Source organism: Thalassotalea hakodatensis (genome assembly GCF_030295995.1).
Classification (GTDB): Bacteria; Pseudomonadota; Gammaproteobacteria; order Enterobacterales; family Alteromonadaceae; genus Thalassotalea_C; species Thalassotalea_C hakodatensis.
In genome coordinates, this window is the sequence record NZ_AP027365.1 from 3,690,974 (window position 1) to 3,748,644 (window position 57,671).

A 57,671-nucleotide genomic window follows, 5' to 3' on the forward strand; every position below is an offset into this window, starting at 1 on the left:
CTCTTTTACTGGTGCCACGGCCATCCATTTTAATTACAATAAACCCAAGCTCTGCCAAGGCAGGGCGAGTATTGGCAAAAGTTGAAAAGGATTTTGGCGTGAAAAAATTATGTGGTCCTGTATAAGTATCATTAATAACAGGATACTTTTTGCTCGCATCGAAGTTTGATGGCTTATAAAGCAAACCATATAGAGGAGTTACGCCATCATCCGCAATGACACTAAATGGCTCTGGTGGTTGCCAGCCTAGTGCAGTTAATTGGCCAATGTTTGCTTGATCAAGTTGTGTGAGTTTCTCCCCTGTTACTGCACTTCGCAGCCAAGATTGCGGTGGTGTTTTTGCATCAGAGAATGTGTCAATAAAGTAATTAAAGTTTGGCGATAAACGCGTATTATGTTCAAAAGGTTCAGGAGTGAGTAGCGTTAAATCACTGCCATCAAGGTTAATACGATATAAATGACGTAAGTATGGATCACGATTCTTTTCTTTCCCTGAAGCTTCAAAATATAAAACGCCTTTTTCTTCATCAACCGCTCGAATAGCCCTAACAGTGTATTCCCCCTGAGTTATCTGATTTAACAGCTCTCCCGTGGTAGTGTTATATAAATACAAGTGTTGATAACCGGAACGCTGTGAACTCCAAATAACGTGGTTTTTATTATTTAAGTGATACGAAACTTGTACCCAAGGATCAATAAATTCATCGTTTGACTCTTTTATTACTGAAACAACTTGTTTCTCTTTCGCGATCACTTTACGCAAAAATAGTGTTTTATTGCCTCGTCGACGATCTTGGTAGTAAAAGTCACCTTTATGCCAGTATCCCCATAGCGCCCTTCCATAATATGTTTGCATTACTTTAGGGGCATTTAGTGCGCTTGCTTCCTGGTTAACAACATCAATAAGTACAACCTGTGCCATAGGCAATGTTTGATCGCCCGCTTGGGGGTAATAGTAACGTACACTATTCACGTTAAAATCATTATCAGCGGTACTATCAGTTAATGTTAATTGAGTAACGCCTTGGCGGAATAGCCGATAAGTGATGACATAATGACTATTTTCCGACCAATAAAGGCCTAAATGGTTCTGTTCATCGAAACCCTCATCATTTAGCCGCTTATTAGGAACTGAATGTGTGACAGCATAAGGGGATGACTCAGATCCATCTTCAGTTAATTGTTTACAGTCTTGCGTGGATGTTTTACACAAAAACAAATTGTAATTTTCCACTTTAACAAAATGTTGCTTATCTGGTGAAGTATATCTTCTTATCTTATCTTGTGACTTTTGTTTAGATGCCGCACGGCATTGATAAGGACTTGCAACGATATCACAACGATAAGGTTGGTTATTTATATCAAAATTAAGCACTTTGCCATTGAATTTAACGTGACTAAGCGGAGAACTTTGCCAGTCAATTGGCTCTTCTAAATTAAGCGATTGTGTTAACTTAACTTTGTCAAACAAAGGCGTTTTTACTTTATCATTGGCGTTAACCCGCACGAATTCCTGCCCGCGCTTTTCAGAGTAGCGTTCAAACCAAAACTCATCAGCCTTGTCGTCAATCCAATGTCCAGTTAACGACAAATTATGTACTTTATTTCTTAAATTCTTTGCACTGAACGCTTTAGCACGCTCAATATTATCATCTATTGATTTGTGTTTAATTGCTGGCGTGTGCTGACAACTTATTAAACATAAAAGAAGAAAAAACAGGGATATAAATTTCATAAAAATACTCATACAATTAGCAATTACCTTTGCTATTGTTATTGCCTTTTTGCAAATATTTAAGGCCAGCAATCACTTGCTGGCCTTATAAAAACTCACTAAGAGTTATATGTGATTATTGTTTAAAACCGATATGTGGCAGTAACAAAGTACTCTAAACCAACTGGGTTATATTTGGTAATATCGGCAAATGGCCACCACTCTTCTGATTCGTGTTGATGTGGTTTTTTATCGAATAAATTCGTTACCGCAGCACTCAAAGTCAAATCATCAGAAATATGGTAAGTGGCACTCATATTAACCGTTGTCCATGCTGGATAGCGTTCATTGACGTCATCAGACCATCTCACAGGCGATGTACCTAAGCGATTAACAAAAAAGGCAACCGACAAGTCATCATTATTCCAACCCAAAGTAGCGGTTGTGCGTGTGCGGAATTCATTGTTCCATTGATAGTCTCGAATATTCTCTAACTCATCTTCAGGAAGAAATCGTTCATTAGTCTCCAAGATGTGCGTGTAATCAATATTGAAAAACACTCGACCAAGTCCAGCTAAGTCATGGGTATATTTCGATGATATATCAATACCTTTCTGCTCACGCTCACCTGTATTAAATGGGCTAGTTACCGTTGAAAGTACATCATTACCCGATGGCCCGCCTCGAGAAACGCGATTTAACATTTCCTGACACTTGGCAGAATTTTGATCAACTGTTTGCCCAGACTCGGTAAACCCAAGCGTACATTCAGCTTCATAACGCAATACTGAACTTGCCCCTAAATTACCAATTTTCTTTTCTAAAGACACTTGATAATAATCAAACGTAACTGACCAGTCATCGGTAATGCTAGCAACCAAGCCGATATTTAAACTATCGCCCGTTTCTTCTTCTAAAGAAAGATCGCCCTTAGATTCTTGGCGAACGCTGATGCCGTAATCATCACCACAACCACTCCAGCTTTGCCCTGAAGTTAAGCCAGTGTTGTTCACACAGGTTAAATAATCAATTGGGCTTGCAAATGAAGAGCTTTCACCTGCATACATATAATGCATATCTGGTGCTCTAAATGACGTGGAATACATCGTTCTGATTAACAACTCTTCCATTGGTCGCCAAGATAAGCCCGCTTGATAAGTAAACGCTCCGTCAACATTTGATTCATCATCATAGTAATCATAACGACCCGCTAATGTGGCTTCTAATGAACCAATGGTGCTTTCTTTCGCAGCTAGTGGGATAGATAACTCTAAACCTGCAGCATATCGTTCACGATCACCTTTACCTGTAATGCCTGACCAACCATAAATATCACCACGTACGGTTTCTTCGTCAGTGATAAATTCATACCCTTCTTTTAGGTACTCAGTAACAAAAGCAAATTGAGCTTCACCTGCGGGTAATTCAATTAAAGAACCACTAATATCAAATGATAAACTGTGTAAATATGAATCACCTTTTCCGACTGAGTGATGAAGAGCACTGGTAAACATATCAGGCGTTAATTGACCAAAGATGTCGATATTAGTTGGTTCGTAGTTAGCATTTAACTGTGATGCATTAACTACAACCCAACGTGAACCTTCCCAAGGTTGAGTCCAATCAGTACCTTTTTCACCATACAATAAACTCAACATCTTTTGATCATCAAAACGACCTACAGTGTCTTCATAATCATATTGGCCCGTAGTGAAAGTAACCGCATAATCATATTCATCTGCGATCACCCCTTCTATACCTACAATACCTGTCATAGACGTTTCATCAAACTCTTGGTTTGAAGTTGGTACTTCAAAGTTTCTAAAACGTCGCCAAAAGTGACGATTCCCTAAAAAGGTGCTAGCATCATTAATGTCTTCTTGAACAACGTAATCAACACCATAGCTATATCGATATAATCCGGCATCACCTTCAGATTTTGTGCCTAAAAAGGTAGCAAAAATACGCCCATCATCTAACTCATACTCCGCGTTTACAAAAAGATTAGTTCGATCACGCTCATTACGTACGGTATATGTATTATACGGATTGTCTCCGCAGTAGTAAGGGTCAGGATCAAAATGCACTCGCCCTGGCGGTTGCACCTTTTCATAACCAAGTGGTTCACAACGTCCTGATAAATCTTTCATCGCGATGGGATCTGGTTCCCATTTAGCCCAATAACTCATCACTTGTTCTGGGCCATGTCTATCAGGGTTTGGACCATCTTCCGGCTCGTCAAACCATCCTCGGTCATCACCATGAATTGGATCGCGTTGATCAATTTCAAGCACAGCGGTATAGCTAAATTTATCATGTGTTCCACCAGTGCTCAGTGTAAATTTTTTGCTTGCACCACCGCCGCCTTTAGTATCTCCAAAACGAGCCGTAATTTGATTAAAATCGATATCGTCTTTTAAAATTACATTGACTACACCTGCTACAGCATCTGAACCATAAATTGCTGATGCGCCACCGCTAAGTATTTCAACGCGTTTTACCGCTTCCGTAGGAATCATCGCAAGGTTAACGATATTACCCGCTACATTTCCTGAAGGCTTTGGTAATACCGGTATGCGTCTTCCATTTATCAATGTTAACGTGTAACTTGCCCCAAACCCTCTTAAGTTAATAGCTTGCGCATTCGCATTAAAATTATTTGAGCTTTCTTCACCAACGAAAATACCCGTATTTTTAGCAAGTGAATCTAACGCATCAAACACGTTAGCATGCCCCTGTAATTGAATATCAGCTGCAGAAATTGTAACGATAGGTGTTACACCTTCAATGGATGTTCTTTTAATTCGTGAACCCGTGACTTCGATGCGTTCAACACCTTCTTCTTCAAGGTTAGCAGCATCTTCAGCTGCAAAACTGGCTGTACTCATCGATGAAAAAGCGCTTGCAACAGCCAATGCTGTTACACTTTTTCGTGTGATTAAAGTTTTAAAAAAATTAACCGTCATACCCCCTCCCGGGTTTTAATACATTCATTTTTGATATTTTTTTATTAATAAAATAAGAGGAATACAACACCAATATAATGTGTAGACCACCAACAGATATAATGTATACAATATATCTGTTGGTAGGATCAAGTAAAAAAAGTAACTTACGGATGAAATTTTTTTATTTATAATTTGTGCATAAATATCTAAGAAAATTGAAAGCTATAAAGATAGACGGCTACAGGATAGGTTGGGTACCTATTACATTGTTAGTATCTATATAAGAACAATTATGTATATTGAATGACTATTGAGGACGTAAGCCACTCTATAACAGAGAAAACATTCCGTTAAAGTACTACTTTACCTACACGAATATTTAGCCTTTTTGATAGCCTGGTTAAATTTGCACGATCAACGGATAAATATTTAGCTGTTTTAGTCCAGTTTCCCTGATGTAGTTCCAGCGCTTGCTTAATTATTCTACGCTGATAGTCATCCATTAAAAGACGTAAATTCACTGTCTTTTCAAGCGTAATTGGCTGTGTGTTCTCGCTAGTTTCGCTCAGGTCATTAAGTTCATCTACCGCAAATGAATTCGCGCTTAATTCATCGCTATCAGCTGGATGAATCGTCACTATTTCTTTATGTTTATTTACAGCTGACACCTTTGCACATGCCTTTAGCGCGGCTCTACTCAGTAAGTGTTCAAGTTCACGTACATTGCCAGGCCAATTATACTCCTGCAACCTAGACATAAGATCAGGTGAAATTTTTAATTGATTAACGCCTAATTTACGTTTGGTGCGCTCAATAAAAAAACCTGACAATAAGGAGACATCACCCTCTCTTGCTCTTAATGGCGGAACGTTTACTGGGTATACATTCAACCGGTGAAATAAATCTGCACGAAAACGACCCGCTTCAACTTCTGTTTTTAAGTCTCGGTTCGTTGCAGCGATCACACGCACATCAATATTTATGACTTCATCTTGACCAACAGGTTGAATTTCTTGACTTTGTAACGCCCTTAATAATTTACTTTGTGCTGCTAATGGCAATTCTCCCACTTCATCAAGAAATAACGTACCGCCATTAGCAATTAAGAATTTTCCTGCCCTTTTATTCTCAGCGCCTGTATAAGCGCCTTTGATATGACCAAACAATTCACTTTCAACTAAATTTTCAGGTAAAGCTGCACAGTTAACATAAATAATCGCCTGATCGGCTCGGCTTGATTGTTGATGAATGCTATGTGCAACTAATTCCTTGCCCGTTCCGCTTTCGCCTTGTATTAATACAGAAAAATTGGATGGTGCCACTAATGAGATCTCATTTCTGAGTTTGTCTATCGCGCTACTTTTCCCAATGATTTCTAGATGGTTTCCGGAAACGCTTGGCTCACTTAATGCCCGCATCACTTCTTTAGAGCGAGTAACATTCGCCTCTAATACATCTACCGTTGAAGCAGTATGTAAACTTACTGACGCCATTGATGCAATTAAGGCTAATGAACGCTCAGAAATCTGTTCAAACACCCCGGGTGATAAGCTATCAAGTGTCAGAACACCGATTAAGTTATTTTCAAAATATAATGGGATCCCCATACAAGCATGAACGGGCAAATCACCATCAGTAGCAGATAATAGGCCATCGTATGGATCTGGCATTGTCGAGTTAGCTGGAAAACGAATCGCTTTTTTAGATTGGCATATAGCATTGAACCTAGGCTGTTCATTAATAATAAATCGACGCCCCATGGTTTCAACATCAAGGCCTTGAGAGGCTAAGGGCTTCAGGCAATCACCTTGATAAACCAATAACACTATGGCATCACAAATAATGACTTTTCTAATCGCGGTTAATAAATCATCAAACCGCTGCTGACTTGCAACACTTTGCGCTAACTCAATAGATAACTCGAGTAATTGGCTATCCGTTAGATTATTCATATCAAGCACCTTAATGACTCTTTATAAGTCAATATGACACACTTTATAAGTATGTCAAATTGACACAAGACAAAACTAAAAAACAAACAATGTTTTTAATAACAATACGTTATGAATATGGCACTATTATTGATTATATAAGTTCATTACTCATTAAAAAAATGAATCGATATGTACTCTAATTTTGCCCTAGCAACTAACCACCAATTAGATAACACTGAATTAAATTATCAAAAATGTATCATTATTGGTAACTGGACAATGATCGTTTCGTTCTTCATCACTGTTATGTGTTTGATGATCAATTTTTTGTTCGACTATCAATTCTCAATTGCGGTACAAATCAGTGCGCATGTTGCAACCATCCTTTTTGCTAGTTTGTTTAAAGTTAGTTATGTCATTCGCTGCATTGGTGTTCATGGCCTAGGGTTTAAAATTTTCTAAACACTATTATCTCAATAATCACCACTCATCTAATTTATTTCAGCATCTATCGTTACAATAACGACATAACGAAGGGCGCTGTACTTTTCTATTTTCTACAACCGACTGATGCTTTATGCATCACCCATTACCTTCGGAGTTTATATGTTATCTTCACAAGACATTAAAATTGTGCAATCAACCCTGCCACTCATTGAACAAGCGGGCACGCAAGTCACCGACCACTTTTATCATAGAATGTTTACCCACAACCCAGAATTAAAAGATATTTTCAATTTAAGTAACCAACATAGTGGTAAGCAAAAAGTTGCCTTATTTGAAGCTATTATTGCTTACGCTAAAAACCTCAATAACGTTTCGGTACTCAAGCATGCTGTGGAACGAATTGCCAATAAACATACCAGTTTTCACATCAAACCTGATAATTACGTCGTTGTAGGTCATCACCTCATTGAAACCATGCGTGAATTATTGACTGTTCATTTCACACAAGCCGTTGAAGAAGCTTGGAAGGCTGCATATGGAGTATTAGCAAATTTATTTATTCATCGTGAAGAAGAACTCTACTCACAACGAGAATCTATGACTGGTGGTTGGCGCGGAAAACGCGCGTTTAGTTTATTAGCAAAAACAACGGAGTCTTCACTTGTCACAAGCTTTATTTTTGAACCGGTTGATCAACAACCGGTTATGCATTATCAATCTGGGCAATATATCGGTATTGAGTTAAAGCCAACAACTTCTGACTTTAACGAAATTCGTCAGTATTCATTGTCAACAGCGCCGAACGGGAAAACCTATCGTATCTCAGTGAAACGCGAAACGGGCGAACACAAGGGCATAATGTCTAACTATTTGCATGATCATCTTAAACTTGGCGATATTGTTGATTTACATGCGCCAGCTGGCGACTTCTATTGGCAAGATAGACAAAAACCAGTGGTGCTTATCTCGGCAGGTGTTGGTGCTACCCCAATGCAAGCTATGCTAGATAGTTTGGCTGAAAGCCAGTACGAGTTTCCAGTTACTTATCTTCATGCCTGCGAAAATAAAGCATTGCATTCTTTTACTAAACACACAGAAAAACGTTGTAAAGAGCATGGATGGCAATATTTTACCTGGTACAACCAAGAAGTAAGTCATGATGAACATACGTTTGAAGGGTTTATCAATTTTAATCAGGTTGAATTACCCGCAGTAGATGGTGATTTTTACTTGTGTGGCCCAGTAGGCTTTATGAAATATGCAAAAGAAAGTTTAATTACATTAGGTGTTGAGCCAACACGTATCCATTACGAAGTTTTTGGTCCACATTCCACACTTTAAATGATTATAAAAAGAAAGTACGTATAAATACTGCTGTGCATTATCAAAATACGCAGCAGTATTTCATGATTGTAGCTAAAAGCATTTAAGGGCAATAACACCATCAATTATAATTACCGTTAACTTATATTATCTGGCCCAACTTGCACCACTAATTTACCAAAATTTTCACCTTCCAATAACCCAATAAATGAAGATACAGCATTTTCCAATCCATCAACTTTATGTTCCTTATACTTAATTTTTCCTTCAGTTAACCACTGGAACATATCGTGACTAAATTCATCATATCGATGGCCATAATCATCAAACACAATAAAGCCTTGCATTTTGATACGTTTAACCAATAACGCTCCCATTAACGCAGACATTCTGTCTGGACCTTCTGGTAACTCAGTTGCATTGTATTGTGAAATAAGCCCACATAAGGGCACACGTGCAGATGAATTTAATAAAGGTAAAACGGCATCGAATACTTTACCGCCAACATTTTCAAAATAGACGTCTATGCCGTCGGTGCAAGTTGCTGTCAATTGTTCGGATAAATCGTCATGGTAATGATCTAAACAAGCATCAAAACCAAGCGTGTCTACCGCATAATCACATTTTTCTTTACCGCCTGCGATACCCACTACTTTACAGCCTTTTATCTTGGCAATTTGTCCAACTAAGCTTCCTACCGCACCAGTTGCTGCGGCAACAACGACTGTTTCACCACGTTGTGGCTGGCCAATATCGAGCAACCCCATATATGCCGTTAATCCTGGCATACCTAATACACCTAAAGCATATGAAGGATTAGCCATATGGTTATCGAGTTTTATTAAGCCCTCGCCGTTAGAAATACTATAATCTTGCCAGCCACCAAACGCGACAACCCAATCGCCTTTTTGATAATCTGCATGATTAGATTGTTCGACACGGCATACACTGCCCCCCACCATTACGTCATTAATACCCACTGGCTCAGCATATGATTTTGCATCATTCATACGGCCTCGCATGTACGGATCTAGTGATAAGTAAACAGTACGTAATAACAATTCACCTGACTGTGGTGTTGGTAGTTTAGATTGTAAAAGAGTAAAGTTTTCATGTGTTGGCGCCCCTGATGGACGTGAAGCTAAAACAATTTGTCTGTTTTTTTGTAAGTTCTGAGTCATAAGCGTGGCTCTCTTTGTCAATATTAGGTCTCACTTATAAAAACCCTTTAAATAGATTCCGATAAGCGTTCAGATTAATCAATAAAATCAAAATAGTTGAGCTTTTGAGCCAACAAGAAACACATGAAGCTCATTGCTCAACCTTATAAATTTCGTCAATTAGGTCAGTGCTGTTGAGTCATTAACACGCAGTTTCAAGTATCTTTTTACTGACGTTGAGATCTATATCACTATGCTCTCCAAGTGCTACCATGCCATGTTGCTCTAACTTTTCAATAAGATCAGGTATATGTTGTTGATTTAAGTTAACGTCAGAAAGTCGTGTTGGCACGCCCATGTTTTTGAAAAAGTCTTCCGTTAAAGCAATTGCTTTAGCTATTTTTTGCTCGTCGCTACCTTCTGTTATGCCCCAAACACGATCTGCATATTGAATGAGCTTATCACGCTTGTCTTCGCGTTTTACTTTCATAACCGCGGGTAAAACAATCGACAGCGTTCTTGCATGATCAATATTAAAGCTGCCCGTTAATTCATGACCGATCATATGCGTAGACCAATCTTGAGGTACACCCGCACCAATCAAGCCATTGAGCGCCATGGTCGCTGACCACATGATATTAGCTCGAATAGTTAAATCTTCTTTCGTTTCAGCCTTTAGGGCTTTAGGGCCTTCTTCGATTAAGGTTTGTAATAAACCTTCCGCAAATCGATCTTGTACTTTTGCATTAACACTATAAGTTAAATATTGCTCCATCACATGAACGAAGGCGTCAACAACACCGTTACTGATCTGACGATCAGATAACGATAACGTCACCTTAGGATCTAACACTGCAAACTGTGGACATACCAATGGACTTGAGAATGGTAGCTTGTTTCCTTCACGTGTAACCACTGAATTGCCGTTACTTTCAGAGCCAGTAGCAGGTAACGTTAATACAGCGCCTATAGGTAACGCCTCTTCTACTGGCTCTTGCTTAGCAAGAATATTCCATGCGTCGTCACCTTTATATAAAGCGGCTGCTGCAATAAATTTAGCACCATCAACCACTGAACCACCACCCACTGCGAGCAAATAATCAATGTTATGTTGTTTAATCAATTCTTGTGCTTTCATTAATGTTTCATAACGAGGGTTTGGTTCAATACCTGAAAATTCAAACCATGTATGATCCGTTAACGCTGCTGCTACTTGGTCGTACACACCATTATGCTTAATTGACCCGCCACCATAAACGACCAACACGTTTGCGTCTGTTGGAATTTCACTACTCACTTGTTTAATTTGTCCGTCACCAAAATGAATTCTTGTTGGGTTATGGAAACTAAAATTTAACAAAATATATTCCTCAAAATTTAATATGATTATGCACTTAACGTACGAAGTAATTTTTCAGCTACTAATGCCGAGCTTGCAGGGTTTTGACCGGAAATAATCAAACCATCTTGAACAGCAAAAGCATGCCAGTCTTCGACTTTTTGGTAATCAGCACCACGTTTTACTAACTCGTCTTCAAGTGAGAAAGGTACTACCGCCGTTAACTGTACTCCTTCTTCTTCACTGTTAGTAAATCCGGCAATGGCTTTATTGTTAATCACGTAATCACAAGCACTATCTTTAACATTTAATAACGCTGCGGTGGCATGACAAACAACAGCGACTGGCTTTTCAGCCGCAAGGAATTGTACAATTAATTGAATAGAGTCTTTGTTCTCTGTTAAGTCCCATAGTGGACCATGGCCTCCTGGGTAAAACACTGCATCAAAGTCATTAGCGTTTATATCAGCTAACACCTTTGTATTTGCTACAGCAGACTGTGCCGTTGCATCATTGAAAAATTTAACGGTTGCTGGCGTTTGAGCATCTTCAGATTCACTATTCGGATCAATTGGCGCTTTTCCTCCAAGTGGTGAAGCAAGGGTAATATCAGCACCCGCTTCTTTAAACGCATAATAAGGAGCGGCAAATTCTTCAATCCAAAAACCTGTTTTTTCACCTGTGTTACCAAGTTGGTCATGAGAGGTTAATACCATTAATATTTTCTGTTTGTTCACTGTAGCCACCTATATGTATTAGTTTTATAAATAACGCGTTGATGAAATACAGTTTACATAACCAATAAAAATCTAACAATGCAGAGTAAATAAGCTTCTTTGTATCAATTAATGATACAATCACTTTTCCTTTTACCGCGATTGAAATAACTAATGGACTTATCGTTTGAAAAATTAAAAAGTATGGTGGTCTTCGCTCAAGTAGTTGAGCAAGGCACATTAAGCGGTGCTGCAAAACGTATTGGTTTATCAAGAGCGGTAGTGAGTTATCATATAAAAAAACTTGAAGCGCAATTAGGTATTAAGCTAATAAACCGTTCTACTCGTACATTATCGTTAACCGAGGCAGGAAGAGACTATTATCAACATTGTAGCATTATCGCAGAGCAAGCCTCAGCGGCCAATCAACAAATTGAAAACCTAAAAAATAACCCAACTGGCTTACTAAAGATCACTTGCCCAGTAAATGTAGGGCTGCAAACTATTGTGCCAGCCCTCAATGAATTTAGACACCGTTACCCTAATATTGAGCTTGATATTATGCTGACTGATGAAGTCGTTAATATCATCAAAGAAGGCATTGATTTAGCGATTCGCGGCGCTCCACTGTCAGATTCAGGGCTACAAGCCACTAAGCTATCTACCCTTAAAACTTGCTTATGTGGTTCCCCTGAGTATTTTAAAAAACATCCAAAACCACAACATCCAACAGATTTAAACCAGCATCAATGGGTAATCTACAAATTAACCTCAGGTACACTTGAGCTCACAAAAGGTACACGCTCGTTCAGTATAGAAATGAAAGGAAGCATTCAAACAAATAACGCTGCTGCTCGAACCGCCTTTGTCGAAGGAGGACATGGTTTAGGCAGAATACCTATTTATGATGCGAACCCAAAAATAAAACAAGGCAGTTTGATCTCAGTGCTTGATGATTACGTAATGAAAGATATTAACGTTTATGGTGTTTTTCCGCCGGGTGCGGCGGAGTCAAAAAAGTTACGGCTATTAATCGATTTTTTAAAGAGTTATTTTGTAAAATCTACTTTGTTAAATCCACTTTAGCTATATTGAACCTATTAGTAGCTTAACCATTTAAGTTGTTAAACCTCAACTGTAATACTAAAATTATTGGCTATATATAGCCCGAACGTACTTCCCTAACACGCTGAAAAATAGCGCGTTGCCGTTAAAACTCTTTACAGGCATTAACCACAAGATGTATATGTTTAATAAAAAAAACAAAGAAATTGAACAGCTAAAGCAAGAACTAGCTAAAGCTAAATCTGTTATTTCTGCAATTAATGATTCTGTCGCTAATATTGAATTCACTCCTGACGGTATAGTGTTAGATGCAAATAACATTTTCTTAGATGTTATCGGATACAACAAACAAGAAGTCATTGGCCAACATCATCAAATGTTTTGTCAACCTAACTATGTAAGTTCTTCCGACTATCAACAATTTTGGACTCAGTTAAAAAAAGGAGAACCTAAGTTCGGTCATTTCGAAAGAGTCACTAAAAATGGTGACATACTCTGGCTTGATGCTACCTACTTCCCAGTAAAAGAAAATGGTGCTGTTACTCGGATCATAAAAATAGCAAATGATATAACCGGTGATAAAAAAGCCCTTGTCGCACAGTCTGCTATTTCTGAGGCATTAGATAAATCGCTAGCAATGATTGAATTTACTCCACAGGGTGAAATCATTCATGCGAACCGTAACTTTCTCCAAACATTAGGCTACAACTTAACAGAAATTAAAGGTGGTCATCACAAAATGTTTTGTGATGACCAATTTTTACATGACAACCCTAATTTCTGGCAACAATTAGCAAACGGTGAGCATAAATCAGGACGCTTTAGTCGTTTAGATAAATACGGACATACAGTTTGGATAGAAGCGACTTATAATCCTATTTTTGACGAAAATGGCAAGGTGACTAAAGTGATCAAGTTTGCATCAGATATCACAAACAGGGTCGAAAAATCATTACAAGTGTCTCAAGTGGCAGAAGCAGCAAAAGTGACATCTGAACAAACCGAGCAGAGTGCCAATGATGCAAATGTAAAACTTGAAAAGTCGATTGAAACATCAGAGTTGATCTCTGCTCAAGTGCAAAATTCAATGGAATCTATTGGCCATCTAAACGAACAATCAAAAAACATTACAGCGATTGTTTCAACGATTAGTGCAATTGCAGAGCAAACCAATTTACTCGCGTTAAATGCAGCCATTGAAGCAGCTAGAGCAGGAGAACAAGGCCGAGGCTTTGCGGTTGTTGCTGATGAAGTAAGAAGTTTGGCAGCTCGTACTAGTCAATCAACCAATGAAATCAATGAGGTTGTGAAACTAAACGAACAATTAACCAAAGAAGCCACCGACATTATGCATCAAGTGGAAGGAACAACGAAAAAAAGTTTGACTCAAGTGTCAGAAGTGAGCGATGTAATGCGAGAAATTATTTCTCGAGCATCAAATTTAACAAATATGGTTAAAGATATCTCACATTGATACTATTGGCTTTTCAATAGACCCTAGATTTAACCTAATAATGTGTTTACCAAGGAAGTCTGATCTGACATTAATCTTCTATGGTTTTAACTAATAATGTCAGTCAGATATGAGCGAAAAAGAGATCTTGAAACTTTGCTTTATTGCTTGCGAATAACGGGTATCCACCAACGAATTCGCATCTCATTCATTGGCCTAAATGGGATAGGAAAATACGCCACTATGTCAGGCTTGTTCCCATCCCTTTCATAGCCAGTCGAGGGAAACCATTCACCATAGATATATCGGTTTGTTTTCATTGAAGTCTTATATGTACAATTAAACTCCGCATAAGTTGAACAAGGTACTGTATAAGCATCAAACCCATTGAAGCTATCCTCACTTGTTGCTTCAATGCCTAAAACATCCGTAAACTCATCCCGTCTTCCATTTTCTTTTGGAAAATATGCAGAAAGCAATGATGAATTTGTGATAGGGCATGGCCTACCGTTATTTAGCTGATATAGTTTTTTATAGTCTTCTGAACCAACATATTCCTTCCAGAATTTAGGCCCATCCTTAACAAAACTTTCGAACTCAAAACTTTTGCTTTTACCTATTATATTGAATTCTGGAACCTCAATTATTTTATAGTTCATATTTTCACCTACTTTATTGTCCTTAGGAAAGAAGACTCGTTTATATGAAGAAAGTGAAGTGCCTCCTAAGCGAGCTTTACTCGGGTTTATTCCGTGTATATTTCGAAATGCTCGAGTGAAAGCATTAGGAGATTCGTACCCATATTTTAATGCGATATCAACAATACTTTCGTTAGTATTCAACAACTCAACAGCAGCTAAGGTCAGTTTTCGTCTTCTGATATACTCAGCACAGGTAATCTTAAAATGAGCAAAGAACATACGATGGAAGTGGTATTTAGAACAACAGGCTTCCTTTGCTACATCCCCAATACTAAAAGCACTATCTAAGTTACTCTCGATATATTCAATTGCTAAATTCATTCGTTGTGACCAAGTCATATACTCAAGTCTCCTATAAAGAAGCTATGGTATTTAATCACTCTAGCACCTGTCTCACCTTTTCTTGCTGTTTTTAAATTATCTCAAAATTTAAAACCTTATAAATGAAAAAATGGCATCTAACTAAATTTTTTTCAGTGATAGAGGAAAAGGCTTCTCTATATCTTCTTGGATCAAAGACAAGTTAGCGATAACCCAAAAATGGCGCTATCCTGACACAGAGGAATTTTGATTAAACACTTTATTTTCAACTTATTGAGACAGTTCAACATATTCATTTCATTGTTAAATGATATTTATAATGTGTAATCTTTCCTCATTTTTTTATACTTATACAATTACCATTCTTGCAATAAAGTAATGTTTTTCTCTCATACTGTGAAACGCTGCTAATTACACCTAGCAACCTCAGCCATCAATACTTAACAAATAAATGAAGATTATAAAAACACTAAAAAAACCGAAACACATTCATCAAACTTGAATACGTATGCAGTTAGTGTACTTCTCATATCGATAGCGTAATACTCTTTGGACGTGTTCAAAAAATAATAAAAAAATTTAACCATGCTCAATAAAGTGCACTCTAGCGCCATAAGCATCATTGTTCTTTTATTGAATTAGCTTTGTTTGAGGATGTCTCTCAATAATAAGGAAAAAAATGAAACCATATACAGTAAAGTTCAAGTGCATAGTACTCGTAATTTTATCGTTACTATTCACCAGTTCTAGCCATGCAAAAACATCGACAACAACCAATAACGCTATCGACCCATTTTGGAACAACGCTGTAATATATTTCATGATGACTGATAGGTTTTCGAATGGCGATAAATCAAATGATCAGGCATTTAATAGAAAAAAAGATGGTGCGCTTCTACGAAATTTTATGGGCGGGGATATTAAAGGTATCACTCAAAAAATAGAAGATGGCTACTTTGCAGCGCTTGGTGTCAATGTACTTTGGATGACACCGCTAATAGAGCAAGTACATGGCTATTGGGATGAGGACTGGGGACGAAGCTACCCTTTTCATGGTTACTGGCCTAGAGATTGGACTAAGGTAGATCCTAACTTTGGCACAGAAGCTGAGATGAAAACCATGATTGATACTGCACATGCACATGGTATTCGTGTTTTAGCCGATGTGATCATCAATCATACAGGGCCAATGACAAATGTAGACTCTGCTTGGCCATCTGATTGGATACGCACTGAACCTGTTTGTCAGTGGCATAATTATAAGAATAATGTTCATTGTGCCGTTGCTACAAGTATACCCGATATACGTACTGACTCAGAAAAGCTAGTTAAGTTACCGTCGTTTTTACTTGAAAAATGGCAACTTGAAGGAAGAAAACAGCAAGAAATTGCAGAACTTGATGCCTTTTTCGATAGAACACAGCTACCTCGCGCACCCAAATATTACATTATTAAATGGTTAACTGATTGGGTAAGAGACTATGGTATCGATGGATTTCGTGTTGATACTGCCAAACACGTTGAAGCTGATATTTGGCGTGTGTTAAAAGCCGAAGCATCACTTGCATACAATCAATGGAAATCACAAAATCAAACAGCATTAGATGATGACAAAGACTTTTTTATGATTGGTGAAATCATGCACTTAGGCGTTAATGGTTTTAAAAATACACCATCTGGTACTCGAAAATACGACTATGGCGATAAGCAGGTTGATTTTTATGATTATGGCTTTGATAGTTTAATTAATATGGGCTTTGCAACCCATGCAAATTTACCAATGGAAACACTTTTTAGTATTTATTCAGCAGAACTTAATCAAGGCGCGTTTAAAAACGTTGGTATTTTAAATTATGTCGTCTCGCATGATGACCCTGAACCTTATGATAAAGAGAGAACCACACCATTTAAAACTGCTTTAAAACTCATGTTAGCGCCAGGTGCCGCACAAATTTATTATGGTGATGAGCTGGCCAGAAATTTACAGGTAAAAGGCACTATTGGTGATGCAACATGGCGTTCATTTATGAACTGGCAAGATCTTACAAAAAATGAAACTCAAAACCTTTTAAAGCATTGGCAAAAACTTGGTACTTTTAGGCATAACCATCTTTCAGTAGGGGCGGGTGTACATAAACAGCACAACGAAAAACCCTATATATTTAGTCGTAAATATATCGCTAAAGCAAAATCAGACAATGTTCTTGTTGGCATTGATTTAAACAAAGGGCATAAAACGTTATCAACTTACCAAGCCTTTAAAAATGGTACGGTGCTTAAAGATTACTATTCTGATACGTTAGTCACGGTAAAAGATAATAAAATAAAATTGAATACCAATTTCAGTATTGTACTGCTAGGCAAAGTAAGTGATAACTAACGTTTATACTTTATCGACGCATTTAACGTGTAATCAATTTACCTAATTAGAAAACCCTGATGTAACCATCAGGGTTTAAGAATAAGTGAGTTCACTGGTAAGATAACGTTTGTATCAGTTTTCAATTATTACACTTTATAAAATTGATTAAAATTTATATCCAATATTTAACGTAATAAATGGTGTAGTTTCAATTTCTCCTCTATCGGCGAACCAATGATATTCATCCGATCGAGTAAAACCAACACCAGTCCCCATGACAAAACCATTATTTTCTAATCCGTTAACGTGGTAATCATACGTCACAAATAAAAAACCATATTCGGCCTGAATGCTTTCTTTACCAACAACAAAGCCGTATGCATGCTTATTTTTTTCATCACCAAATGTAGTTTGGGTACCCAATGCAAAACCTGCAACACCAATTGCCGCATAGTATTTTGTTGATGTTGTTTTGTAACCCAGCTGAGCACCAATAATGCCACCGTATTGGTGACCTAAGCCTATCGTAGTTTCATACTCGCCAGCAAAAGATAGCGACGGTAACAAAGCCAAAGTAATGAGTATTTTTTTCATAGAAAATCCATTTGATACAAATTGATAAACGAATTACCAATAAATGTTGAAGGTGTGCAACTGTATCAGTCTAACGGTCAAATAAAGGTAAAATATTGCGTTGTTTGTCAGGCTCGTTCAAGTCCCCCTTTGCTGATCAGTGCAAAGCAAAAGTTACGCAGTATTTTTATATTGATTAAGATAGTTCACCCTTGGTTCACTTCTGGCTTGATATCTTTGCTTTCACTTTACTTAATAAAGCTATTTTAAAGGAAGATTATGAAATCTATAGTGTCAAACCTCTCAATTATTGCGTTAATTTTAGGGGGACTTTCTGCTAACGCTTCACAAGATTATAATTTTTTGCAAGCGCATGGAATTGTCAAATCTGAATACTCAGATATTGACCAATTTGGGTTAAACGGTTTTGAAGTACGTGCTAGCAAGCGTTTGCAAAACGTGTTTGGTGAACTCCGCTACCGAGATCTTAACGATACAGAGGATGGTATTAAGTTCGAAGAAGACCGCTGGAGCGCAAGTTTAGGTTACATCATACCGTTTTCTGAATTAATGCATTTCGATGTACGTGCGAACTACGGCAACATTGAAGCTGAATTAAGCAATAACAACGGCCGCACTGGTTTTGACGTTGACTATTACGGTGCTAGTGGTTTTGTTCATTACTCGGTAGCTAGAGATATCAGCCTTTACGCAGGATTAGAACTTCAGAACACAAAAGATGCACCAAATCAAAAAGCCTATCACCTTGGTGCAAACTATGCCTTTGATAAACTATCTATAGGTACTGAGTACGTTAAATACTCAGACTCTGATGCACTCAGTTTATTTTTACGATACACTTTCTAGGCAAATGAAAGCGAACAAAAATAAGTTCGCTTTTCCCTTCGATAAATTATGCATTTTTCTATACGCTTTTTCGTTAAATCACAAGACATACTTTACTGAACAAAAACTGAACAACCAAAACCAGTGTTCAAATTGTTGTTTTGTAGAAATCGATAAAGCCTTTCAGTAACTGAGTCACTTAATTGAATAAATGCCCTAATCAATATTCCTATATGTAGACAACGTATTTTTCGCATAATCCCTGATAGGCGCTAACCGTTTAGTAATAATACAAAATCATACTTCTAATAGACAAATAGCGCTTCTTTAGGATAATAACAAGACTACTTTTCAGGTTTTGCTAATTGTTGTTTTAGTATACTCATCATCACCTTAACTTGACGGTTTGATGCAAATAATACTTCAGAGGGTTCATTTCGAATCGCTGCATTTGCTTGAAGGAAAATAGCACCATAATCGATCTCCATCGTTGGCTCACCGTACAAGGTTTTAAAACTCGATATAAATGCTTGCTTTTCTTCTTTTGGAAATAAAATCCAAACAATATCTAACTGATCGTCTTGAAAGACGAGTTCTACATTCCTTGCCTGTCCGCCATACATAAAGCCAGAGCAATTGATTTGAGTTTGTGACGTTTTAGCTAACGGGGCAGTTATGGGGGTTATATTTTGAACCTCAATGGATAAACATTCTTTATCTATATCCCTCCTAACGTCCTCTAATGTACTACCAAAAGAAAACTGCATAGGTTTAACAAATGTCTTTTCATCGGCATGTGCACCAACCATAATTGATAAAAGAGAGATAAAAACTAATTTTCTAACCATATTTATAAATTCTTCATGTGGGTAGTAGTACTCAATAATTGAGTTAAAATATTTGATACTGTATTTCGTAGCATTATTCATATGCTAATTACTATGGTTTTTGCAGATGACCAAGACTTTCGATCACTTCATTTAGCACATTATCTTCGCCTTGTGAGTAACTTTCCCAATCATGTTTTATCAGCCTGTCTGGCTGAACTCCTTCAGTTATCATTTCTTGAATTCGGAACAAACGTTTTGAATAAGTAATACGCAGCTTTGAATTTGGCAAAACAAATTCGCCCATGTCTTGATAGCCAGTTGGATTTGAACCCGTTGGCGTACCTACCACTTGCGCATTAAGTAACTGACGGAACAGTGCCGCGTTACTGGCTCCCGCAGAGAAAGTAACGCCACTTGTAAGTACATACACGCCATTTTTCCAATCAACGCTATCAACAAGATTTAAGGCATTTGCTAACACTAATCCAATATAGAGATCTCCCCCGCCATTGTTTCGCAAATCAATGACTAATTGCTGACTTTGATTGTGCGTTGTAAACTCAATCAATTTTTCGACAAAACCCACCACTTCTTCGAAACTAGGGTAGTTGTCAAAACGAATGTAAGTTGCTTTGGTACCTTCAATGTTTGTATACCACAGATAATCAAAGTCAGCATTTTTAGGTTTCCCAACCGCTGAACTTTGAATACTTAAGTGTTCATATTGCTGCTGTGCTAATTCGCTTTTAGGTAAAGCTTTCACTGTTAAATTAAGCTTTTTATTGTCGGCTGTTACCAACCCAAATACCGCTTTTTGAGCAGACTGAGTAATTTTTAAGGTATAAAGTAGCTCACTAATAGGAAGATAATTTCCTATGCGAACCACTTCAGAGTGGGAGTTTTCAACATATTGAACTACGTTCGAAAGCTTTCTCTCTACCTCTTCAATGTTTGTTCCATCGATACTTTCTAATCTTGCACCCAATAGTTCCTTTTTATCTACTGATACTTTCACGACGCGCCATTGATTGCTGATCTTTTTAACCGACATTGGAAATGCATGTGTTTCCCAATTTGTTATAGAAACAGCAGTATGTCCATCACCAATTTTACGCGTCAAGCGCATAAGCTTTACAGCAATTTCCCAATCCGACAGATGGTCAATTGATTTACTAATAGTATTAAGGGTGCTTTCGAAGCTTGCTTTATCGATTTGGTGATATAAATCAATATGATTACTTTCTAATGCTTGATGATAAAGAGCCAAATCTGACAGCCATTGCTCCTTTTTCGTGCTCTGTGCGCAAGCAATACTTGATATAAACACTAGAACAATAATGAATTTACTTTTCATTTTCGACGAACCTTTGTATGTAAGTTAGTATTTTGATCGGTGCCACAATTGACTGCTTAACTTGGCTGGCTTGGTTTAATGTGCCAGACAGATAAACATCTAAACGAGGACAATAAAACATGAACGAAGATGTGCTCCCTGTGTGTCCAATCATTGATAAGTCTGGCCCTGAAGGAAGCCGCTCTCTTATATGAACTTTTCGTAAGCCAAAACCATAATAAATGCCTTTGCTTTCTGGTATCCATTTTTGCATCTTTTTTAAAGTGCTTTGACTTAGGAAATTTGATCCATAAAGCGCTAATTGAAACCTATTGATATCTTGAGCGTTAGACACCAACCCGCCACCGGCCCAATCTAAACTTAAGCTTTTAAAGGTCGATATTTCCAGATTATCAACATAAATTTCAGCCATTCTACTTGTTGGTAAAATAGGCTTAGCACGCAAATGCATGTAAGTGTGATTCATGTTAAGGGGCATAAAAATATGTTGCTTGAAAAAATCATGCAAATGCATACCGCTCACGCGTTCTATTACCATACCTAATAAAATATAGCCGGTATCACTATATTGATAACCTGTCCCAGGTATAAAATGTGGCTTCATATTCTGCTTTGCTATATTCAATATCTCTTGTGGCGTCCAAAGTTTTTCTGTATTTGAATGCAATAAGGTCATCGCATTTGCGCTACCATCAGTAGTTTTTCCTTCAAAATAGTCGGGAAGTCCTGATGTATGCTGCAAAAGCTGTGCAATGGTTATTTCATGAGAATAATCTTTTCCTTGAAACAGGTGTATTCCACCGATAATTCTATTAGGTAAATATTTACTTATTTTATCGGTTAGGTTTAAACGGCCTTGTTCGTAAAGCATGGCGATAGCCGTTGCGGTAAATGTTTTACCAATACTTGCGAGATAATATGGGCTAGCTTTAGTGACCTTATCACCGCTTTTGAATTTTCCTGCAGCAAAGCTATAATCAATATTTTTTGAGGGAGAATAGACTGCCCATGATGCACTGTGTACGTTTATATTTGACATTGTTTCATTAAAAAGCGTTTGTATTTCATCATGAACGGCCCTCCAATCACTTGCTTGAAGAGAGAGCGTAAAGAGGAGACCAAAAACAAAAGCAATAAAAGTGTTCATAGGTTACCTGCCGCAGAAGCATCTTGCATAATACATAGGGCACAAAGCACACAACTTGTAATTCCTTTGTTCATTTTCATTTTTTCGTCACGAATATCTGTATCAAAAACATAAGGCCTTCCTTGGCATATTTATTTGGCACCAATTGCCAACACTATTCTATTTACCAATCTAAATTCTAATTTTTATCGATATATTTATTCCTCAAGTAGAGAACTTAATACGGTTTGAACCAACTCATCGGTTTGCTCCATGCATTCAGCATTTCCATTGCAATTAAAGAAGGTTGTCACTGTCGTGTCTATTTCTTGAATATAAATATTTGATGTTTTATATCCTGCTTCTTCACCACCATGGTGGTATAAGGTGAAATCGCCAGATATGTTTTTAAACATACCTAAACCAACATAAAACTGACTCGTTGCATCCACTAAGTTAATGCTTTCTTCTCCTAGCAATAATTCTCGGATGTCGTCATTGACAATAGTATCGTCAGTCATGATTGCTCTTAAAAGTGTAGACAAGTCTGTTACTGTCGTTGCAAGTGGCGCATCTGCTACCCCCACGTTTTCATAAAAGGGTTTAGTATTAATAATTTCACCGTCATCATTTACATAGCCAGAAATGATGTCACCTAAACTTTTCTCATGACCAAGATAGAAAGTGTCGTTAAGCCCTAGTGGCTCAATGATACGATTACGCATTGCTATATGATGATGTTCACCAAGTACTTCATCTAAAATTAAACCAGCCAATAAGTAACCTGTATTCGAATAGTTAAAACCTTCACCAGGTTTAAAGTAAGCTGGCCGATTTAACGCAAACTGTAATGCATAAGCATCCGTTTTAAGGGTTTCAACATCAGAAAAACCAGTATCAAACCACTCATCTGAAGTGCGATCATCAAGGTAATCGTACAAACCTGATGTATGGTTTAGCAGTTGACGCAACGTCATTTGTTCACTGTATTCAATTTGAGAAAGCAGAGAGTCAGGTAACCAAGTATCAATGGTATTATCAATATCTAATAGGTTATCTTGATGTAAGAGCGCAGTTAAAAGCGCGGTCGCTTTTTTACCCGCGCTTCCAGCTGGCATTGCATGGTAAGTTTGCATAGTTTCTAGTGTATTTATATTCGCTAATCCAGCCGCACCTAAAAACGTAGTTTCAGGCCCATCAATTGCTAGAATAATACCCGGTACATCACTGTTGATCGCTTTACCTATAAGCTTTTGATAGTCAAACTCTTGTACTATAGGAGTTGGTTGCGGATTAGTGCTAGCATTTGAGCTTGACCCCGAACCACCACAAGCTGAAAGTATTGCTACGCTGAGCATCGGCAACAGCAATTTAAGTTTTAAGAAGTTATTAGTCGTCATGTTAAAATCCTTTATATCTATTTATGAAAAAGCACGTAAACGAGAAGTTACAGCTTGATTAACTACCACTCGCTAACATTTAGGGGTAAGTATCACAAGGCACAGGTCAAACAAAGGTGAAATCCCATAGCTTTTGTGAGCTAACTCGCTCTATGAAGAAATGAAACGACAAATAACAGCCAATACACTGCTATTTGTCTTTTTAGGTAGACTCAATTACTGATTTGAGAGGAGTTCGAACGCCGCTTCTAAAGCTAGGTCTTCTAGCGCACTTCGCTCTGATCGAACGAAAGCTGGATGTTCAATATCTACGGGAACGCCTTTTCCTTCTAACCACTCGCCATGTGTTGTTAGATAATATTCATTAGAAAGACCAAACTTAAGGCCTGATGGTAGCGTTTTTTCTAAGACATCAGAAAACTCACCTTGTGTTCTTTCGCCCATGATATTGACATGTGGTAGATTTGCCATCGTCATTGTAAATACTTCAGCAGCGCTCAGAGTGCTGGCACTCGTTAATAACACGACAGGGTTTAGGTATTGAAAATTGCCTCGGGGTGAAATGTGAACTTCTCTTATCGGTGTTCTTGCACTACCATGGCGAGCCTGCTTTTGATAAGCAAATACTTGCTGATCAGTAAACCGACTGGCGATAGCTAATGAAATAAAGTCATGACCACCATTGTTACGGCGAACATCAATAATTAACCCTTTGGTATATTGTAAATCATTTAATGCTTGTTCAAGTGAAGCCTCTAATATTGATAACTCTTGCTCGTCATCATCAGAACCTGCGAAACCTTGCATGCCAGCTATTTGCAAATAACCTATTCCATCAACTTGAAACCACATTAAATTTTCATTAGCACCTATGGTTATGTCTGATTCATTTTCGGCGTAATCAACGATAATATCGTTCATCAAGTCATTTTGTTCGACAATATAAGCAATTGCAGCTTGCTCTTGAGTTGAATTTTCTATTTGATCAATTCCATTAAGCTCAAGGAATTCATTAAAAAATATAGTGGTAAAATAGGGCTTGTTTGGAAAACTGACCTCTAGTTCCTCTCCAATTCCTGTATGGCCATCCTTTAATGGTTCGATCATATCAACTAAGGCTCGAATTAGGGTGAACTCTGTAGGATCTGCCGCTAATAGTTGTTGAGCTGAAATATACATATTTTCCCAATCTAGTTGTTGAAGTTCTATTGAAATAGATAGCTCTTTAAATGTTTGATAGAAATAAGTTAAGTCTCGCTCATAATTTACACTATATTCTTCATTCCCCACTTGTGGCATAAACCCTTGTTCACATGCTATTGGCATTGATAACTCTTTACTAAATAATATCCCTGGAGCGTAAATTTCACGAGCACCGTAACCAAGCATTTGTTCGATTTCAGTATTGTTCTGTAACGATAATGCTTCTATTAAATCTGCTTCTTCTAACCCATTTAGCACTTCGTCAACAAAACAAAAGTCACTGGTATAGTCAAACAAAGTCAATTGAGTTTCTTTAATTTCCAAGCCTTTACCATAGGCAGGTGCTAGCCAAATCCCTTGATACTTATTCAGTGGTGTATCAGTTTTTATTGGAACTTTCATGGAACCTGAAGAGCCATCACATGCAGTAAGCATTAGTGTGATTGTTCCAACCATTATCCCCTTTAATACCTTCATTATTGCTCCTATTTCAAATCGATTAATAACAGATAAAACTTAGCCAAGGTTTTCAGTTGGACATGGGATGCTTTTTAACTGGTATCCAGGCACAAACCAATTAACTAAAATGATATTCTCTGGATTTAGCTCCACACTGATGCAGTAACGTTGATTGGGTTTAATTTCTAACGAAAGTTCGTTGGCTAAATCGACTATAGCTTTGACATTAAAATCAACAAAGCCAGCAGGTACTTTAGTTGTCATTTGTTCGCCGCTAGATAACGTGTAATAGTACTTTCCATTCCAACCTATATAGGTATCTGACACACTGCCTTGCAGCTGGTTTGTACGATAGAAAGTAACCTCGCCATACTGAGAACTTTTTTCTTGTTGCAGTACCGCCGTGCTGGTACAGCCACTCGCTAACACAACGGCTAATAAAATAATGATTTTTTTCATCTTGAACCCTCGCTAAATATAAATAATGATTTGTGCAACTTGTTTTAATGGCGAAAGAATAAATGGGTTGAGGTAAAATTGAGGTGAAGTGCAGTTGTTTTCATTTTAAAAGGAAATATTTTATGGTAAATACTTTTATTTCTTCACCGTTAAATCACCTCATTGTGGTTATATTGCCCTCAGTCTTAACAAGAAAGGATGATCCATGAATAACAAAATGACCGCTTTGTTAATTGAAGATAATCAAGCTATTGCTAAGCAAATTTTAAGCTTCCTTGAAGGTCATGGATGGACAGTTGATTATGCATCCACAGGCAAACTGGGAATAGATCTCGCTGTAAGGTTAAAATTCGACGTCATAATATTAGATTTAAATCTACCCGATATTGATGGCCTAAGTGTTTGTAAAGCGATAAAACAAGAGGCTAATATAAACCCTCCTATCTTAATGCTGACAGCAAGAGATTCTTTTGAAGACAAACACAAAGGGTTTAGCTTAGGTGCTGATGACTACCTAACCAAACCTTTTGATTTAAGGGAGCTAGTATTGCGATGTGATGCTTTATCTCGCCGCACTCAACTTCATGAAGAGCACATCATCAATCGTGGCCATTTATCAATAGATAGCAGAGCTCACCAAGCAACCTGGCATGGCCAAACAATCAAACTGACAAAAGTTGGTTTTATCATATTGAAAAAGCTTGTTAACGATTATCCTTATCCCGTCAGTCGCTCAGACATTATTGAACAAGTATGGGGGGATGAACCACCGGAAAGCAATGCACTTAAGTCTCACATATACACTCTAAGAAAGTCCTTTGAAAAAGTCGGTATGGGGGAAGTTTTGTGTACTATCAGCAACATTGGATATCAGTTAAAGGATTTAGATGATTAAATTAAGAAAGCTAAACAGTCGCCTTTTGATTGCATTTTCGGTCCTTTCAACCGTTGTTTGTTTATTCTTTATTCAGCTTTCGATGCTACTTGTTGAGCAAACGAAAGAAAATACTTTTCATCAAATTCTGGTCTCAGAAGCAGTCAAAATCGAGCAAGCATATGCCACTAGCGGTGAAATAAAAACAATTGATAGTTCGATCATTAAGGTTTACCAGAATGAAGAGGAATTACAGGCTATATTGCCGGACCCGGATACATCACTTATAACCTATAACGGTGCGCTACTAAATATTGAACCATATTTAATTTTAAGACAAGAACTATCACCTTTGGTGCCAATTTGGCTAGTCATCAACACAAACACACTTGATAGCGTGACTAATGTTGCTGATTATATGATGTTGTTTTTATACAGTATCGTCGCAGGTGTTATTTTACTCACTTTTCTTAGCTCTTGGTATTTGGCAAAGCTTTTATCTTTGCCTATACAAAGGCTTACCGAAGGTGTTATTGAAAAAAAACAATCTACTCGCGTTGAGCTTTATGGTTGTAACAGAAGTGACGAAATTGGTACTTTATCAAGATCATTTGAAAAAGCATTTAATGAACTAGAGCAAGCACTTAAGCGGGAGCAAAATTTCACACGCGATGTAAGCCATGAATTAAGAACACCTATTACACTGATCAAGAACACTTTGACTCTGAATAAACATAACCCCGTTGACCACTCTCAGGCGGAAATATTGCAACAAGCATCACAGGAGTTGGAACAAACGGTTGAAGTGCTGCTAGCACTTGCCAGACAAGAGAATTTAACATTTGAACCGTGCCTTATTCTACCTATCATAGAGAAGACCATATTATCTATCTATAACTGTTTCCCTAAGCTCATTTTTGATGTAAATATTGATCTCAGCTCAAAATTAGAAGTTATTGGCAACCCTTACTTAATAAGTCTACTTTGCCAAAACTTAGTTAACAACGGCTTTTATCACGGCGCAGGTGGCAGCATGGTCATTTACTCTCAAAATAATACCATCGTTTTTGTAAACAGTATTACTAAAGATAAAGCCCGCCCCTATTATCAAGGGCTAGGCCATGGCCAATACTTAGTAACACGCATTGCTGAAGAAATGAACTGGGGGATTAATATAGAGCAAACCATTGACTCATATAAGGTTATACTCACACCGCCCATAGCAAACAACCGAGTAGATTAATAAGTTTAGATGTTTTGAGTATTCTTACGCAGTAGTAAAATACTTATCGCTAAAAACCAAAATATTTGAAGTAGACCAAACAGTGCACCTACTTCTGCTAATGGAGGGTAAAATGTTAACAAACCAATAACCGCAATAATAAAGCCCATAATTATCAATTGTTTTGGAAATCTATGTTGATAGTGCAAACAACTATTTATGAAAATAACCCAAATGGCACCAACCCACTCAACGCCCTCACCAAGCCCCATCTGAATATTATAAATTTGCCGCCACGCCTCTGAAATATTGTAAGTACCGTTACTATTATTTGTGAATAGAAACTCAATAGAAAATATAGCAATAAAGCCACATGCCAAAATGTAACAAGCCCATAAGTAGCTTACTAGCGAAGACATTTGCTCTAATAAATTATGTTCAGTTGTTCGTAATGCTAACAACGAGCGACTCAAAACGAGTAAAGAAAAACCAAAAACGACGTACACCACAAAATACCACAATTGCATGAGTAACTTGTGCTTCATAAAGACAATTAAACGCTGTTCAGCATTTTGATTAAAGTCAGGGACAATCAGGAGAACCACTGCTAGGCCAATAATAAAGCTCAAAGCACAAACCATTGCAGCAATTGCACCTTGGCGTTCACTTGTCATCTTTTATCACTTATATATTCTAAGCTGAGCTTAGTATTAAACCATGTATTCAAAACTAAGCCACCATTCCATGCTTCGGAGTTCACATAAGGATATTATATTTCTTCGAGATATTTAAGGTAAACAAATAAATTCCTATTGTAAGGTAGAGACGTCGTTAGTGGTGTTATTATTTTCAAAAACGAGGTCAACATGCCAAAGAAAATAGTATCAACCGAATTTAAACCTGAATGAGCAGATTTAGTTTTTGTTCATGGTTACAAGTATAAAGATGCAGCTGCTGCAATAGATGTCGGATTATCATCAATTCAACGTTGGTTACTCATTACAGAAAAGAACAACGTGGTACTCCCCCCAAAAACCTTGTGCTTTAACGCCAGAGTATATACGTATTCAAGATCTAGAAAAACAAGTGAAACAGTTAGAAAGTGACAATCAGCTATTAAAAATAGTATCAGCCTTTTTCGCAATGGAAATAAAAAACGGCAACATATGTTGTAAAGAAAGAAAATGCTGAGAGTAGTGTTCAACAAATTTATCGATTCATTATTTGATAATGTTTGAACTGGGGTAGTAAAATAGAACAAACTATTAAATCCTATAAAGTGATAGTAACGCCAAATATCTAACTAACTAGCTACGCTATCAAGGCTAATAGGCACTTTGACAACCTGCTTTTCTATCACCATGAGTAAATAGAAAGTTACTCATTCTTAAACAAATAAACAATTTATTTCAAATTTTAACCCTTTTTCCATATCAATAAACAAAGGCTTATATATACTTAGACTTTTAGAACAGTCCACGTTCATTAGCGAGTTTAATCATTGACACAATAATTAATAGATCATTGAACATGGTGAAACCTTCAATACATGAAAGCATTAAGGTTAGATACAAATATCATGTATTTAGCATCAAACATTAACCCAACACTTCGTAAAAGGGGTGCTGTTGCCGCAATCATTTGCTCAGTTTGTTATATCATCGGATTATTTACTCTCATATATATTGCGCCAGATCTAAATCAACTCCCTGCAGGACGGCTTAAGGTTATTGATGAATATGGCAGCTTACTCTACCTTTGGTACTTCACCGTTTACGGTGTTGTTGGCCTTTGCGTATTATTCGTAAACCATGCATTATTACAACCGCTTAGTAGTCTACCGAGTATATTAACTATCTTGACGACTCTTGTTGCATATTTGTCAGCAAGTTACTTATTCATTATTTGCAGTATAGAGATCCTTTCAAATGTCTTTTTTCTCTCGCAACATTATGGAGAAGCCGCGAAACGTAACGAGTTAACCGCACAAATTTATTCAGTACTTATTAATTTACGAACTTACACAGAATGGAGCTTAGATGTGTGGCTAATTTTAGTAAATTATCTGCTGTTTCAAGCAACGAAAAAAAACGTGTATCTTCCCATTTTTGGTATATGTATAGGAATCGTTGGTATTCTAATTCTTCACCCTTTACTACAAGCCTATGCCTTATATTATGTTGCAGCTATTGCAACATGGTTTATGCTCGTTGGCATCCAATTTTTATCATCAAAACGTTCATTTAGGTCAATCTTACATATACAAAAGTGACATACTTTATTTATTCAATAGTATTAACTATTCGTGTGCGAAGCCTAAGAAACACGTTTATTGGGCAAAGTTTTTTTATCAAGAGAACAAATTGCTTTAATGCCAGAATAAGTAAGCACTTTTATTATCAACACGGATACTCCGCCGAAGACACTAATAGTAATAAATTTTTAAATGAGCTACAGTGAGTTTTTAAAAAAGTGCTTGCTTATATTCTAGATATTGTTTTCTATGTTGAATTCGAGAAATAGAGCGATACAATACAGAACTGTTGGGTTTAACGATCAAATATTTGATAAAATTTAGAAAACCGCCTGCTTCTATTATAAAAAACAAGCGGTTACTAAATTTGATGAGTTAGCACATAAGCCGGGTTCTGTGTCTTTTCCGTAGAAAAGTGACAATCATTCGTCTAGGCCTTAAATCGCTCTAAGGCTCAAGCAACCTACCCGGTTTCAACGCGAGCCACGCCGTATGAAACCCTATTTGGTCTTGCTCCGGGTGGAGTTTACCCTGCTGCCAACTGTTACCAGTGGCCCGGTGCGCTCTTACCGCACCCTTTCAGCCTTACCTGTGCTATTGCTAGCCATCGGCGGTCTTCTCTCTGCTGCACTTGTCGTCGGCTTGCGCCGCCCAGACGTTATCTGGCACCCTGCTCTTTGGAGCCCGGACTTTCCTCCCCTTGCCCTGTCTATTTAACATCGAAATGATAAATACAACGAACAAGCAGCGATTGTCTCGCTAACTCGGGCGGCATTCTACCCCAATCATCAACTAACAACAAAGCTTACTTTCACTTGCACCTTATTATTTTTATTTACCGTGTTCATACCAATAAAAGGTGCCTGTGACATATTGTCGCACTTTCCACTTTTACACTTGTTTTTCAACAAGCTTTCTCGAATTATACCCACCAGCAGTTAACGAAAATACAGTGAAGAATTCAAGCTAATGAAGTTAAGTATTAACCAACTCACCAAGTCAATTATTATCACCTTTCCTGTCGCAATGTTCACCCCACTGTCAGTAATGGCGGAAAACATTGAAGAAATTGTCGTGCTAGGAGAAAGAAGCACCGAACGAATCGCTGTAGCAAACATAGAAGTTCAGCATAGTGATATTTCAGAAAGTTTACGTTTAGTTGCTGGTGCCAATGTGAACAAAAATGGCGCATTAACAGGCATTGCACAATACCGAGGGCTTTATGGTGATCGTATTTCAACGAAAGTTGGCGGCCAGACAGTTATAGGTGCAGGGCCTAATGCGATGGATACTCCACTTAGCTATAGCCCAAGCATTATAACAAAAAGCATCGAATTACAACGCGGTATTGCTTCGGTAACTTCCGGCATTGAAACTTTAGGCGGCGCGATTAATACCACATTAAAGCAAGCAGATTTCTCTTCAACTGGCAAATTAGAACTCTCGACAGAATTTCGCTTGGGATATCAAGATAATGCCGATATAACAAGCAAAGCGGCGTTAACAAATATTGGCTCAGAAAACGCAGCATTTATGGCCTACATTGATAACAAAAAAGCAGATAACTTATCATCTGCAGACGATAGGGTTATTTCCCCCACTGGCTTTACTAAAACTCAATCTGGCTTTTCAACGGCGATTAAATTTGCGGACAATATTATTGGTATCAATTATCACTACAATGATACACACGATGCTGGTACCCCCTCTTTGCCGATGGATATTGCTTTTATTTATAGTCATCGTGGACAATTATTTGGTAAACACTCACTGAGGGACGGAGAGTTAAATTGGCAGTTTGGCTTTATGGATGCTGATCATAAGATGGATAACTTTCAGCAACGTATGAACATGATGCCGAATATGTATCGTAGTAATCACGCAGAATCTAACTCCATTTCCTTTTCAATTGATTGGAAAAATGAAGCGCTAACACTAGGTGTTGATGGTTATAAATCAGATCATAACGCTACTATTACTAATCCAAATAACATGATGTTCTCTATCAAAAATTTTAACGATATTGAAGATCAAAGAATTAGCGCTTTTAGTGAATATCAGCATCAATTTTCCAACCATACCGTTAAATTTGGTGCACGTATTAAACGTCTATCTGCTGATGCTGGTGACGTAAGCCACCACATGGCGATGATGAACCCAACAGTAAAAGAGTTGGTGATGACGTTTAACCAAGCAGATCGTATTCAACATGACACCAATACGGATGTGACATTCGATTGGTTGTTCCCAATATTTAATCACACACAAGTACAATTATCACTCGCACAAAAACAGCGAGCACCAAGTTACCAAGAGCGCTATCTATGGGTACCAATGGAAGCAACAGCTGGGCTTGCAGATGGTAATACCTATTTGGGCAACATAAACCTTAAAAGCGAAACAGCAAAGCAGGTAAATTTAGGACTCACTTACCAACAAGATAAATTCGTTATTATTGCAGATACGTTTTACACCCGTATAGATGATTATATTCAAGGCATACCGAACATGAACATGCCTGTAAATATGCTCGCTCAAATGATGATGAACAGCGATACCGTTTTACAATTTGCTAATGTTGATGCAGCTCTTTCTGGTCTCGATGGCCAGATTATGTATCAATTTAATGAACAATGGCAATTGTCGTCAACCGTGAGCTATGTACGAGGAAAAAGAAAAGATATTGATGATAATTTATATCGTGTAGCGCCATTAAACGGCCATATTGCATTACAGTATCGTGCTAACAATTGGCACATTACTTCCCGCTTTCATGCCGTTTCAGCTCAACATAAAGTAGCTAACATTAATAATGAGCAAAAATCGTCAGGCTATAGCTATATAGACTTAATTGGTGGCTATCAATGGTCAAACAGCCTGACACTTGATTTCGGAATTTCAAATCTATTCGATCGTGAATATCAAGATCATTTAGCTGCTTATAATCGTGTAAACGGTAGTGATATTCCATCAATGTCTCGTATACCTAGTACCGCTCGTAATATCTGGCTTGCTGCAACATTTCAATTTTAAGTTCCGCATATAGGCACTTGCCTGTACCCTAGCCCTAGCTTTTCTGATGAAAACTAGGGCGTTTTTTTAGCTTTCTTTGCAGTGTACGTCGATGCATTGATAAGTGCCGAGCTGCTGCAGAAATATTGCCTTCATTCGCCTTTAAAACTTGCTGAATATACTCCCACTCGGCTTGTTCTGCACTGAGTTTATCAGGTATTAGAATTTGTTCATCGGCGGTTATGTTGTTGGAAACTTTCAGCGTTTTTAATAACGTATTAGTATCTATTGGTTTTGCGAGATAATCATCAGCCCCTAACTTTATGGCCTCTACTGCCGTAGCTATACTCGCATAGCCGGTGAGTAATATAATGCGACTATTGGGTAATAAATGCTTTATCGGTGATATTAAAGGTAAGCCGCTATCTCCGGCTAAATACATATCTAACAAAATCACATCAGGTAAAAATTTTCTCACCATCAGCAATGCATCCGTATTAGTTTCACAGTGTTCAACATGTAGTTGGTGCTTACTTAGCCTTCTTGCTAATACAGATGCGTAAGCGCAATCATCTTCAATTAATAATACTTTCATCTTCAATCAACTTTTGTTGGCATGGTTATAATTACAACAGCACCGCCAGTTTGATGATTATCAAGCCAGAGCTTTCCTTGCAATCTTTCAAGGCTCGCATTGCTAAGCATAATCGACACACCAAAACCGTGTTCGCTTAGTTGTGGGAAGTCGCCCAACTCATGCAATTGCTCTATAACAAAGCCTTTTCCGAAATCTTTAATCGATAAACACCATTGTTGATCTTGTAAATACGCTTCAATTTCTATCGTTTTATTTTGACTTTCTTGGCTGGCATGTACGGCATTATCAATCACATTAACCACAGCAGGAATGAATGAACCATCAATAACAATGCGAGCATCAAGCGTTTTATCGATAAATTTGAAGCTCACCTCAGGGTAAGTTAATTGGCAATGATATTTAATTTGTTGATGAATACTAGCACAACGAATAGATTGTTTTTCATTGGTTTTAATTTGTTCAGTAGTCACTCTAAATGCTCGCAGGCTCTCTGCACAACGGTTAACTTGCTGTTCAATATCATTAAGTAAATCATTAGGAACTTGTGGTTGTTCAGCAAGCTCTTCAGATAGTAGCTGTAAGGTTGCTAATGGCGTTGCTAAATTATGAGTCACTTGTGCAGAAGCAACACCTAACGCAATAATGCGTTCTTTTTTCAGTTGTTGCTCTCGAAACTTTGCAATCGTTGTTTCTCGACGCGTAATCGCACGCGCTAAATAGCCCACGATGAGCGACAACACTAATGCTGAAAAAAGAAAATTGATCCACATGCCAATAAAGTGTCCAGCCATATTGCCATGCATTACATGCATTGGCATGGTCCAAAGCAATACGGAGTAAATAACAATCGCACAGCTAGCAATAATTAATCCACGCCAGAATGACAACGTAATCGCTGCAATCGCAATAGGAACCAGTAATAAAGAAACAAACGCATTGGTCGCACCGCCACTGAAGTAAAGTAAGCAACCGAGAAAAAACACATCAGCGAGCAACTGTATTAACACATGATTTTTTTTAGAACTCGCCCCATTTCGGGTTATCGAAAAGCTCGCAACATTAAACGCAAGTTCAAGTGCGATAATAATAAACATAGGTAACCAAGGAAGTTGATAATTTAGAACCAAATTCACAAATAATAATAAGAATACTTGCAGTATTATCGACAAGCCGCGTAGCGTCATAATTAACTCTACGGTAGACATTTTCGAGAAGAAATTGATCAGTGATTTAATCATTTTTATGTAGTGTGCGTTTATCCGTTAAGCATTTTACGCCTTAAGCGCCTGTTGTCTTTTAAAAATCTTAACAATTATCCACATTAAAGTATTTTTAATACGTTGCTGATTCTATTTACAATACGGTACATGTACATTTTTAACAACTCACTCTTGTTAAAATCAATACCACACCTTATTACCAAAAAAGTGTAATATCTATTTATAGCTTAGCGTTAGATCATAGAGTGCTTTTTTATTTACTTCATATAAATCCGCAGTCACGGCACAGGCTTTTTTAGGCGGCAACTCCTTTAGTAATCGTTTTAGAGCACGTTCAACCTCAGGTGTTATTTCTGAAATTTTTTCAGGTGCACCTTCAATAATCAATACCATTTCACCTTTTAACTGATTCGCATCTTGCGATAACCAATGTAACATTTCACCAGCGGTATTCGAGTAAATGGTTTCAAATGTTTTTGTTAGCTCACGGGCGATCACTAAATATCGACTTTCACCTAGCACCGTAACAATATCTTGAACGGTATCAATGGCGCGTCTAGGCGCATCGTAAAACACCATTGTTCGGGTTTCGTTAACAACCCCTTGTAGTATCGCTTGTCTCGCCCCTGTTTTAGCAGGTAAAAAGCCTTCAAAAGCAAAGCGATTTGTGGGTAAACCGGCAACAGATAACGCCGATATTGCAGCACAAGCACCCGGCACAGGTGATACATTCAAGCCCTGTTGCCGACAGTAACGTACAAGGTGAAAGCCTGGATCGCTAATCAAAGGTGTACCAGCATCAGATACAAGTGCCACATTGCTCCCTGATGCGAGCAATGAACCGATGTATTCCTGCTTTTGCCGCTCATTGTGATCATGCAATGAGATTGTTTTACCGCTAATTGAAAAAGCAGATAAGAGTTTTTTAGTATGTCGGGTATCCTCACAAGCAATAACGTCTACTGCACGCAAAGTGTCGATTGCCCGCTGGCTAATATCGCCTAAATTACCAATAGGGGTTGCAACAATATATAAGGTGCCCGTGTTATCTTCAGCTAAAGTCATTTAATAGTTCTGTTGAGCAAAGAGTCAATGACGTTTATTATAAAGCAATATCGATTGAAAAGATCCATCATTTATAGGGTTTGTTTGTGGCATATCATTACGTTAGTGTTAAACGTTTACGCGTTATCTTCTCTGTTATTACGCTTTTAGTGCTCACAAGTTGTGCCACCAAGCCAGACAAGAAGCCCGTTAAAAGCAGCGACAATACTCAGATATCAAGCAATGAAATATTAACTGAGTCAGCTAAAGACTATCTTGCGCTAGCAAAAAATAGTGCCGGTGAAACAGCCACGCAATATTTTTTATTTGCGGCACAACAATTTAATAATGAAAAGCAACACAAAAAAGCGCTATGGTTAGCACAGCAAACCCAGGCATTAACAGATAACAATCGTTTAAAATACCAATTAGAGCTGATCAGTGCGCAAAGTTTAGTTAGTCTTGATGCGTACGATGTGGCGTTAAACCATTTGAATCAGGCAAAAAAATTACGTGGTGAACAGCAGCAACCAAAAGCGTTTTATCAAACATTAGCGATTGTTCAACAACAAAGACAGCTTCCCCTAGCCTCAGTTGATGCAAGACTACGTGCGTTAGCGTTATCTTCTGAGATGGAGTACCAACAGCAAGCGAATGACGTTTGGCTCTCGCTAAATAAACTGTCACAATGGGAGATTCAGCAACTTTCAACGCTAGCTCCTCCTTACTTCGCCGGTTGGCAACAATTGTTAAATTTTGCCCATCGTTTTGGCTATCAATCTGATACTTTTAACCGATATTTAACACAATGGCAGCGAAATTTTCGCGATCACCCTGCACAGATATTAGTTGAGAAACTGTCAGCCACCACAGTAAAAAGTACCGATAAAGAGCATAACATCGCCGTATTACTGCCTTTATCTGGCAAGCAGAAAAAAGCAGGTGAAGTTGCTCAGCAAGGCATTTTAGCGGCTTATCAAAATAATACTGATACGAGCTTACATTTCATTGATTCTGTAGCGACAGACTACAGCACACTAGCAGACTACTTAACATCGCTAGAAGTAGATCATGTAATAGGCCCATTGCTTAAATCTAATGTAGATGCATATATCAATCAGCCGCAGCTTAATTTACCCACATTACTATTGAACCTACCGCAAACACACTCGTTAAAAGAAACACATATTGTGCTTTCAATGAACCCTGAAGATGAAGCGATTCAAGCAGCAACGACTCTTAGTCGTCGGCAATTTACCTCGCCCATTGTGTTCGCTCAACAAGATAGTATTAGCCAACGTATTGCCAAGACCTTTAGTGAGCAATGGCAGCGAATTACCGGCAGAACGCCTGAAGTAATCGCTTTTGCTGATGCCAGTAAAGTGCAAGAAAAACTAGAAAGTACCTTAGAGCTCGATCTAAGTAAAAAACGAATAGCTGATATTGACAGAAGGATCCGACAACAACTTAAAACGCAAGAACGTAATCGCCTAGATATCGACATGATTTACATTGTCGCATCTCCCAATGAAACACGATTACTTAAACCTTATATTGACGTAAATATATCACCTTTCGCCCGTGCAATTCCTGTTTTTGCAAGCTCAAGAAGCCATAGCCATAACAGCGACAAAAGTGATAGTCGTGATCTATCAGGTTTGTCGTTTACAGAAATGCCTTGGCAGCTTACCAGCAAACAACAAAATGCATCACTGAAGCAGCTAAGCTCGCGTATCTGGCCAGACAGATCTGATAGTCTAGAACGAATTTTTGCCATGGGGTACGATAGCTATTCGTTGATCCATAAGTTTTCCATGTTCAAACAACAACCCTACATTCGCCATTATGGACAAACAGGTGTATTAAAATTAAATGAGCAGGGTATTTTGACCCGCAGCTTATTGTGGGGTAGCTACCAAAGGGACAAGGTAGAAGAAATTGTTTTGGAATAAAAAGTCGTCTGACAATTCACATAATACTTCAGGGCAGCACTGGGAGTCCAAAGCACTCGCGTACTTAGAGAAACAGCAACTTACATTGGTCACAGCCAACTTTCACAGTCGCCAAGGTGAAATTGACCTAATTATGAAAGAAGGTGACTGCATAGTTTTTGTTGAAGTTAAATACCGTAAAAACAAAGCGTTTGGCGGCGCTATTTCCGCGGTTAGCATCAGCAAGCAAGAAAAAATTCGTAGAACAGCCGCATTTTTTCTGCAACAACAAGGACTAAATGCTTATAATACCGCATGTCGATTTGATATCATCGCCATCGAAGGCGGTAACATTCCCGAATTTATTTGGCTGAAAAATGCCTTTTGACTCGATTTAAACGGAGCCAATATAACCATGTTAGAGCGCATAAAAAGTAACTTTACAGAAAGTATTCAAACAAAAATTGCGGCAAGTGAAGCGCTTGCAGGGCCTATTGAACAAGCATCGTTAATTATGGTGCAGTCTCTATTAGGTGGCCATAAAATATTATCTTGTGGTAATGGTGGCTCTGCTGGAGATGCTCAACATTTCTCTGCTGAATTACTTAACAGGTATGAAACTGAACGCCCTAGTCTACCGGCTATAGCCCTAACAACTGACAGTTCGACCATTACATCAATTGCGAATGACTACCACTACGATGAGGTGTTTTCAAAACAATTACGCGCACTTGGAAATGCCGGTGATGTCTTGCTTGCCATTTCAACTAGCGGTAACTCGCGTAATGTCATTAAAGCCATTGAAGCTGCGGTAGCACGTGATATGCCAATTATCGCGTTAACAGGTAAAGACGGCGGAGATATCGCGGGTTTATTGGGTGAAAACGATGTTGAAATTCGCGTTCCCTCATCACGTACAGCGAGGATCCAAGAAGTACACCTAGTGGTTATTCATTGTTTATGCGATATTATCGATTCAACATTATTTCCTCAAAGTGAAGAATAACACTATGAAAGCAAAAAATGGATTATTGCTACTTGCCACCATTTCAATCCTACAAGGTTGCGTTGCCGCGGCTGTGGTAGGGGTTGTCGGCGGCGCTAGCGTTGTTACTGACAATCGCTCTATTGGTAATCAAATTGATGATCAAAAAATTGAAATTGCTGCACACGCTAAGCTCGCTAAAGTAGCAGGAATTTCAGACAACACTAACTTACAAGTTATCAGTGTAAACGGTAAAGTGTTGATAGTAGGGCAAGCGATGAATACGTATTTAAAAAACCTTGCAATTAAAACGGTTAATCAAGTGAAAGGTGTCGAATATATTCATGATCAAATACGCATTGGCAATACAACTTCTCTTTCAACGCGCAGCAATGATGTTTGGTTAACGTCTAAGGTAAAAACCGCATTATTCAAGCAAGATGATTTTGACGCCAACAATGTAAAAGTGGTTACCGAAAATGGTGAAGTTTTTCTCATGGGTCTTGTTACTAATCGTCTAGCCAATAGCGCTGTTGAGATTGCCCGTCGTGTGGGTGGTGTTAATCGTGTTTTCAAAATGTTTGAGATTATTGAGAGCTAACAGACCTCAACCAAAGGCAAACTTGTTATAACTGCATTACTTCGACATAAAAAAAACACTCTTTAGAGTGTTTTTTTTATTTAACAACTTTTAAACTCGCTCTACCACGAGGTTTACTCGGGGGCGTTGGATCGGGTTCATCATCACTGCTGTTGTCAACCGCGCTAACGGGAGAGAGTGACAATTCATCTTCTTCAACAGGATGCTCTATCGCTAATGAAGTACCTGCACCATTTTCTTTGGCATAGATAGCTGAAATAGCACCATATGGCACTGTTAGGTGCTCTAATTTACCAGAAAATCTTGCAGTGAACTCAATACTTTCACCTTCCAAAGAAATTGAACCAACAGCACCAGGGGCAACATTTAAAATAATTTGCCCATCGTTTACAAAAGCCATAGGCACTAACACACCGTATACATTTACATCTACGGCAATGTATGGTGTTAGGTCATTGTCACAAATCCAATCATAAAAAGCCCTAACGATGTAGGGCTTTGATGATGTCATATCAACAGACATTAAACTGCAGTACCAAAGCGAAGTTCTCTTTCAACTTCTGTTAAAGAAGCTTGGAACGATTCACGTTCAAATACACGTAACATGTATGTTTTTAGCTCTTTCGAACCTGCACCTTCTAATTCGATACCGAAAACAGGTAAGCGCCATAATAGCGGAGCTAAGTAACAATCAACCAAACTAAACTCTTCACTCATAAAATAAGGAGCTTCATTTAAAATGGGTGCGATGCTTAATAAGCTTTCTGCTAATTCTTTACGTGCTTTCTCTGCTTCACCTGCACTACCATTCATGATGATACGCGCTAAGCTATACCAATCTTGTTCAATTCTGTGCATCATTAAGCGACTACGGCCACGTGATACTGGATAAACAGGCATCAATGGTGGATGAGGAAAACGCTCGTCTAAGTATTCGATAATAATTGACGCTTCGTAAAGCGCTAGTTCACGATCAATTAATGTAGGCACAGTTCCATAAGGATTTAAGTCTAATAAATCCTCAGGCAAATTCGCCATATCAACTAAGTGGATATCTACACCAACGCCTTTTTCTGCCAACACAATACGTGTTTGATGACTATACATATCATCCGCATGTGAATATAAGTTCATGACAGAGCGTTTGTTTGCAGCAACGGCCATTTCGCCTCCAAAAATATTCAATAATAACTAACAATGGGGGCTAGTGCCCCCAATAAAATTACCTGATAGTGACCTTCAAATTAATGAACATCTCTCCAGTATTCTTTCTTCAATAAGTAAGAAAATACTAACAGGATAAATAAGAACCCGATCACGTAATAACCTAATTGTTTACGTTCAAGCTTGTTCGGCTCACCAACATATTCTAAGAAATTAGTTAGATCGCGAACGAACTCATCGTATTCTTCTGGTGACATAGTGCCACCCACAGCAGGTGTTAACTCGCCGTTTTCATCAAGTGTTTGTACACCTTGTAAATTTTGTAATACATGTGGCATACCGACATCTTTAAAGATTTTATTATTTACACCGAACGGACGTTCCGCATCTACGTAAAATGAACGTAAATAAGTATAAATATAATCTGGGCTTCTAAAGCGAGCTTCCAGGGTTAAATCTGGCGGCGCAGTACCAAACCATGCACCAGCGTCTTTAGCTGGCATAGTATTGGTAATGTGATCACCTGGTTTTTCACCTGTAGGCATATATTTTTCTTTACCCTCAGCTTCACTTATTCCCAGATCACGGAACGTTCGGTTATAGCGTTGATATTTTAGCTGATGGCAACCTAAACAATATTGTAAATAAGATTCGAAGCCACGCTTTAATGATTCTTTATCTGCTAAATCATTATTTGCTTTATCAAGTGGCATAGAGCCCCCAGCAGCAAGTGCAAAGAAAGGGACGCATGCTAATAGTGTTACAATTAACTTTTTCATTATCCTGTCACCCTCTCTGGTACTGGTTTGGTCTTTTCATTTTTACTGTAAAACCACAGTAAAATAAAGAAGCCAAAGTAGCCTAAACTTGCAATTCGGCCGATTAAATTCGCCAAATCAGTTGCAGGCATTGTACCTAAAATACCTAACACGATAAAACTAATCGCAAATTGCGTTAAGTTAAGTAAGTGCGCTTTACTACGATAACGAATTGATTTAACCGTACCACGGTCAAACCAAGGTAAGGCGAATAACATACCAATAGCGGCAAACATGGTGATCATACCAAACAACTTATCTGGTACCACTCTTAGAATGGTAAAGAATGGTCCGAAATACCATACTGGCACGATATGCTCAGGCGTTTTTAAGCCGTTAGCAGGCTCAAAGTTTGGTGCTTCAATAAAGTACCCACCACCCTCTGGTGCAAAAAACATAACCCATGAAAAACCAATCAAGAAAATGATTACCGCAACCAAGTCTTTAACCGTGTAATAAGGGTGGAAAGGAATCGCATCAACGATGTCATACTTTTTAGTGTACTGTTTATGGAAAGTAAACTTGCTTTGCTCTTCTTCTGGAACACTTCCTTTAGGCTTTTTAATGTCAGTACCGTCAGGGTTATTAGAGCCTACTTCGTGTAACGCTATTATGTGTAAGAACACTAGTACACATAATACCAGTGGTAATGCAATAACATGTAGCGCGAAGAATCGGTTTAGTGTCGCACCAGAGATAACATAATCACCCTTGATCCAAATAGTCAGCTCTTCACCCACAAGAGGTATAGCACCAAATAAAGAAATAATTACCTGTGCACCCCAGTACGACATATTACCCCATGGTAATAAGTAGCCCATAAAGGCTTCTGCCATTAACACCAAGAAGATAAGCATACCGAAAATCCACAGCAATTCGCGTGGTTTTTGATAAGAACCGTACATTAAACCACGGAACATATGTAAATAAACAACGATAAAAAATGCCGAAGCACCTGTTGAATGCATATAGCGCAATAACCAACCGTAATCGACATCACGCATAATATATTCGATAGAAGCAAAAGCACCAGCGCCAGAAGGTTCGTAGTTCATTGTCAACCAAATACCTGTCAGTATTTGGTTCACTAAAACAACCGTCGCTAAAATCCCGAATACATACCAAAAATTGAAGTTTTTCGGTGCAGGATATTGAATAGCATGCTTGTTCATGGCATCCATAAACGGAAGACGCTTTTCAATCCAAGCCATAAAGTTTTCCATTACGCTTCTCCTTGGCTTACACCGATAAGTAAGGTGTCATCTGTTGGGAATGAATGCTCAGGAACCACTAAGTTTAACGGTGCAGGAACGCCAGAGAATACACGACCTGCCATGTCAAATTTAGAACCGTGACAAGGACAATAGAAACCATTTTTAACGCCTTCTACCATCTCTTCAAAGTCACCTTTTCGATACGTTGGAGCGCAGCCTAAGTGAGTACATACACCTAACGCCACCATAATTTCAGGCTTAATTGAGCGATGTTCGTTTGCAGCATAATCAGGCTGTTGTGGTTCAGCAGATTTAGGATCACGAAGCTGATCTTCATGATTTGCTAACGATTTAACCGCTTCATCAGTACGACGCACGATATAAACTGGCTTACCGCGCCATTCAGCACGAATTAATTGACCGGGTTCAATTTTACCTACATTCACCTCAACTGGCGCCCCTGCGGCTTTCGCACGCTCACTTGGGTTCCAGGAGCCAATGAAAGGCACAGCAACACCGACAGCGCCAACACCACCAACTACCGAAGTAGCCGCAGTTAAAAAGCGTCGACGGCTGTTATTCACAGGCGCATTGCTCATCCAACATCTCCAAAATTTGTATTATTTATTTAAAGTTAGAATTCTTGTTGCTTTCTAAGCATAGCCAAAGCGATGATTCTTTTTCAAACAAATAAACTTAGCGATAAAAAAATTTTTCCGATCATAAAGAAAACCCCTGATTTTTACAAGGAAATAAAGTGGTTTATAGCAATGAATAGTGAAAAAATGACAATAAATGTGTCAAGGTTTAGTACGGTCTGTATTAATGACAAAGGTAATGAATAATTCTCGGCGAATAATTGCTAGGTGCTACTCACCAAATAAACGTTCTAACCAGGTTTCCTTTTTCTTTTGTGGTTGGGGTTCTAAACAAGAGTGTTGCATAGATAAACCACGAGAAATTGCAGGCATTTCGATGTTCTGCTGACAATCAACAGCCATTGCCAAGCCTGTTTTGGCATCAAACGATAGCCATTCAATATCGCTAGGTACTGAAGTATGTTTACTTTTTGCACCATAGCTATTTAAGAAGTCTGCAAACAGTACTAACGCGCCTGAACTTCCTGTCAGTGTGGTTTCTTTATTATCATCTCTACCAATCCACGTGGTAATTAGGTGCTGTTGGTCATAGCCAACAAACCAACTATCACGTTGATCATTCGTAGTTCCTGTTTTACCCGCTAATGTCGCGTCTTTGATACGCCAAGCGAGTGATTTAGCCGTGCCTTCAGTCGTGACTTTCGTTAACGCATAATCAACTAAATAACTGGCTTGTTCAGAAAAATAGGGCGTTGGCTCAGCAAAAAATTCATATAAGGTTTCGCCTTGGGCTGAGGTTATTTTCTCAACCGCATGGCTTTGCACCGCATATCCTTGATTAGCAATAGGCAAATAAAACTGACTTACCTGATAAGGCGACATATTGATCGAACCTAGAAGCATTGAAGGGCGGAGAGTTATATCACGGTCATAGCCAAGCAAATGCACAATTTCAGCTACACTTTCTAAGCCAAGATCCATCCCTAAATTTATCGTCGGTATGTTAAGCGATCTAACTAAACTGTCTAATAAAGATACTTGTCCTCGAAACTTACCGTCATAGTTTTTAGGCTGCCAAACTTCACCATTATCGGTTGTAAAACTAATTTCAGAGTCGTCTAAAATGGTGGCTAATTGATAGTCTTGATACCGTTCCAGTGCTGCGATATATATAGCTGGTTTGATTAGCGAACCTATTGGGCGTTTAGCATTTAATGCACGATTAAAACCTGCATAACCACTTTCTTTACCGCCTACAATACCTTTTACAGCACCGGTTGTGCGTTCTGTGACAATCATCGCTGCTTCAAGTTCGTGCGTTTGACTCTCAGCTAAAGCCGCTAACTGTTGCTCAACCTTTTTTTCTAGCAATGTTTGTGTGTAAAGTGAAAATTCGGTAAACACTCGAATGCCAGAGGCCTGCATGTTAGGGGGTAGTAGCTCGCCCAACTCTTTTTTGACTAATTGCAAGTATGCAGGAAACTTCTGTTTGTTTTTCACTAATCGTCTAGATTTTCGTACAGAAAGTTCACTCTTAATCGCAGCGAGATATTCAGGCTTGGTCAAATATTCTTGTTCAAACATCAACGTTAATACTAAATCACGACGTTTTTTTACCCGTTCAGCGTAGCGCCAAGGATCATAGTAGCTCGGACCTTTTATAACACCTACTAGCGTAGCCATTTGTTCATCTGATAGCTGTGCTACACTTTTACCAAAATAAAACTCAGCAGCTAATCCAAAACCATAAATACCATTTGCAAAGTGTTGCCCCAAGTAAACTTCATTTATATACGCTTCAAGTAATTGATCTTTGCTGTAACGGTATTCAAGCAATAAGGCCATAATCGCTTCATTAACTTTACGCCAAATCGTTTTTTCACGCGATAAATACATGTTTTTTACAAGTTGCTGAGTCAGTGTACTACCACCTTGCACGGTTCTTCCTGCACGAATATTTTTATAAAGCGCGCGTAAAATACCCACTGGCGAAATACCCGCATGATGATAAAAATCACGATCTTCAACTAATAACAACGTATCTAGCAACCGTTCAGGCACAGACTGTAATGGTACCAACACACGATCTTCTTTATTTTCAGGAATAATACGATCAATAAGATAGGGTTCAAGGTTTACAGAATGTGCTTGCTGTTCATCGAGATATAATTGTTCAACGGTTTGAATATCACCGCTACGTGTTACATCAATCATCACTTTTTGCGGGTATTCAATGCCTGAACCAAAATCAAAAGCTCGTCGATAAATAATGATCCGCTTGCTAGATAAAGCAAATTGCCCGGGTTTTGTCACTTTCGTTACGCGACGATAACCCATTAAAGACAATTCCGCTTTTAAGTGGCTAAGGTTAATCTCACTTCCAGGCTGAAATGAATGGATTTTACTATACACTTGAACCGGTATTTGCCAACGCTGACCTTCAAATTTGTCGACCACTCTTGCATCAAGATATAAGGTATAGAATGCCAAAATAATGGCAAATAAAAGTGTAAACTTAGCCAGAAACAAGCTAAATCGCTTTAATTTTGAGCGCTGTTCTGGTGGTGTTTTGCTTGTTACCTTTTTCTCTTTCGACACACTAAAACCTAATTACTCATCGTCTTCGTTGTTTGATACTTTATTATTGCTCGACTTTAACCGCTGTCTAAACTTAGCCTTAGCTAACATTTGCATATCTTCCACTTGATCACTCTCGTCAATTATTTCGCGGCCTAAAAAGGTTTCAATCGCATCTTCTAAGGTAACAATACCCGCAGTTTGCCCGAAATGATCTTCCACAAGAAAAATATGTTCATGGCGTTTTATAAAAAAATCAAGCAAGGGTAATACCGGTAAGCTTTCTGAAATTCGATGTAAAGGTTGTTTAATATCAACCAGTAACGTGTCGCCATTTCCTTGTCTTTCTTGTTCGTAGAGTGTCCCTTTAATAATTAAGCCGGTTATATTGTCGATTGAACCGCTATAAACAGGTATACGGGTAAAACTTGCTGTTTGCTCTGCAGCCAAAGCAGCAGAAATGGTCATGTTTTCATCAAGAGCATGCACAACGCTTCTTGGTGTTAATATATCACCGGCTTTAACCTCTCTAAGGGTAAGAATATTTTCAACCAATTGGTTTTCTTGGTAAAAAAGTGAACCATCTTTATGCCCTAATGCTGCAAAAGCGCGAATTTCATCTCGCGATACCACATCCGTTTTATTTTTATCAAACATACGCGTGAGCAACGATGAAAACCACACCAGAGGATAAACAACTTTCACGAGAAAATTGATGATATAAGCCGAAGGGATCGCCAAGTTACGCCAAAATTTAGCGCCAATTGTTTTTGGAATAATTTCTGAAAAGTATAATATTGCTAAGGTTAATAAAAACGCGATTAAGGTTTCTTTTTCTTCACCAAAAACTCTAATGGCTTGAGCACCAACACCTGCTGCACCCATAGTATGAGCGAATGTATTAAGGATCAAAATACTAGAAATCGATTTATCTATATTGTCTTTCACATGACTGAGTACTTTGCCACCAAGCGGTTTGTCTTTTTGAATATTTTCTACGAAACTTGGCGTTACCGATAGCAGCACAGCTTCAAGAATAGAACATAAAAACGACACACCTATTGCTATTGCCAAGTATGTGAGAAGTAAAGTCATAAATATTGCACGTTGAAAACATTAAAAAATAATCGATGATTGTAAACTAGCTGGCAATGCATTCCTATGTTTTCATCATATTTAGCCATAAATCCGATGATTCCCTCCTCACGCTCATTAAAATAATTTGTTCTGAAACTGTTTAGTTATTACTTTTTAGTCAAAGTCTAGCAATTTAAACGCTTATTACTATGCAATAACTCTAGAAATGTATAAGCTAGCCTCAAATTCTCTCAAAGTACATTTGCTATGGAAAAATACGAAGAACTGCTCGTTGCGATCAGAAGAGTGATCAGAGCGATTGATTTGCATTCTAAGCAATTAAATAAGTCAGCTGGGCTAACTGGGCCGCAACTGCTGATCATGCAAGAAATCGCCCGTGTTAAAGGGGTTACAGCGAGTCAAATTGCAAAAAATATTAATTTAAGTGCTGCTACGGTCACGAATATACTTGATAGATTAGAAAATAGATCACTCATAGAGCGAGTAAGAAGCACTGAGGACAAACGTCGGGTTAGCTTGTTTTTATCTGATAGTGGTCGAGAAACCTTAATCAATGCGCCGCAACCACTGCAACAACACTTTATTCAGAAGTTTTGTCATTTAGAGCAATGGGAGCAATCTTTATTGTTGTCGTCAATGCAACGTATTGCAACCATGATGGACGCCAACGAAATAGATGCATCTCCGATGTTAGAACTTGACTTAATGCAGGCTGATATCAACAAAACGCTATAAACGATAATTTGCTAAATTGATTAATTAGGTGTTTTGATCAATTTAGCAATTCATGACTGACAACTCGTTATACATAATATACGCGCCGATCTAAAACGCTATTTTTTCTTCGATCAATTTAACAATGTCATCAGAGTCTAAACTCGAGATTGATTGATCTTCACTATTCGAAATAAGAAAAACATTATCATTACATTCGCCTAGCTGACTTATTTTTGCTGAATGAATGGTAAACCCTTGTTCATTAAATACTTCACAAATCTGTTCAATATAGCCGGGATCATCCAAGGCGTTAATTTTAATCAGTGATTTGTCTTTATCTGGATAAGGTAATACCTCAATATTCGGATCTTGTTCAAAGGTCTCAACGTACATAGGCGCTTTGATTGCTTTACCGGTATCACCAGTATTCAAAATATCTTTAACTCTTTGCACAATGGCGTTTAATCTAAATTCATCATCAACAACATCGTCAGATTCACTGAGTAGCTGAAAGACTTCAATAACATTATCATCTTGAGTTGTCAGCATGTTTGCTTCTTTGACGCGAAGTTTTGCCTTAGAAAGCACTTTAAAGATATCGGAAAATAATTGATCCCTGTCAGGGGTATAAACGACTAAGGTCGTAAAGCCAAGATCATTTGAGTTACATAAAAATACATGATGTTCTTTATTAAAATTACTCATAATGTTTTCGGTAATTTCAACAATGTGTTCAACACAATTGGCAGTGAAAAACTCGCTCGGAAGCTTTTTCCACCATAATTCAACTTTTGCAATATCAACATCACTACAGAGTTGACTTTTCGCGCTGGCTTTCTTCTCGCTAATTAACGTTCTCGCTTCAAAAACATTGTTTGTGCCTTTTGCGATTGTTTTCTTTAAACCTTTATAAAGAAGTGATAATTGATATTCTATCCAAGGGTTCCAAGCACTTTCATTTGTTGCCATTAAATCAGCAACGGTAAAACATAATAACGAATCAAGCTTTTCTTTCGAGGAGATGGTTTTTGCAAGTTTTTGAAAAATAATGGGATCATTTAAATCACTTTGCTTACATACATCAAGCATTAACGTTTGGTTTTTTACCAACCAGAACACCAGTTGAATGGATTTTTCATCGAGCTGATGAAAAGTAGCAAACTCTTTCGCTTGCATCGCACTGAGCTCGTGATCTTCATCAGTTTGACGACCCGATAAATGGTGACATAAAGTCGCCAAACGTAAAGGAAGTTTGTTAGGAATTTTTTGATAGGATTTAACGGGAAAACTGTCTTTTTCATGATGTTTTTCAAAAGCACCAAGATAAGCTAACGCTTTAAACGCATGTTCATCAACTGTATAGGCATTATGCATGTCAAATTGCATTTGCCCTTCGATTAGCTGCCAGTGAGAAAAATATACCGACAAAATACCATAACGATGCATTAAGCCTAATGCTTGCTCGAATCCATCAGTTTTGGATAGAAGCTCGATAAATTCATCTCTACACCCTTGATAATCTTGTAGTTCCCCAAGTAATGAACGCCTTACATTTCTTAATGCCCTAAGCGTCTTAGGCGTAATACCCGTGATAGCATCTATGTCTGATATCAACCTAAACATACGGATAACTTGTTTCTTTTCAATAAATAAGTTTTTATCTTCTACATCAATCAAGCTACCTATTCTTCTAAAGCCGCTATCAAGTTGCTTTACGTTATTAACACGAGAAAATGACGTATGCTCGATTGTTAAGGTGTCTAAAATTAATTGGTTTAATTCACGAATGCGGGTCATGGCGCGAAACAGTTGACGCATCATACGCTCGATGGCTTGTTGGCTGTTCTCACCATCACCAAAGCCTAACATACTTGCTACGTCAGCTTGATGTTCAAACAACAATTGTTCTACCGATGACTCTGCAACCGTATGCAATGCCCATCGCACGCGACAAACAAAATCAAACGCTTCTTTTAGCTCAATTTGTTCGTCTGCCAATAACAGCTTAGTACCGCTAAACACCTCTGAATAGCCCAACCCGTAAAACTTTTGCGCAACCCACAAAATGCTTTGTACATCGCGCATGCCACCGGGGTGATTTTTTAAATTAGGCTCTAAAAATAAGGCGGTATTTTTTGCTTTTACATGACGTGCTTTTTGTTCTTCAAGCTTTTCTTCGAAAAATTGTTGATGAGTCCATAAATCTTCGCTATGCATTAATTGATTAATAGCCAGTGCATGCTCGGCTGGCCCAGTAATCCTTCTGATATCAAGTAAATTGGTTGCTACAGTAACATCTTGCTTTACTTGTTTTTTAGTTTCATCAATAGTTCTTACTGATTGGCCAATGTCAGAACCTAAATCCCATAACTTAGTTAAAAAACCAGATAAGGCAGCTTGCTGTTGTTGGCTTATTTTTTTATCGATAATGATCGCTAAGTCAATGTCAGAACCCGGGTGTAATGATGCTCGTCCATACCCGCCAACAGCATTTAGCGAGATGGGGGCATCCACTAAGCCAAAGTGTCGCCATAATTCGGTAAGTACTTCATCAAAAAAGTAAGCTCGTTCTGTTAACAAGCCTTGAATTGCATCTGTCATAAAGCGACAGTTAAGCACTTCGTCTTTACCTTTAATGACTTTTTTAAGCGTTAAAGCATCGGGTAGGGTTGTGAATTGCATTGTGTTCTCTATAATCGCTTAAACCAAGTATTTAGGCTATCTAACTCACCATCTACCAATGATTCATTTTTTAATCGCCCACCAAACTCAAATCCTTGTTCAACACATATTGCGTTAATGGCAAGACTGCTTGCTGGTACAATGGTAAAGGCAGTTGTACACTTTAATGCTTTAAAGTGTTGTTCCATTTCTGTGATTAAATTGATCAATAACTGCCAAACATCAAATTCAGCACTTACTATAAAGTCAGAAAACTCAACCACTTGCTGTGATTCATCATAGCTTGCTGTGGCGGTTGCGACAATTTTGTCGTTCGATTGGGCAAAAAATTTATGATGCGTGTCATGATCAGCAATTGAATGCTCACGCCCCGTAAACACTAACTTGTCTTTGCTTTCTACGTTAGTGCGAACTGTATTTGTACCAACCGTGACACGATCAAAACTAAAATCAGTTAATTTATTTTTTTTACTAATGTAGGCCTTTTCAAGCACTTTATCGTGAATTGTCGCAAGATGATTTTTATGGTGTTTATCGTTAAGGTAATAAACAACATAAAAAGCATCTTGTAAACCATAATAGGCCATTATCGAGGCTTCAACCTTAAAGCCATGTTGAAAAAAATAAATCGCTTGGGACTCATTTACCTTAATGCTGATTTTTGCTGCATTTATTTGATACGAATAACGCATTACCATTTCAACAAAAACTGATAAATCTATCGTTCCAAGGTCATCAATCAATACGGTATTTGCATCATGATCGTAAACAAAATCAATACTTTCTTCTTTTGCTAACTCTTCAAAACTAAGTGGTTTTATACTCATAATATTAATGTATTTCGCTCCTGACCCAAAAATTAATTAGAACTCTTATTATTTAAATAGTAACAAATGGTCAAAAAATAGCAAACAGGACTAGGCTGAAAAGCGCTCAAAACGAGCTTTATAATATTAATTCCATTTATGAGGTGTCTGGTTAATTTAATTATTACTCTAATGATTCACGAAAAACCACCTTAAAAATCCAACACCTGTTAAGCAGGTTTTTGCTTAATAGAACGTCCTGGTTTTTCTTCTAAGGGCTTTTCTGGCCATCGGTGTTTGGGGTACTTTCCACGCATGTCTTTAGCTACATCGAAATAGGAAGATTGCCAAAAATGCCTCAAATCACTCGTGGTTTGTATAGGTCGACGAGCTGGAGATAACAACTCAAAGCGTAACGGCACTTGCTGCATTGCGAGTTTAGGTGTTTCAAGCTGACCAAACATTTCTTGTAAAATCACTGCAACGGTTGGTCCTTGCGATTCATCATAGCGAATTAACACCTGTTTATTGCTAGGCGTTTGATAATGTATCGGCGCATTTTCATCCATAAACTGCTGTTGCTGCCAATCTAAGTTAGCAATCAGTAGTGGATATATTTCTAGCTGTTTAAGGGCCTTTAAACTATTAATATTATTCAGATAAGGAATAAGCCAATCTTCTATCGTAGAAAGTAAGTGTTGTTCAGATATTTGAGGAAAGGTATCTAATTGTTGACCTAACCATTGAGCTCTTGTCAGCCATGACCGACACCGTGACGACCAATTTAAAAAGCATAACCCTTCTTGTTGAAGAATATCTTTTAGGCAAGTAGAAAAATGTTCTTGTGATAAAGCACCATTATTTTCTTCTACAATCGTTAATGCCTTATAGTAAGTTTTACTAATGCTATGAATGGCATTTTTTTTGTTATCGAGCCTGAATTGTGTCTCTTCTCGTAAATCGTTCTGTAAAATTGTTGGTAGCTGTGATGACATTACCGGCAGTGCTGAAAATACTTTGCCGTCTTTGTTTTTTCCATCACAGTGACAAACGATCAACCATGTTTCACCTCGCAAAGCATCACTTTCATTAAGCGAAACTCCTCGACCATTAGCCAATAAATATCGTTCTCCTTGTTTATCTCGCGCCTTCGCAAGCCGTTCAGGAAAAGCAAAAAATAATAGTTGTGCAGCACATTCTCTAAAGCTATTAATACCTATGTATGTGCGTGCCAACTCTACTGACAATTTATTCGCAAAGTTTTTGGCAAGTTTAGCTACTTGCTCTAAAGCAGAACGATTCACTCCCGTAGGTATCAACTGCTGCTGTAAATATTCAGACACCACAAGAAATCTCGTTGTAATATCTACATTTTGCGACGAAATAAAAATATCTCTTTCAGACAAAAGAGCAGCAAGTAAACAAGCTATGGCAGTTTTTTCTGGTGAATCGGCTCGTATTAACATACTCGCAAGTCTTGGCTCTACACCTAGCAATAATGCCTGTTGCCCTAACCCCGTAATTTTATTGCCGCTATCGACAAAACCTAACGATTGGTTCAACTCACTCGCGACATCAAAATGATATTTCGCCGGTTCAGATAACCAATTTACATCTTGATGTTGCGTGATACCCCAAGCAGACAGCTCAAGCACAAAGCTTGTGAGTTCTGCGTTTAATACTTCTTCTGGTTGATAGTCAGCTAACCGTTGCTGCTCACTCTCAGACCATAACCGGATACATTTACCCGCAGTTAGCCTGCCAGCTCTACCAGCTCTTTGACTCGCTGAAGCTTTTGCTATGTTGATAGTATCGAGCCTAGATAAGCCACTTTTTACATCAAAACTTAATACTTTCTCAAGCCCAGAATCTATCACAGTAGTGATACCTTCGATTGTTAAACTAGTTTCTGCAATATTGGTAGCAAAAATAACCCTTCTTTGATGTGAGTCTTTCCTTGTTAATACCAACGACTGCTGAGCAAGAGGTAAGCCACCGTATAAAGGGAGTAAATCTACCGGTGTTTCCAGCACTTGTTCTGCTGCAGCTATGCATCGTTTGATATCTGCTTGTCCTGGTAAAAATACAAGAATATCCCCTTGCTTTTCATCTTCAAGTTCACGCTTTACTACAGATAATACAGTTTCGGTGAGATAACGGCTGCGTTGTCCATTATATTCAATAGCTACAGGGAAACTTCTACCAGGGCATGACATCACTGGCGCATGATGTAGGTAGCTTGAAACTTGTTGAGTATCAATCGTTGCTGACATCACCAACAGTTTTAATGTTTCGTTGTAAGCGTCTTGAACTTCTAGTGATAAAATTAATGCCAAATCAGCATGTAAAGAGCGCTCATGAAATTCATCAAAAATAACCAAGCCAACATCAGATAGTTCTGGATCAGACTGAATTTTTCGTGTTAATACGCCTTCAGTGACAATTTCTAAACGCGTGTTGTTAGACACTTTTCGTTCATTTCGGATATGATAACCGATCGTTTGCCCGACTTTTTCACCTATTTTTCCAGCTAAATAATGTGCAATAGATTTAACCGCAACACGGCGAGGCTCTAGCATGATAATTTTTTTGCTGCCAAACATATCTGAGGCTAATAATGAAAGCGGTACTGCAGTAGATTTACCTGCACCAGGCTCTGCCTGTAAGACCACTCGCTTATGTGCTTTTAACATTGTATTAAGCTCGGGCAAAAACTCGTCTATTGGTAGCAATTTTCTGTCAATGAGGTTGTAAATGGTTGGCAAAATTATATCAGAGTAGAAACTAAAAATGTGCTTGCCATGCAAAATCTCACGTCATGCACGTTGATTTACATTGATACCCAAACACACTCAATCATTTTATCGTCATGAAAATGCAAGAGAATTGTCATAAACCTTAATTACAGTGGTATTTATCATCATAAAACGAGTACCGCAATGAAAACATTAAAGAAATTATCTATTGCCTCAATTTTACTTACCTTGTTAGCTGCTTGTAACGGCGACGATGGTCAAGACGGCACAACGGGAACTGCAGGTCCACAGGGTGAACAAGGCTTACCTGGACAAGACGGCCAAAATGGAGAAAGTGGAAACCTTTCTCTTTCCGCAACACTGGTAGCACGTGCTGTTCTGAGTGCTGAATCGCCAGAAGGCGCTGCAGAAATTGTACAATATCATGCGTCATCACAGCATATATATGCCATTAATAGTTCTGGCAATACCGCAACAGTTGATATTCTTTCGTTGTCTGATGCAGACCCTGCAGCATTAAGTACTAATGCAGAAGGGGTTATCACAAATACGAATATGAATACTATCACTCAAATTGATTTATCAGTTCATACCCCAGGTGATGCAAATAGTATTAGTATCTCTAACGACCTAAATGTTTTAGCTGTTGCTTTAGCTGCCAGTCAAACTGGGGATAAGGGTCACATTGCTCTATACGATATATCCGCAGCCACACCAACTTTTATGAAAAACATTGAAGTAGGTTTTCTACCCGACATGGTCACTTTTACGCCTGATAGCAGCAAACTCATTGTGGCGAACGAAGGAGAACCTAGTAGTGACTACACCATTGATCCTGAAGGTAGTATCTCTCTTATTGCGATTAATAATGGTGTAATAAGTGATACTGCGACAAACATTACTTTTACCGAGTACAACGATAAAAAATCAGATTTAATGGCTCAAGGAATGATGTTTCCTAACCCTTCCGGCAGGGTAATTAAAGGACAAACAATCAACACAACTGTCGCAATGGATTTAGAACCTGAATATATTGCCGTTTCTGATGACAGTAAATTTGCATACATTACCCTTCAAGAAAACAACGGTATTGCAATTGTTAATTTAGAAACCAATACCTTAGTCGATATTAAAGGGTTAGGATTTAAAGATTGGTCAAATTTTGTTATCGATGCTTCAGATAAAGATGATGGAATAAACTTAAAAAAATACAAAAATTTATATGGTATGTATCAGCCAGATACTATTGCTACCTACACATGGAAAGACGTGAATTTTATTGTGACTGCCAATGAAGGTGACGGTAGAGAATATTTTTTCGAATCTGCATCTGAAACAACCTGTTTAGCTGAAGGTGGCATTGATTATGACGAAGATGACGGTTGTCTTGCTTACCTTGATGAATCACGTGTAGAAGATTTACTTTTAGATCCCATCGCTTTTAGTGCGATTAACAATGATGATTACGATTTAGGTAGACTGAAAGTCTCAATTGAAAAAGGTGATATCGATAATGACGGCGATTATGATGCACTATACACTTATGGCGCTCGATCATTTTCAATTTGGGATGCGAATGGCAATCTCGTCTTTGATTCTGGCGATGATATTGTTCGCATCACGTCTGCGGTTCACGGCGAAGCTTTTAATAATGACGAAGACACTAACGAAGGTGACACACGTTCAGACGCAAAAGGTGCTGAACCTGAAGCACTTACTATCGGTCATATTAACGGAAGAACACTCGCATTTGTTGGGTTAGAACGTATGTCAGGCATTATGATTTACGACATCACCAACCCCTTTAATGTTACATTCGTAGATTACTTCTATAATCGGGGGTTAATTGAAGACGCTGACATTACTGGCGATTTGGCTCCTGAAGGAATGACATTTATTCCAGCTACCGATAATGCAGAGGCGATGCTAGTGGTTGGTCATGAAATTTCAGGCTCTGTCAGTGTATGGCAACTCGCTGTTCAATAGAGTCTGTTGACTTTTTAGCTCAAGAAAACGCGACTATGCTAGTACAGTCGCGTTTTCTTGTAGACTAATCTGCATTAGGGGCTGTAGACAAAATCATACTTTTCTTCTCATTTATACCTCTTCCACACAACAAATTTCATCCTGTGAACCAAGCATAAAGAAAATGATAACGGGTTGATTTCGTGTTGTTTAAATAATTTGCATCTTTCGAGAAATCTGCTTACTTGGCAAGCAATATTTTTTTTGCTATTGATATTAACCCGACAACAAAACAAGGAAGATGATGTGAATTTAGCCGCCCATGGTGATTACAATATTGAAAAGGAAAACAACATACTCATTGTTGATGCACGAGGTCCGTTCAACGAAGTCACCGCAAATGCTTACGTAAAAGATATGCATATCGCTTGCGAGCAATATCAAGGAAAACCTTGGGGGTTATTAATTACCTTTTATGGTAACAGTATCTTTACTCCAGAAGCGGAAAAGATACTCGTTGATGTCACTCGTTATCGAATGCAGCGAGGTATGATAGCAAACGCTAGTGTTATTGTTGATAGTAATACCGCTGATATTCAGCAAATGCAGCTTAGGCGAGTATACCAGTCGTGCAATCTTACTTTTCATGTATTTACTGATACCTTTAACGCAAAACAGTGGCTGGTAGAATTTGTAAAAGAGCAGTCGCAAGCCATGTAACTACTCTTTGCAAAGAGCTACTACTACGAGTGCTATTTATTATTTAACAGCAAGTTTGCTATCGTCGCGATAGACATACCTGTAGCGCCTGCAGCCCACAGACTATTTGCGCTTCCGTTATAAGCAGCAGCTAAATCAAAGTGCAGCCAACCTTTTCCGTCATTCGGCACAAACCTTGATAAGAAGCCAGCTGCATTACTTGCTCCTCCCATACCGCCCCCTTTTTGAGTACGGCTATTTGCGGTATCAGCAAAGGCTGAAGGACACTTTTCTTGATGCCATGGCGCTAAAGGTAATGGCCACAAAGGCTCACCTTCTGCTTTCGCTGCAACTAATGCCCGTTCAGAAGCGACACTATCTAACGACATTAACGCTGTATAATCCCCCCCTGTTGCTAACATAGCAGCCCCCGTTAACGTTGCAGCATCGATAATCATTTTGGGTGAAGATTCACTAGCCAGTAATAAACCATCCGCTAACACAAGGCGTCCTTCTGCATCTGTATTGGCAATTTCACAAGTAACACCATTTTTATAGGTTAAAATATCACTGACTTTATACGCACTACCGCTGATCATATTTTCAGCGCAGCACAAAATCAATTTTACCCGCTTGGTTAGCCCTTGTTGTATTGCATAAGCCAATGCAGCTGCCACAACTGCGACACCGCCCATGTCACACTTCATGTTAAACATGCCTTCATTTGATTTAATGCTGTAGCCGCCAGTATCAAATGTAATGCCCTTACCGACCAAACACACATCTATTGGAGCGGCCGAATTACCGGTAGGGTTAAAATCGATTTCAGCTAAACAAGGTGCATGTTGGCTAGCTTTACCTACGTTATACACCCCAACCCAGCCATTTTCATTTAATGCTTCGCCTTTGATCACATTCATACTAACAAATTCAGGCGACAATGCTTTAACGTAATCAAAAACACTTGATACTAATATTTCTGGCGATTGTTCTGCTGCTGTTTGATTGGTTAAGCGCTTAGCCCAAGCATAAGTCATTAATTTATTTGACAGTTTATTAATTAATTCGGGTTCGCCAGTGAAGTGGATATTATTACTTTTAT

The 57,671-nt window shown here is 38.3% G+C and carries 46 protein-coding genes and 1 other RNA gene (2 of these 47 running past the window's edge); 17 read left to right on the forward strand and 30 right to left on the reverse strand.

Going from position 1 to position 57,671, the window contains the following annotated elements; translation table 11 throughout:
* From QUE72_RS16340 to norR, 3 genes are all read right to left on the reverse strand, one after another.
* Positions 1-1,735: the 5' portion of a S9 family peptidase gene (locus QUE72_RS16340; RefSeq protein ID WP_286270171.1), read on the reverse strand. Its footprint begins 524 nt before the window's first position; the window shows 1,735 of its 2,259 coding nt (coding positions 1-1,735); it begins with the start codon at positions 1,733-1,735; the stop codon falls past the left edge of the window.
* Positions 1,736-1,857: 122 nt separating this feature from the next.
* Positions 1,858-4,680 carry a TonB-dependent receptor plug domain-containing protein gene (locus QUE72_RS16345; protein ID WP_286270172.1) on the reverse strand — a complete coding sequence of 941 codons (2,823 nt, stop codon included), beginning with the start codon at positions 4,678-4,680 and terminating at the stop codon, positions 1,858-1,860.
* A 332-nt stretch (positions 4,681-5,012) separates the two neighbouring features.
* Positions 5,013-6,614: a nitric oxide reductase transcriptional regulator NorR gene (gene norR, locus QUE72_RS16350; RefSeq protein ID WP_074496475.1), complete on the reverse strand. Its 1,602-nt coding sequence runs from the start codon at positions 6,612-6,614 to the stop codon at positions 5,013-5,015.
* Between the two features lie 171 nt (positions 6,615-6,785).
* Here norR and QUE72_RS16355 point away from each other — a divergent pair, with 171 nt between their 5' ends.
* Together QUE72_RS16355 and hmpA are read left to right on the forward strand one after the other, a co-directional pair.
* A complete protein-coding gene (locus QUE72_RS16355) occupies positions 6,786-7,058 on the forward strand; it encodes a hypothetical protein (protein WP_074496474.1) in 273 nt (90 codons plus the stop codon).
* A gap of 144 nt (positions 7,059-7,202) precedes the next feature.
* Complete coding sequence (gene hmpA / locus QUE72_RS16360; protein WP_286270174.1) at positions 7,203-8,384, forward strand: NO-inducible flavohemoprotein; 1,182 nt, start codon at positions 7,203-7,205, stop codon at positions 8,382-8,384.
* A gap of 119 nt (positions 8,385-8,503) precedes the next feature.
* Here hmpA and QUE72_RS16365 read toward each other — a convergent pair whose 3' ends face one another.
* From QUE72_RS16365 to QUE72_RS16375, 3 genes are all read right to left on the reverse strand, one after another.
* On the reverse strand, positions 8,504-9,547 hold the full coding sequence (locus tag QUE72_RS16365) for an NADP-dependent oxidoreductase (RefSeq protein ID WP_286270175.1): 1,044 nt from the start codon (positions 9,545-9,547) through the stop codon (positions 8,504-8,506).
* A 181-nt stretch (positions 9,548-9,728) separates the two neighbouring features.
* On the reverse strand, positions 9,729-10,886 hold the full coding sequence (locus QUE72_RS16370) for an iron-containing alcohol dehydrogenase (protein ID WP_286270177.1): 1,158 nt from the start codon (positions 10,884-10,886) through the stop codon (positions 9,729-9,731).
* Between the two features lie 26 nt (positions 10,887-10,912).
* The gene (locus QUE72_RS16375) at positions 10,913-11,581 is read right to left on the reverse strand and encodes a type 1 glutamine amidotransferase domain-containing protein (protein WP_407704981.1); all 669 of its coding nucleotides are present in this window, start codon (positions 11,579-11,581) and stop codon (positions 10,913-10,915) included.
* A gap of 174 nt (positions 11,582-11,755) precedes the next feature.
* Here QUE72_RS16375 and QUE72_RS16380 point away from each other — a divergent pair, with 174 nt between their 5' ends.
* Positions 11,756-12,667, forward strand: coding sequence for a LysR family transcriptional regulator (locus QUE72_RS16380; RefSeq protein WP_286270182.1), 912 nt, complete (start codon positions 11,756-11,758; stop codon positions 12,665-12,667).
* A gap of 160 nt (positions 12,668-12,827) precedes the next feature.
* Positions 12,828-14,120 carry a methyl-accepting chemotaxis protein gene (locus tag QUE72_RS16385; RefSeq protein WP_286270184.1) on the forward strand — a complete coding sequence of 431 codons (1,293 nt, stop codon included), beginning with the start codon at positions 12,828-12,830 and terminating at the stop codon, positions 14,118-14,120.
* Between the two features lie 140 nt (positions 14,121-14,260).
* Here QUE72_RS16385 and QUE72_RS16390 read toward each other — a convergent pair whose 3' ends face one another.
* A complete protein-coding gene (locus QUE72_RS16390; RefSeq protein WP_286270186.1) occupies positions 14,261-15,139 on the reverse strand; it encodes an AraC family transcriptional regulator in 879 nt (292 codons plus the stop codon).
* Between the two features lie 661 nt (positions 15,140-15,800).
* On the opposite strand from QUE72_RS16390, the gene QUE72_RS16395 reads away from it, so the two are divergent.
* Entirely contained in the window at positions 15,801-17,501 is a 1,701-nt protein-coding gene (locus QUE72_RS16395; RefSeq protein WP_286270188.1) for an alpha-amylase family glycosyl hydrolase, read from the forward strand.
* Positions 17,502-17,648: 147 nt separating this feature from the next.
* Here QUE72_RS16395 and QUE72_RS16400 read toward each other — a convergent pair whose 3' ends face one another.
* Positions 17,649-18,077: a hypothetical protein gene (locus QUE72_RS16400; RefSeq protein WP_286270190.1), complete on the reverse strand. Its 429-nt coding sequence runs from the start codon at positions 18,075-18,077 to the stop codon at positions 17,649-17,651.
* A gap of 258 nt (positions 18,078-18,335) precedes the next feature.
* Between QUE72_RS16400 and QUE72_RS16405 the strand changes: the two genes are divergently transcribed.
* A complete protein-coding gene (locus QUE72_RS16405; protein ID WP_074496467.1) occupies positions 18,336-18,923 on the forward strand; it encodes a hypothetical protein in 588 nt (195 codons plus the stop codon).
* 323 nt (positions 18,924-19,246) lie between these two features.
* On the opposite strand, the gene QUE72_RS16410 is transcribed toward QUE72_RS16405, so the two are convergent.
* The 6 genes from QUE72_RS16410 to QUE72_RS16435 form a co-directional block, all read right to left on the reverse strand.
* Positions 19,247-19,831, reverse strand: coding sequence for a hypothetical protein (locus tag QUE72_RS16410; RefSeq protein ID WP_074496466.1), 585 nt, complete (start codon positions 19,829-19,831; stop codon positions 19,247-19,249).
* A gap of 10 nt (positions 19,832-19,841) precedes the next feature.
* On the reverse strand, positions 19,842-21,086 hold the full coding sequence (locus QUE72_RS16415) for a S41 family peptidase (protein ID WP_074496465.1): 1,245 nt from the start codon (positions 21,084-21,086) through the stop codon (positions 19,842-19,844).
* Complete coding sequence (locus tag QUE72_RS16420; RefSeq protein WP_286270194.1) at positions 21,076-22,233, reverse strand: serine hydrolase domain-containing protein; 1,158 nt, start codon at positions 22,231-22,233, stop codon at positions 21,076-21,078. Before QUE72_RS16420 ends, QUE72_RS16415 begins: the two co-directional genes overlap by 11 nt.
* 197 nt (positions 22,234-22,430) lie before the next feature.
* Positions 22,431-23,612 (reverse strand): serine hydrolase domain-containing protein, encoded by a 1,182-nt coding sequence (locus QUE72_RS16425; RefSeq protein ID WP_286270196.1) that lies wholly within the window; start codon positions 23,610-23,612, stop codon positions 22,431-22,433.
* A 216-nt stretch (positions 23,613-23,828) separates the two neighbouring features.
* Positions 23,829-25,292, reverse strand: a complete 1,464-nt coding sequence (locus QUE72_RS16430; protein ID WP_083601891.1) for a S41 family peptidase — start codon at positions 25,290-25,292, stop codon at positions 23,829-23,831.
* A 39-nt stretch (positions 25,293-25,331) separates the two neighbouring features.
* Positions 25,332-25,733 (reverse strand): hypothetical protein, encoded by a 402-nt coding sequence (locus tag QUE72_RS16435; protein ID WP_074496460.1) that lies wholly within the window; start codon positions 25,731-25,733, stop codon positions 25,332-25,334.
* Between the two features lie 205 nt (positions 25,734-25,938).
* Here QUE72_RS16435 and QUE72_RS16440 point away from each other — a divergent pair, with 205 nt between their 5' ends.
* Both QUE72_RS16440 and QUE72_RS16445 read left to right on the forward strand, forming a co-directional pair.
* Positions 25,939-26,628, forward strand: coding sequence for a response regulator transcription factor (locus QUE72_RS16440; protein ID WP_074496459.1), 690 nt, complete (start codon positions 25,939-25,941; stop codon positions 26,626-26,628).
* Complete coding sequence (locus QUE72_RS16445; protein WP_286270201.1) at positions 26,621-27,850, forward strand: ATP-binding protein; 1,230 nt, start codon at positions 26,621-26,623, stop codon at positions 27,848-27,850. The genes QUE72_RS16440 and QUE72_RS16445 overlap by 8 nt, the downstream gene beginning before the upstream one ends.
* 5 nt (positions 27,851-27,855) lie before the next feature.
* Here the strand turns inward: QUE72_RS16445 and QUE72_RS16450 are convergent, their stop codons facing one another.
* On the reverse strand, positions 27,856-28,503 hold the full coding sequence (locus QUE72_RS16450; RefSeq protein ID WP_074496457.1) for a hypothetical protein: 648 nt from the start codon (positions 28,501-28,503) through the stop codon (positions 27,856-27,858).
* Between the two features lie 875 nt (positions 28,504-29,378).
* Between QUE72_RS16450 and QUE72_RS16455 the strand changes: the two genes are divergently transcribed.
* On the forward strand, positions 29,379-30,101 hold the full coding sequence (locus tag QUE72_RS16455; RefSeq protein WP_286270202.1) for a hypothetical protein: 723 nt from the start codon (positions 29,379-29,381) through the stop codon (positions 30,099-30,101).
* 349 nt (positions 30,102-30,450) lie between these two features.
* Here the strand turns inward: QUE72_RS16455 and rnpB are convergent.
* Positions 30,451-30,850: RNase P RNA component class A (gene rnpB, locus QUE72_RS16460), an RNA gene on the reverse strand.
* 202 nt (positions 30,851-31,052) lie between these two features.
* On the opposite strand from rnpB, the gene QUE72_RS16465 reads away from it, so the two are divergent.
* Positions 31,053-33,116: a TonB-dependent receptor plug domain-containing protein gene (locus QUE72_RS16465; protein WP_286270203.1), complete on the forward strand. Its 2,064-nt coding sequence runs from the start codon at positions 31,053-31,055 to the stop codon at positions 33,114-33,116.
* Between the two features lie 34 nt (positions 33,117-33,150).
* On the opposite strand, the gene QUE72_RS16470 is transcribed toward QUE72_RS16465, so the two are convergent.
* From QUE72_RS16470 to rsmI, 3 genes are all read right to left on the reverse strand, one after another.
* A complete protein-coding gene (locus QUE72_RS16470) occupies positions 33,151-33,690 on the reverse strand; it encodes a response regulator transcription factor (RefSeq protein WP_286270205.1) in 540 nt (179 codons plus the stop codon).
* Positions 33,691-33,692: 2 nt separating this feature from the next.
* Positions 33,693-34,877, reverse strand: a complete 1,185-nt coding sequence (locus tag QUE72_RS16475; RefSeq protein ID WP_286270207.1) for a sensor histidine kinase — start codon at positions 34,875-34,877, stop codon at positions 33,693-33,695.
* Positions 34,878-35,129: 252 nt separating this feature from the next.
* Entirely contained in the window at positions 35,130-35,978 is an 849-nt protein-coding gene (rsmI, locus tag QUE72_RS16480) for a 16S rRNA (cytidine(1402)-2'-O)-methyltransferase (RefSeq protein ID WP_074496452.1), read from the reverse strand.
* Between the two features lie 86 nt (positions 35,979-36,064).
* On the opposite strand from rsmI, the gene QUE72_RS16485 reads away from it, so the two are divergent.
* Genes QUE72_RS16485 through QUE72_RS16500 form a run of 4 tightly spaced genes read left to right on the forward strand, consistent with a single transcriptional unit; the run spans position 36,065 to position 39,474 of the window.
* Positions 36,065-37,909, forward strand: coding sequence for a penicillin-binding protein activator (locus QUE72_RS16485; protein ID WP_286270211.1), 1,845 nt, complete (start codon positions 36,065-36,067; stop codon positions 37,907-37,909).
* A complete protein-coding gene (locus tag QUE72_RS16490; protein WP_286270213.1) occupies positions 37,896-38,276 on the forward strand; it encodes a YraN family protein in 381 nt (126 codons plus the stop codon). Before QUE72_RS16485 ends, QUE72_RS16490 begins: the two co-directional genes overlap by 14 nt.
* Positions 38,277-38,303: 27 nt before the next feature.
* Positions 38,304-38,894 carry a phosphoheptose isomerase gene (locus QUE72_RS16495; RefSeq protein WP_074496449.1) on the forward strand — a complete coding sequence of 197 codons (591 nt, stop codon included), beginning with the start codon at positions 38,304-38,306 and terminating at the stop codon, positions 38,892-38,894.
* 4 nt (positions 38,895-38,898) lie between these two features.
* A complete protein-coding gene (locus tag QUE72_RS16500) occupies positions 38,899-39,474 on the forward strand; it encodes a BON domain-containing protein (RefSeq protein WP_074496448.1) in 576 nt (191 codons plus the stop codon).
* 76 nt (positions 39,475-39,550) lie between these two features.
* On the opposite strand, the gene QUE72_RS16505 is transcribed toward QUE72_RS16500, so the two are convergent.
* From QUE72_RS16505 to QUE72_RS16535, 7 genes are all read right to left on the reverse strand, one after another.
* Positions 39,551-39,985, reverse strand: a complete 435-nt coding sequence (locus QUE72_RS16505; protein WP_286270215.1) for a ClpXP protease specificity-enhancing factor — start codon at positions 39,983-39,985, stop codon at positions 39,551-39,553.
* Positions 39,986-39,996: 11 nt separating this feature from the next.
* A complete protein-coding gene (sspA, locus tag QUE72_RS16510; protein WP_074496446.1) occupies positions 39,997-40,638 on the reverse strand; it encodes a stringent starvation protein SspA in 642 nt (213 codons plus the stop codon).
* An 80-nt stretch (positions 40,639-40,718) separates the two neighbouring features.
* Complete coding sequence (locus QUE72_RS16515; protein ID WP_074496445.1) at positions 40,719-41,417, reverse strand: cytochrome c1; 699 nt, start codon at positions 41,415-41,417, stop codon at positions 40,719-40,721.
* Complete coding sequence (locus QUE72_RS16520) at positions 41,417-42,679, reverse strand: cytochrome b (RefSeq protein WP_074496444.1); 1,263 nt, start codon at positions 42,677-42,679, stop codon at positions 41,417-41,419. Before QUE72_RS16520 ends, QUE72_RS16515 begins: the two co-directional genes overlap by 1 nt.
* Positions 42,679-43,269, reverse strand: coding sequence for a ubiquinol-cytochrome c reductase iron-sulfur subunit (petA, locus tag QUE72_RS16525; protein ID WP_074496443.1), 591 nt, complete (start codon positions 43,267-43,269; stop codon positions 42,679-42,681). Before petA ends, QUE72_RS16520 begins: the two co-directional genes overlap by 1 nt.
* Before the next feature lie 270 nt (positions 43,270-43,539).
* Positions 43,540-45,867, reverse strand: coding sequence for a penicillin-binding protein 1B (gene mrcB / locus QUE72_RS16530; RefSeq protein WP_286270220.1), 2,328 nt, complete (start codon positions 45,865-45,867; stop codon positions 43,540-43,542).
* 12 nt (positions 45,868-45,879) lie between these two features.
* Positions 45,880-46,941 carry a CNNM domain-containing protein gene (locus QUE72_RS16535; protein ID WP_074496441.1) on the reverse strand — a complete coding sequence of 354 codons (1,062 nt, stop codon included), beginning with the start codon at positions 46,939-46,941 and terminating at the stop codon, positions 45,880-45,882.
* Positions 46,942-47,190: 249 nt separating this feature from the next.
* Here QUE72_RS16535 and QUE72_RS16540 point away from each other — a divergent pair, with 249 nt between their 5' ends.
* Positions 47,191-47,679 (forward strand): MarR family winged helix-turn-helix transcriptional regulator, encoded by a 489-nt coding sequence (locus QUE72_RS16540; RefSeq protein WP_074496440.1) that lies wholly within the window; start codon positions 47,191-47,193, stop codon positions 47,677-47,679.
* Positions 47,680-47,769: 90 nt separating this feature from the next.
* On the opposite strand, the gene glnD is transcribed toward QUE72_RS16540, so the two are convergent.
* From glnD to hrpB, 3 genes are all read right to left on the reverse strand, one after another.
* A complete protein-coding gene (glnD, locus tag QUE72_RS16545; RefSeq protein ID WP_286270223.1) occupies positions 47,770-50,343 on the reverse strand; it encodes a [protein-PII] uridylyltransferase in 2,574 nt (857 codons plus the stop codon).
* Between the two features lie 8 nt (positions 50,344-50,351).
* Positions 50,352-51,170, reverse strand: a complete 819-nt coding sequence (locus QUE72_RS16550) for a hypothetical protein (protein ID WP_286270224.1) — start codon at positions 51,168-51,170, stop codon at positions 50,352-50,354.
* A gap of 209 nt (positions 51,171-51,379) precedes the next feature.
* Positions 51,380-53,914 (reverse strand): ATP-dependent helicase HrpB, encoded by a 2,535-nt coding sequence (gene hrpB / locus QUE72_RS16555; RefSeq protein WP_322111094.1) that lies wholly within the window; start codon positions 53,912-53,914, stop codon positions 51,380-51,382.
* A 174-nt stretch (positions 53,915-54,088) separates the two neighbouring features.
* Between hrpB and QUE72_RS16560 the strand changes: the two genes are divergently transcribed.
* Both QUE72_RS16560 and QUE72_RS16565 read left to right on the forward strand, forming a co-directional pair.
* Positions 54,089-55,891 carry a choice-of-anchor I family protein gene (locus QUE72_RS16560; RefSeq protein ID WP_286270225.1) on the forward strand — a complete coding sequence of 601 codons (1,803 nt, stop codon included), beginning with the start codon at positions 54,089-54,091 and terminating at the stop codon, positions 55,889-55,891.
* A 285-nt stretch (positions 55,892-56,176) separates the two neighbouring features.
* Complete coding sequence (locus tag QUE72_RS16565; RefSeq protein ID WP_074496436.1) at positions 56,177-56,590, forward strand: hypothetical protein; 414 nt, start codon at positions 56,177-56,179, stop codon at positions 56,588-56,590.
* Between the two features lie 32 nt (positions 56,591-56,622).
* Here the strand turns inward: QUE72_RS16565 and pepB are convergent, their stop codons facing one another.
* Positions 56,623-57,671 carry the 3' portion of an aminopeptidase PepB gene (gene pepB / locus QUE72_RS16570; RefSeq protein WP_286270228.1) on the reverse strand. It continues 250 nt past the right edge of the window, so 1,049 of the gene's 1,299 nt are visible here — the last part of the coding sequence; the start codon falls outside the window, past its right edge — the gene reads right to left on this strand; the stop codon is at positions 56,623-56,625.

Excerpts from the sequence above, each read along its gene's own strand:
- QUE72_RS16345 (WP_286270172.1), bottom strand. The coding sequence starts at position 4,680 with ATGACGGTTAATTTTTTTAAAACTTTAATCACACGAAAAAGTGTAACA.
- norR (WP_074496475.1), bottom strand. The coding sequence starts at position 6,614 with ATGAATAATCTAACGGATAGCCAATTACTCGAGTTATCTATTGAGTTA.
- QUE72_RS16355 (WP_074496474.1), top strand. The coding sequence starts at position 6,786 with ATGTACTCTAATTTTGCCCTAGCAACTAACCACCAATTAGATAACACT.
- hmpA (WP_286270174.1), top strand. The coding sequence starts at position 7,203 with ATGTTATCTTCACAAGACATTAAAATTGTGCAATCAACCCTGCCACTC.
- QUE72_RS16365 (WP_286270175.1), bottom strand. The coding sequence starts at position 9,547 with ATGACTCAGAACTTACAAAAAAACAGACAAATTGTTTTAGCTTCACGT.
- QUE72_RS16375 (WP_407704981.1), bottom strand. The coding sequence starts at position 11,581 with ATGGTATTAACCTCTCATGACCAACTTGGTAACACAGGTGAAAAAACA.
- QUE72_RS16380 (WP_286270182.1), top strand. The coding sequence starts at position 11,756 with ATGGACTTATCGTTTGAAAAATTAAAAAGTATGGTGGTCTTCGCTCAA.
- QUE72_RS16385 (WP_286270184.1), top strand. The coding sequence starts at position 12,828 with ATGTTTAATAAAAAAAACAAAGAAATTGAACAGCTAAAGCAAGAACTA.
- QUE72_RS16390 (WP_286270186.1), bottom strand. The coding sequence starts at position 15,139 with ATGACTTGGTCACAACGAATGAATTTAGCAATTGAATATATCGAGAGT.
- QUE72_RS16395 (WP_286270188.1), top strand. The coding sequence starts at position 15,801 with ATGAAACCATATACAGTAAAGTTCAAGTGCATAGTACTCGTAATTTTA.
- QUE72_RS16400 (WP_286270190.1), bottom strand. The coding sequence starts at position 18,077 with ATGAAAAAAATACTCATTACTTTGGCTTTGTTACCGTCGCTATCTTTT.
- QUE72_RS16405 (WP_074496467.1), top strand. The coding sequence starts at position 18,336 with ATGAAATCTATAGTGTCAAACCTCTCAATTATTGCGTTAATTTTAGGG.
- QUE72_RS16410 (WP_074496466.1), bottom strand. The coding sequence starts at position 19,831 with ATGAATAATGCTACGAAATACAGTATCAAATATTTTAACTCAATTATT.
- QUE72_RS16415 (WP_074496465.1), bottom strand. The coding sequence starts at position 21,086 with ATGAAAAGTAAATTCATTATTGTTCTAGTGTTTATATCAAGTATTGCT.
- QUE72_RS16420 (WP_286270194.1), bottom strand. The coding sequence starts at position 22,233 with ATGAACACTTTTATTGCTTTTGTTTTTGGTCTCCTCTTTACGCTCTCT.
- QUE72_RS16425 (WP_286270196.1), bottom strand. The coding sequence starts at position 23,612 with ATGACGACTAATAACTTCTTAAAACTTAAATTGCTGTTGCCGATGCTC.
- QUE72_RS16430 (WP_083601891.1), bottom strand. The coding sequence starts at position 25,292 with ATGAAGGTATTAAAGGGGATAATGGTTGGAACAATCACACTAATGCTT.
- QUE72_RS16435 (WP_074496460.1), bottom strand. The coding sequence starts at position 25,733 with ATGAAAAAAATCATTATTTTATTAGCCGTTGTGTTAGCGAGTGGCTGT.
- QUE72_RS16440 (WP_074496459.1), top strand. The coding sequence starts at position 25,939 with ATGAATAACAAAATGACCGCTTTGTTAATTGAAGATAATCAAGCTATT.
- QUE72_RS16445 (WP_286270201.1), top strand. The coding sequence starts at position 26,621 with ATGATTAAATTAAGAAAGCTAAACAGTCGCCTTTTGATTGCATTTTCG.
- QUE72_RS16450 (WP_074496457.1), bottom strand. The coding sequence starts at position 28,503 with ATGACAAGTGAACGCCAAGGTGCAATTGCTGCAATGGTTTGTGCTTTG.
- QUE72_RS16455 (WP_286270202.1), top strand. The coding sequence starts at position 29,379 with ATGAAAGCATTAAGGTTAGATACAAATATCATGTATTTAGCATCAAAC.
- QUE72_RS16465 (WP_286270203.1), top strand. The coding sequence starts at position 31,053 with ATGAAGTTAAGTATTAACCAACTCACCAAGTCAATTATTATCACCTTT.
- QUE72_RS16470 (WP_286270205.1), bottom strand. The coding sequence starts at position 33,690 with ATGAAAGTATTATTAATTGAAGATGATTGCGCTTACGCATCTGTATTA.
- QUE72_RS16475 (WP_286270207.1), bottom strand. The coding sequence starts at position 34,877 with ATGACGCTACGCGGCTTGTCGATAATACTGCAAGTATTCTTATTATTA.
- rsmI (WP_074496452.1), bottom strand. The coding sequence starts at position 35,978 with ATGACTTTAGCTGAAGATAACACGGGCACCTTATATATTGTTGCAACC.
- QUE72_RS16495 (WP_074496449.1), top strand. The coding sequence starts at position 38,304 with ATGTTAGAGCGCATAAAAAGTAACTTTACAGAAAGTATTCAAACAAAA.
- QUE72_RS16500 (WP_074496448.1), top strand. The coding sequence starts at position 38,899 with ATGAAAGCAAAAAATGGATTATTGCTACTTGCCACCATTTCAATCCTA.
- QUE72_RS16505 (WP_286270215.1), bottom strand. The coding sequence starts at position 39,985 with ATGACATCATCAAAGCCCTACATCGTTAGGGCTTTTTATGATTGGATT.
- sspA (WP_074496446.1), bottom strand. The coding sequence starts at position 40,638 with ATGGCCGTTGCTGCAAACAAACGCTCTGTCATGAACTTATATTCACAT.
- QUE72_RS16515 (WP_074496445.1), bottom strand. The coding sequence starts at position 41,417 with ATGAAAAAGTTAATTGTAACACTATTAGCATGCGTCCCTTTCTTTGCA.
- QUE72_RS16520 (WP_074496444.1), bottom strand. The coding sequence starts at position 42,679 with ATGGAAAACTTTATGGCTTGGATTGAAAAGCGTCTTCCGTTTATGGAT.
- petA (WP_074496443.1), bottom strand. The coding sequence starts at position 43,269 with ATGAGCAATGCGCCTGTGAATAACAGCCGTCGACGCTTTTTAACTGCG.
- QUE72_RS16535 (WP_074496441.1), bottom strand. The coding sequence starts at position 46,941 with ATGACTTTACTTCTCACATACTTGGCAATAGCAATAGGTGTGTCGTTT.
- QUE72_RS16540 (WP_074496440.1), top strand. The coding sequence starts at position 47,191 with ATGGAAAAATACGAAGAACTGCTCGTTGCGATCAGAAGAGTGATCAGA.
- glnD (WP_286270223.1), bottom strand. The coding sequence starts at position 50,343 with ATGCAATTCACAACCCTACCCGATGCTTTAACGCTTAAAAAAGTCATT.
- QUE72_RS16550 (WP_286270224.1), bottom strand. The coding sequence starts at position 51,170 with ATGAGTATAAAACCACTTAGTTTTGAAGAGTTAGCAAAAGAAGAAAGT.
- QUE72_RS16560 (WP_286270225.1), top strand. The coding sequence starts at position 54,089 with ATGAAAACATTAAAGAAATTATCTATTGCCTCAATTTTACTTACCTTG.